Source organism: Hymenobacter bucti (assembly GCF_042681145.1).
Taxonomy (GTDB): Bacteria; Bacteroidota; Bacteroidia; order Cytophagales; family Hymenobacteraceae; genus Hymenobacter; species Hymenobacter bucti.
Map to the genome: position 1 here is coordinate 1 of NZ_JBHUFD010000012.1, position 57671 is coordinate 57671.

Consider the following 57671-nt stretch of genomic DNA (forward strand, 5'->3'; position numbering starts at 1 on the left):
GGCGCCTCACGAGATCCCTCTGGAGCCAGCCCCAGAGGGGTCTCGTGAGGCGCCCACACCACGGTGGCTACTCCACTCGAAACCAATCCACATCGGCATTGCCCGCGTCATTAAACTTGGCCGTGCGCGAGCAGAACAAGCCCACCTTGGCCCCAATCCATTTGCCCTCGCGGGCCTGAAACTCCGCGCCCAGCGGCTGAAACTGCTGCCCATCGTAGCTGTAGCTGAACTGGCATTTGGCCCCTGCCCGTACCGCCACGCGCAGGTAAATGGGCTGCCCGGCCTGAGCGGCGGGCACTTCCACCGGGGCCGAGGCAGTTTCGGGCGTCAGCTTATCAGCGCTTTTGCACACACTCTGGCTTAGTTGCAGCTTGCTGCCTAGGTTGCTGAGCGAGAGGTAGGCGTAGTCGAGGCCCATCATCAGTAAGCCTACTTTCTCGCCTTCCACGCGGGGGCTGAACGTGAGCTTGGTAGTAACCGTGAACACCTCGGCCGGCAGCTTTTGCAGCAGTAGATTAGGCACCTGCCAGTAGTTTTTAAAGCCCTCTGGCAGGGGCACTGAGTAGAGGCGCAGGTAGCCCTGCGGGCCGTTTAAATAAGCCCAGTAGTCCTGTGGGTTGGCGTGCCACTGCCACTGCCGGCCCAACTGGCTGGTGCTGAATTCGTCGGAGGTAAGCGGGGTAGCCCGCGGCTGCGCCAAGCCCTTGATGCGCGGCTTGCGGTGCGTGAGCACGGGCTGGCCCTTGCCGTCGCCGTCGGGGTCTTCGCCGATAACGGGCCAGTCGTTTTTCCAGACCATCGGCTGCAAATGCACCACCCGGCCATACGGCCCCTGGTCCTGGAAGTGCAGAAACCAGTCTTCGCCCGCGTCGGTGTCAACCCACGCGCCCTGGTGCGGGCCGTTGATGGGTGTTTTGCCCTGGTCCATTACAATGCGCTCGTCATAAGGCCCGTACACATTGCGCGAGCGCAGCACTAATTGCCAGCCCGTGGGAACGCCGCCGGCCGGCGCAAAAATGTAATAGTACCCATTACGCTTGTAGAACTTGGGCCCTTCGAGCGTGGGGTGGTTTTTGTGGCCATCAAAGACCAGCGCGTCGGGGCCAGTCAGGCGCTGCCCATCGGAGCTCAGCGGGCTCACGGCCAGGATGGTTTTGATGCCCGCCCGTGAGCCCGCGAAGCCGTGTACGAGGTAGGCCTTACCATCAGTGTCCCAGAGCGGGCAGGGGTCAATCCAGCCGCTGGCTTGCTTCACGCACACCGGCGTCGACCACGGTCCGGCCGGGTTTTTAGCCTTCGTCACGAAAATGCCCAGGTCAGGGTCGGGGTAGTAGATGTAAAATTCCTGGTTGTGGTAGCGAATGGCCGGGGCCCACACGCCGTTGCCGTGCTGGGGCAGGGCGTAGCGGGCCAGCGGCGGCTGCGCCTGAAATACGGCCCCGATTATCGACCAGTTTACCAGGTCTTTGGAATGTAGGATTTGCAGGCCCGGCACGGCGTTGAAGCTGGAGGACGTCAGGTAAAAGTCGCTGCCCACGCGCACCACGTCGGGGTCGGAATAGTCAGCGTAGAGTACCGGGTTTTTGTAGGTGCCGTTGCCCAGGTCGGGCACCCAGACTTTGGAAAGCGTGCCCTGCGCCTGGGCCTGGGCCACTCGCAGGCCGAAGGCCAACAGGGCAAGCAGTACCCAGCGCCCGCCGCAAGGATAGCCTAACTGGATGTTCAATAAAACAGCAACGGAACGGAATACACGCATGGGCATGGGGCAAGCAGATAGCGAAGTAATAAAAGCGCTTGCAATCAGCTAGTAACAGAGACTAAAGCTGCGGCTGGAGGGCAATAAAGTGGAGGACGGCCTCGGTAAAAGCGGTGGGATTGTCGAGGTTGGCGACGTGGCCCGCGTGGGGCAGCACGGCCGTTTGCGCGCCTGGCACGAGCTGTTGCAACACCTCATTGTCGTGCTGGCGAGCGGCCGACTCCCGCTCCCCTGCCAGCAGCAGCAGCGGCACGCGCACGGGATGCGCCGTGAGCCGAGGCACCAGCGACTGGCCCAGCAGCACCCGGGGCTCGACGTGCAGCGGCTGCCACATCGACCAGTCCTGCACCATTAGGCGCAGCAAGGGCTCCGAGCTGGCCTGCTCCGGCCCGCTGGATTTGAGCAGCGAAGCCAGCCACTGCTCCTTGAAAGTAGCGAGGCCGCGCGCCTGGAGCTGCGCAATCTCGGTGCGGCGGCGCGCAATCTCGGCCGCCGTAATGGGCTGCTCGGGGCCGGGCCGGGGGTAAATGCTGCCGCTGCACGACACCACCGACAGTACGCTCTCGGGGTGCAGGGCCATGAAATCGATAGCCACGAAGCCGCCGAGCGACAGGCCTACGAGGTGGGCTTTGGGAATGTGCAGGGCTTGGAGCAGCCGGTGCAGGTCGTCGGCGTGCAAAAACTCCTGGCCCTCCACCGGCAGCGACGAGCGGCCGTAGCCGCGCATATCATAGCGAATGACGCGGTAGTGCTGCGCAAGCTCCGCCAGCTGCGGGTCCCACATGCGGTGGTCGAAGGAGTGGCCGTGCAACAGCACCAGCGGCGCGCCGTGGCCGGCTTCCTCGTAGTAAAGCTGCGCGTCGCCGAGGTTGATTTTGCCTTTCTTAGTGGCGGGGCCGGTTGCTTTGGGGCTGGCTTTCTGGCGCTTTGCCTGGCCTGGATTCGGCTGCTGGGATAGCAACTCTATTTCATTGCCAGCCAGCATAAACGCGCCCATGCCCTTGATATCGTTCGTGCGCACCGGCTCCTGCACGTAGTAGCCGTAGCTGCCGTCGCGGTAGGGCTTGCCGCCCAGACCCGCCACGGCCACAGTTCCTTTCAGGTTTACCTGGCCCTTCGCATCGGTTTCGATGAACTGCTGCAAAATGCCCTGATAGGCTTTGGTGGCAGTTTTTAGGTACGAGGCGGGCAGGTAGCCCTGGCGCACGCCCTTGGCCAGCGCGTAAGTAAGCAGGCAGGACGCGGACGCTTCCAGGTAGTTGCCCTGGGCGTTGCCCTTGTCCAGCACTTGGTACCAGAGGCCACTTTTGGGGTCTTGGTAGCGCTGGGCGGCGGCGGCCAGGCGGCCCAGAATGGCCACCACCGAGTCGCGCTTGGGATGCTGGGCTGGGAAGTAGTCGAGCGCATCGACCAGCCCGGCGGCATACCAGCCCATGGCCCGGCCCCAGAAGTTGGGCGACTGCCCGGTTTTGGGGTCGGCCCAGCCCTGCTGGCGGGCATCGTCGTAGCCGTGGTAGAGCAGGCCGGTTTTGGGGTCGCGGGCGTGCTTCTCCATGAGGATAAACTGGCGGGCCACGTCGTCGAAGGCGCTGGTTTCGTGGGTAATGGCGGCGTACTGCGCGTAGAAGGGCTCGCCCATGTAGAGGCCATCGAGCCACATTTGGCGCGGGTACACCTGCTTGTGCCAGAAGCCGCCATCGGGGTTGCGCGGGTGGCCCTTCAGTTGTTCGCGCAGCAAGGTGGCGGCTTTCAGGTATTTCGGCTCGTGGGTTTGCTGGTAGAGAAACAGAATCAGCGTGCCGTTCTTGACCTCGTCGATGTTATAGTTGCCCAGCCGATACTTTTTGATGCTGCCGTCGGGCTGCACAAAAAAATCGATGCTTTTCTTGATGTAGTTGAAATACTGCTGGTCGCCGGTGCGCTCCCACAGGCCCTTGATTCCTTCCAGGGCCACGCCCTGGCCGTAGTTCCACTTCACGGGCTGGCCGGGCACCTCCTCCAGCGAGTCGGGCCAGATGGTCATGATGGTGCGCGCCAGCTGGGCGGGCCCCGCCGCCAGCGCTTGGGCGCGCACCAGGCCCGGCAGCCCGAGCAGCCCGAGCCCTAGTAGGGCACTATTGAGAATTCGGTTTGGCAGAAAACGAGGGTTCCTCATGGGTTTTTGGTTTGCTTGCCGGCCGGCGGCGCCGCTCAGCGTTTGGTAGTGAAAACCACCCGCAGGAAGTCGGCCGTGTAGTTGAGGGTGGGCTCAAACCACGGGTTGAACAGCGGAAACGGGTGGGGCGCCTCCGGAAAGGTGTGCGTTTCGTGGTAGATGTGACTGGCGTCCAGCTGCTTCACCATGTCGTCGCGCCCGGCGTGCATCCGGTCCACCGAGCTGTTGATAAAGGCGATGGGCGGGGTTTGTGCCGAGACGTGGTTGAGCCCGCCGGCCTCCGCCCACAGGTCGGGCTTTTCCGTGCTCAGGCCCCCAAACCAGTAGGAGGCGGGCGAGGGCTTGTCGTTGGCGCGCTCACCCGATTCGGGGTGCGTGAAGGAGAGTGTACCGTCCACATCCACAATGGCTTGCACGCTACTGGAGTGACTGGTATTGCCGGCAGTGCCTTCGAGCGGTGCGTAGCCGTTGGTGGTGCCCACGAGCGCGGCCAGCTGCCCGCCGGCCGAGAAGCCCCACACCGCGATTGTGGTGGTGTCGATGGGGTAGCGCCCGGCGCTGGCGCGCAGCCAGCGGACGGCCGCTTTCAGGTCATGCACGGCGGCCGGGTAGTGGGCTTCGGTCGAGAGCCGGTACTCGACGGTGGCGGTGACGTAGCCCCGGGCCGCCAGCTGCTGGGCCATCGGCACGTGCTGCGAGCGGTCGCCCGAGCGCCAGCCGCCACCGTGGATGAGCAGCACCGCTGGGTAGCCCTGGCGGTGCTTGGCCTTGGGGTAAAAAATATCCAGCCGCAAGTTGCGCGCCCCTAGGGTGCAATACGTTACGTCGTAGGCGGCCCGCACCGTGGCGGGCAGCGTGGGCCGGGCGATGCTGATGTCCGGGTGGTGTTTCTTTTCCTTCACAAAAGCACTGTGCACCGTGAAAGAGGTATCGCGCGGGGCCGGAAACTGCTGCGCCCGCGCCGAAAGCGTGAGTAGCGCCGCGCTGCCAGCCGCCAGCCAGCCCAACCGGGAAATCGACGTTGAAAAGGGCATGGTTAATTTTTAGAGGATTTATGCAGAAGACGTCTGTCCTTGCGAGCGCAGTGAAGCAATCGCATCAGGACGAGCCACCTAGGTGCGATTACTTCGCTGCGCTCGCAAGGACAGACGCCTTTGCAAGAAGCCTATCTTTTAACTTTGAGGGCCTTGGCGCTGGCTCCGGCTTTGAATTCCGCCGCCGGGCGGCCCGGTCCGGCCTCGGCTTTGGCTACGCTGATGTCGGCGGCCCGCGGCCCGCTCACGCTGAACAACGGCTGGCCGGTGGGGGCCGCCACGGTAAGGCCCTCGAAGCGCAGGCCATGGCTGTTTTCGACCGACACGATGGGCGCGGCGGCCAGGGTTTGCAGGTGCAGGTTGGTGAGTTGAATATCCTGCGCCTCCGTCATTTCTACGCCTTTGTTGGCGCGCAGCGTGAGGTCGTCGAGCCTGATTTGCCGCACGTTCATTTCGGGCAGGCCACGCATGAAAATGCCGCGCTCGGCCCCGTCGCACACGATGTGGCTGAGGGTGAAATTGCGAAACTGCGGCGTGGCCTCCGTCACGGCGGGGGTGGGCTCGGGCGCGGCCGGCTGCCCGTCGGCCAGCTTGGCGGGCGGCTTGGTAAAGTAGTACATATCGAAGAGGATGGCATCGTGCACAATGTCCTTCATGGCGATGTTGCGCACGAAAATATTTTCCACCAGGCCGCCCCGGCCCCGCGCCGTTTTGAAGCGCAGGCCGTTGTCGCTGCCCATAAAGGAGCAGTCCTCCACGAAAATGTTGCGCGCCCCGCCCGACATTTCGGAGCCGATGACAAAGCCGCCGTGCGAGTGGTACACCACGTTGCGCCGCACGATGACGTTTTCAGTGGGTACGCCGCGCTTGCGGCCTTCCGCGTCCTTGCCCGACTTGATGCAGATGCCATCGTCGCCCACGTCGAAGGTGGAGCCTTCCACCAGCACGTTGCGGCACGATTCCACGTCGATGCCGTCGCCGTTTTGGGCGTAGTCGGGGTTGCGCACCAGCACGTTGCGCACGGTCAGGTCCTGGCACAGCAGCGGGTGCAGGCACCAGGCCGGCGAGTTCTGAAACGTGACGCCTTCGAGCAGTACCTTGCGGCAATTATTGAATACCAATAGGTTGGGGCGTAGATAGTCTTTGATGGCGGCGTAGTCCGGGGCGGTTTTGCCCGGGGCTAGGTTGCCGGCGTTGGGGGTTTGGGAGCCCAGCTTGGTTTTGACCGATGGGTACCACATGCGGCCGTCGTCGCTCACCAGTCCACCCGAGGCCACCTTCTTTTTCCACTCGTTTTCGGTGAGGCGGTCGCGGCCGACCATGCGCCAGGCATCGCCGTTGCCGTCCACGATGCCCCGGCCGGTGATGGCCACGTTGTCGAGGTTGGTGCCCGAAAGGGGCGACTGGTTGCGGTAGGCGGGCAGGCCTTCGTAGCTGCCCAGCACCAGCGGGTACTGGTCAAAATCGGCCGTGAACTGGAGCACCGCTGCCCGCATCAGGTGCAGGTTCACGTTGCTTTTCAACTCGATAGGCCCCGTGAGCCACAGCCCGCCGGGCACCAGCACCACGCCGCCGCCCTTACTGCTGCACGCGGCAATGGCCCGGTTGATGCTGGCCGTGTTCAGCGTGTGCCCATCGGGCAGCGCTCCAAACGTGCTGATGTTGAAGGTATCGGCCCGGAAGCTAGGCTGCTGCACCTGGGGCAGGTTGGCCCACGAGTAGGGCGCCGACGCTTGAGCGGCGGCTATGCCCGGCAGTAGCACCAGGGCCGCCCCGGCCAGGGCTTTGCGCAGGGCAAGTAGTTGTTTCATAGTCAGAAAGAGCAATAAGTCGGGAAAGCGGGTCGCTGGCCAGGCGGCCGGTTACTTGCGCACAGGCTCCCAGCCCGCTGGCCCGCCAAAAATGGCTTTGAGCGTGTACTGCCGGGCTTCTTTGGCCGTGAGCTGGCGCGCCCATTTCACCCGGCCGACCGGGTTGGCACCGGGGCCCGTGCTGCCCGACTCGGCGTAGTAGGTCGTGGCCTCGTTGCTGGTTTTGCCCCAGTTTTCCCAGCCTTCGGGCCGGATGTGCGCACCCATTTCGGTGTTGACAAAAACGACGCGGGCATTGGGCCGCCAGGGCCGGCCGAGGTACACCTTAGTGGCGGCCGGCGCGGCCGTAAGCTTACAGTTCAGGAACACCAGCCCAAACGGCTGCCGGAGCCAGGTGGAAGCCGCCGTGATGTAAGAGTTGGTTTTGCTGAAGATGGTGCAGCCCTCAAACACGGCCGTGCTGGAGCCGAAAATGAAGTCCGTGGTGCCCTCGATGTAGCAGTCCTGGTAATACTGCCGGCTGTTTTCGATGGCCAGAAACAGCGTATCCTGGTGGCCCAGCATCCGACAGTGGCGGAAGGTGGTACGGTCGCCCTCTACGTGCAGGGCGACGGCTTGGCCCACGGGCCCGGCCGAGTTCTCGAAGGTGACGTTTTCGGCCGTGAAATCGTTGCCCTGCACGCGCACCGTGGCCGAGGTGTAGGTGCTGTGCTTCTCGGCATCGCCCGAGTAGTCGCCGTAGGTAATGACTACGCCCTCCCGGCTCTCGCCCAGCAGCGTGATGTTGGTTTTTTGGGAGGGAATGAGTAGCTTCTCCTTATAAATACCGTTTTTGAGGAAAATGGTGGCCGGCACCTGCATGAAGTCGCGCACGGCCATTACCGCTTCCTGAATGGTGCGGTAATCGCCGGAGCCATCCGGGGCCACTGTCAGGCGAATGGGCACCAGGAAGGTTTCTACCTTGGCGGCGGATTGGGCAGGAGCTACCTGGGCGTGAAGGGCGATGGGCAGCAGCAGGCTGCTGGCGAGCAGGAGGTGGCGGAAAGTCATTCGGAATGGTAAGGAAGCAGTTGCGGCAGCGGGGGTAGTTCTGGCGGGCTCGCCTGGCAAGCAGCACAAAACCACCCTACGGCGTAGTAGGCTGGGCATCCTTGCCGTTAGTGGCAGGCGGCACGGCGTTTTTAGCCGTGGGCTTGGCCAGGTGCTCCGACAGGATGGGCAGCTTCTGCGCCGTGATTTGGCCTACGGCCAGCTGCGCCATTTTGCGGGCGCCTAACTCGGTGAAGTGGGTGTTGTCGTGGTGGCCGTAGGGATAGTTGGGGTGGTCGCCGGGGGCTAGCTCCAGGTACAGCAGCAGCGACTTATCCACGCCGTATTGCTGCACCAACTCGCGGCTCATTTTGTCGAGGTCGATGAGCGGTACTTTGTACTGCGCAGCCACCTCGGCCGTCACCTTGGAGTAGGCCACGTGGGTTTCCTGGATGCGGCCTGCCTGGTCGAAGCGGCGGCGCGTGATGGGCGTAAGCAGCACCGGGTAGGCTTTTTTGCCCCGCGTTTCGCTCACAAACTTGCTGAGGTTTTTGCGGTAGTCTTCGGGCGGGGTGTAGCGGTCGGGGTAGTTGTCGGCCTCGTCGTTGTGGCCAAACTGAATGAACACGTAGTCGCCCTCCTGCAAGGCCTGCACGATGGGCTGCCAGCGGTTTTCGGCCAAAAAGGTGCGCGTGCTGCGGCCGTTCTGGGCGCGGTTATCGACCACCACGGCGGCCGTGTCAAAATAGGTCGCCAGCGGCATCCCCCAGCCGGTTTCGGGAAACACCTGTTGCGGCTTGTTGGCCATCGTCGAATCGCCAATCATATACAGTTTGGTCTTCTTACGGGGGCCGGGCGCGGCAAAAGCCGTGAGCAGCAGCAAGCTCAGTCCGGCAGTGGTTTTCAAGAGGGAAGTACGCATGAGAAAAGGGGGTGGGAAAGAAAAGGCAGGGGCTTGAAACAGCCCTACTTGCTGCCCGTGAGAAAGCCCATTTCCAGCAGCCACGCCTCGCAGAGCGTCGTCCACTGGCCGGCCGAGCCGGGCGTGTTGCGCAGGGCAATGGCGTGGCCGCCCTGCGGAAACGTGTGCAGGCTGCTCGGCACGTCATGCTCTACCAGGGCTTGATAAAACAGGAGGCTATTACGCTGATTTACTGACTTGTCATTATAAGCGTGGGCCAGAAAGGTGGGCGGCGTGGCCGACGTGACGTGCAGCTCGTTGGAAAACTTAGCCACCAGCTCGGGCGAGGGGTTTTCGCCCAGCAGATTTTTGCGGCTGCCGGCGTGGGCGTACTGGCCCATCGTAATGACGGGCGACACCAGCACTATAAAATTGGGCGCGAAGGCCAGTCGGTCGAGCGAGTCGCCGATGGCCGACACATCCTCTGGGTGCGTGCCCAGGGTGGCGGCCAGGTGCCCGCCCGCCGAGCCGCCCATGATGCCGATGCGCTGGGGGTCAAGCTTCCAGCGGGCGGCGTGGGCCCGAATCAGGCGCATGGCGCGCTGGGCATCCTGCTCGGGGCCAAGGCTGCGGTCTTGCAGGTCGGGCGAATTGGGCAGGCGGTAGTTCAGCACAAAGGCCGTGACCCCCATCGTGTTAAACCACTTGGCCAGCTGCGTGCCGCCCAGCAGGTAGGTCAGGCGCTCGTAGCCGCCGCCGGGGCAAATGAGTACGGCGCAGCCTTTGTTCTCCTCCTTCGAAGTGAAAAAAGTATACATACCCGGCGTGCCCACCTGCAAAATTCGCTCGTTTTCAATCTTATCCGCCAGCTTCAGGCCCTTGGAATTGGGCATCTTTTTCTTGGGCCACAGCGGCATAAAATCCTGCGCCCGTCCCGGCAAAGCACTCAAAATCAACAAGCAGCAGACAACAACACGAGGAACTAGCGGCATAGTGGAAAGACGGCAATTGATAAAAATATCAAGTCGGAAAAGCAAAAGCGAAGAACCAGTCAAGCTTTTCCACTCACTGCTCTTCGACCTTCGCGGCGGCCCTTAGTAATTAGGGTTTTGCTTCAGATTGGGGTTAGCGGTAATCTGCTCGGCCGGAATCGGGTAGATACCCCTCCAGGTTGGCGTCTGGGTGGTTTTGAAGGTCCAGGTTTCGGTGAAGTAGCTCCCAAACCGAATCATGTCCCGGCGGCGCTGGCCTTCCCAGATAAACTCGCGGGCCCGCTCTTCCTCGACGTTTTTCAGGGTGAGACTGGTCAGCGCCGAGGCGTTGCTGCGGGCTCTTACTTGGTTGACCAAGGGCAGGGCTGCGGCCGCATTCCCGTTTCTGAGCAGCACCTCGGCTTTCATGAGCAAGATGTCGGCGTAGCGCGTCAGCACCAGGTCGTTGTCGGCGTTGAAGCCCGACCAGCTTACGCCCTCGGGTACGTATTTTAAGACCCGGTAGCCCTCGTTGTCTTGCGCGCTGATGTAGTCGCGCACCGGTACCAGATTCAGCTGCACGCCCCGGTTATCCACCAGCGGCTGGCCGTTGGCATAGGTTTGCGGGCCGTATTGCAGCAGGCTTTTGCGGCGGTCGGCGTTCTCGTAGCGGTCCAGGGCCTCCCGGTAGGTGCTGTAGCCGTTAGCCGGTGTGAAGGGCAGGTTGTAGCGCTGCTTATCCAGAGCGGGCTGCGCGTAGAGCATAAACTGGTTGGCCCCCGCGTTTCTGGTGGGGTTTATCGAAAAGGAGAAGATAATCTCCTTGGAATTCACTTCGTTAGTGGCTTTAAAGTTGTCTACTACGTTGGTCTCCAACGAGTAAACTCCCGCGTTGATTACGTTGTCGCACATGGCCAGGGCCTCCGTCCGCTTGGGCGAGCCAGTATAAACCTCGGCATTCAGGTATAGGGTGGCCAGGGCCGCGTAAACGGCTTCTTTAGTAAGTCTGGGGTAGTAAGTGGCCTTTGCGTTTTTAGCCGACGGCAAAACGCTCACCGCCTGGAGCATTTCCCGCTCCACAAAGGCAAATACCTCGGCCCGGGTGTTGTTGGTTGGCAGGTTCTGAGGGTCTACCCGGGCCTGCGTGAAAATGGGCACGTTGCCCCAGAAGTCCATGGCGTAGAGATAGCCGTAGGCCCGCAGCGCCCGGGCCTCGGCGATTACGCCTGGGAAGTTGGCCTTGTTGGGCGAGCTTTCCAGGCTTTCCAGCACGGCGTTGGCCGTGCCTATTTCCTGGAAAATACCTTTCCAGGCGCGGCTGGTAGTCGCGTTATCGGGTTTTACCTGGTGGAGCATGATATCGATGTTGTTCTGGTCGAACCAACCGCCGCTGGCCCGGCCGGGCACCAGAAATTCGTCGGTGCCAAACTCCGCGATGCGGAAGGGGTCCCCGATGTCTGCCACCCCCGATAATTGCTGGTACACGCCCACCACGGAGGACAGCGCTTCTTCTTCGGTCCGGTAGTACGTGGCCGGGGACAAGCTACCAAATTGCTCTTCGTCCAGGCCGGTGCAGCCGGCCAGCACCACCACGGCACTGACCAGGATTTTTGTGATGATATGTTTCATCTGCTTAACTCAATAGGGAATATTTGCTGCAATTAGAAAGAAGCGCTGGCGCCGATGCTCACGGTCTTGGCGCGGGGGTAGCTTAGGTAGTCTATCCCCAGCGGCGCCACTCCGGTACCCGAAATCTCGGCGTTTACTTCGGGGTCCAGCCCTGAGTATTTGGTAATCAAAAACAGATTCTGGCCGGTCACGAAGACCCGGGCGTTGGAGAGCAGCGTGCTTTTCACGTTGAAAGCGTAGCCGAACGTGATGTTGTCGAGGCGGGCGAAGGAGCCGTCTTCAATCCAGCGCGAAGAGTACTGCTTGGGCTGCTGCCGGCCTACCCCGTCGGTGAGCGCCGAGACCAGCACGTTCCGGCCGGGCAGGTTGCTTTTGTAGGCCATATTGTTGGCGGTCAGGTTATAGACATCGTTGCCTATCGAGCCCCGGACGTTGAAAGACAAGCTCCAGGTCTTGTACTGGAAGGCGTTGCTCAGGCCGTAGGTGTAGTTTGGCTGGGCGCTGCCAATAACCTGGTTGCCGGGCTCATACTTCTCCACGCCATCGACTATTCCCGTGAATTTCCTGCCGTAGAAAGTACCCAGTGGCTGGCCGGGCATAATCAGCTGGGCGTAGCCGCCGGCCACCGTTCCTTGCAGGGGGGCTATCTGGATGTTGTCGCCCTTGTAGAGGTCGTTGGAGAGGCTCAGCACTTTGTTGCGGTTGCGGCTGAAGTTCACATCGGCGTTCCAGCTGAAGGCGCCCTTGCTGATGATGCTGGCCCCCAGTTCCAGCTCAATGCCCTTATTTTCCACGCTCCCGACGTTGGCCAGCTGGGTGCTCACCACCGAGGGCGACGGCACGGCAATGCGCAGCAGCAGGTCGGTAGTTTCCTTGCGGTAGTAGTCGAGGGTGCCGTGGAGGCGGTTGCCAAACAAGCCGAAATCAAGCCCCACGTCTACCTGGGCAGTTTGCTCCCATTTCAGGTTCGGGTTGGCGTATTGCTGGGGCAGCACGATGGTCACGCGCTGACCACCCACCAGGTAGCCCCTGGTGCTGGCGCCGAGCGTAGTGAGCGAGTTCAGGTTGCCGATTTCCTGGTTGCCGGTTACCCCGTAGCTTACCCGCGCCTTCAGGTCCGACACGGGGCTGGTGGGGAAGAATTTCTCCTGCGAAATCCGCCAGGCCACCGAGCCGGAAGGAAACATGCCCCACTTATTGCCCGAGCCAAAGCGGCTCGACCCATCGCGCCGGATGGTGGCCGTGGCCAGAAACCGGCCGTCAAAATCGTAGTTTACCCGGCTGTACCCGGAAATAAGGGTGTTGCTTTCCTGGAAGCTGCTGACCCCACCTACCGTGCTGGCGGCCTGCATACTGTACCACTTAAAGGAATCGGACAAGAACCCGGAGGCCGTGGTGCGGCTACCCTGGCCCAGGAAGTACTGATACGAGTAGCCCGCAATGGCATCAAAGGCGTGGCGGCCGAAGGTCTTGTTGAACCGCAGCACCGTTTCCAGCAGCTTGCTGTAGTCGGCTAGCTTTTGAGTGCTGGCATACCCGCCAAAACCTTCCCCTAGGGGGTTAGATTTTTGGATGAAGGAATTGCGGTCAATCTCCTGCCGAGTGTAGCCCAGGCTCACGTTGATGCTCAGCGGCTCCGTGATTTTGTAGGTGGTAGAGAGGTTGCCCAGCAGCCGCTGCGCGGTTCGCTCGTCGAATACTTCCTGGGAGAAGGAAACCGGATTTATTCGGAAAGGCCCCACGTGGTAAAACCCGCCGCTCGGATTATAAACCGGGTAAGTAGGGTTGAAAACCAGGGCTTCATAGTTCATGCTGGTTCCCGATTCGCTGCCCACCGTGTTGGACACGGGCGCCGCCAGCGACTTGGTTTGCCCGTAGTTGATGATGAAATCAAACCGCAGCCGGTCCTTCAGCGCCGAGTGGTTGACGTTGACCGCGGCATTGGCCCGGGTCAGCTCGGAGCCGAGCATCACGCCCTGCTGCTTGCCGTAGCCCAGCGACGCGCGGTACAGCGTCTTATCCGTGCCGCCCGTCAGCGACAGGCTGTGGTCCTGAGTTTTCGCAGTCCGGTAGATTTCGTCTTGCCAGTTAGTATCCGCCCCTTTGTCGTCCAGCGGTAGGCCCAACTCCTTCACTTCCGCCCGGTACTGGTCAGCCGATAACACCTTCAGCGTGTTGGCCACCTTAGACACCCCGGCCGTTACGTTGTAGGTAACCTGGGCTCTGCCAGCCTTGCCTTTCTTGGTGGTAATCACAATCACGCCATTGGCCCCCCGGGAGCCGTAGATGGCGGTGGCCGAAGCATCCTTGAGCACCGTCACCGACTCGATGTCGTTGGGGTTCAGCGTCATCAGGGGGTTGGTGGGCTCCTGGTCGAAAACGTCGGTGCCATTGCCCCGGATGTTGGCTTGGCTCACGCCGCTGGTGGTGGAAATGGGCACGCCATCAATCACGTACAGCGGGTCGTTGGAGCCCGTGAGGGAAGTACCGCCCCTGATTCTGACTGTGTTAGAGCCCCCGGGCTTGCCGCTGTTTTGGGAGATATTCACGCCCGCCATTTTGCCCTGAATCAGCTGCTGCGGGCTAAGCTGGGGCCCCACGTTGAAATCCTTAGAAGAAACCGAGCTTACCGAGCCCGTAAGGTCGCTTTTCTTCTGGGTGCCGTAGCCCACCACCACCACCTCATCCAGCGACTTGGTATCCTCCACCAAATTGACGGTTAGGTTATTGATGGCACTGGTTACCGCCACTTCCTTGCGCACGAAGCCTACGGCACTGAACACCAGGGTGCTGTTGGCGGGCACGCTGAGCGTAAAGCTGCCATCGGGCGCGCTACTGGTGCCGATGGTGGTGCCTTTTACCACCACCGTAATGCCCGGCAGGCCCTCGCCTTTGGTATCTACCACGCGCCCGGCCACGGCAATATCCTGCGCACTAGTAGTCGCACTGCTGCTGCTTGGCTCAGCCGCGACTATGACGTAGTTGTTCGGATGTAAGCGCTTGAAGCTCAGGCCTACCTGCGCTAGGGTGCGCGCCAGCTTGCCCTCCAGCGTGCTGGCCTCCGCGGCGGGCGTCACGCGCTTGTCGCCCACCACGTCGCTGTCGTAGGCAATCGTGCTGTTGTACTGTCCTTCCCACTGGGTCAGCAGCTGGCGTAATCCCACGGTGGCGGTGGCGCTGGTTGGCTGCCCCTGCACCGGCCGAGTTGAAGCCAGCAACTGCGCCGCGGCCGGCGAGCTGGGCGCTTGCAACAGCACCGTCCCGGCCACGAGGAAGAGGAAGCGGGCAGGCTGCCCGCCAGGTAAAGTAGGGGTTTTACGCATGAGAAGTAGGGTGGGAAAAAGCGTTATTTAGATAAAACGAGGCGGTTTTGCTGGCGCTTGATGTGCAGGTGAAAGGCCTCGGCCAGGTCTTCGCAGAGCACATCGAGGTTGCCTATTGGGAGGGTGCCTGTGAACTTGCGCTGCGCTAGGGCCGAGTCGGGCACCACCACTGCCACGCCGTAGGTGTCTTGTAGGCGGGTCGCTACGTCGGCCAGCGGCGTGGCATCGAAGCTCATTCGGGCGGCGGTCCAGGTGGCATAGCTAGCAGCTTTTACTGCCTTGTGCAGAACTACCTTAGGCTTATTATCAGCTGTTTGCAATAGCTCGCCAGGCTTTAAAATAATATCGGGCCGGGTGTGGTCGACAAAATCCACGCGCACCTTGCCTGATAGCAGCACCACCCGGGCCTGCTCGTGCCGCCGGTACACGGTAAACTTCGTACCCAGCACTTCCACGTTGAAATTGCCCGTAGTGTGCACCACGAAGCGCTGATTATCAGCCGTGTGCTTCACCGAGAAAAAGGCTTCCCCATCGAGCCACACTTCGCGGGGCTGCCGCGCATCGGCGGAGGCGGCGTAGCGCAAGGTCGAGTGCGCGTTTAGCGTCACCTCCGAGCCGTCGGGTAGGCGCACCACCCGCGTCTGGCCATAGGCGGTGGCGTAGCTGGCTGTAGCCAACTGGTGCTGCTCCTGCCAAAACCAGCCCGCGCCAATGGTCAGGCTGGCTACCGCCGCCGCGGCGGCCCAGCGCCGCCAGGCACGCGGGGCGGGGCGCAGCAGCACCACCTGCGGCGCGGGAGCCACGCCCAGGCGGGCGTGCAGGTTCTCGCGCATAGCCGCGTAGTTGAAGGGGTCGCTGTCAGCAACTGGCACAGCGGCTTCGGCGGCGGAGCGACTCATCCAGTCCTGCACCTGCCGTTCATTGGCAGGGTTGGCGAGCCAGGCCCGCACGGCGCGTGCTTCGATAAGGGAGGCTTCGCCGCGCAGATAGCGCACATAGGCTGCGTAGGTAATTTCCATGTAGTGGGGCGGGTCAGATGCCCCGCTGCTACTAAGAACCATGGACCCCCTTCTACCCCAAAGCTGGCCCGCAAAATAATTTGCTTTTTTTTCGGGCTGCCGCTAACTACTTATAAATAGCTGGTAATCAAGATAGCATTTAAGCTGAGCCGTTGCGTAAGCCCGGGTTATAATTGTTGGCGGGCGGCTAGTGCGTACTTATTGGCGACTTGTATATTTGGCGCTTCTTACCCTACCCTTCCATTTCCCACCCGTGAGAATCAACCAAGAATTCTCGGACCACGCGTGCCTAGCGCGCCTTCAGCAGGACGATATCCGGGCATTCGACCAGCTATTCGACCTGTACGCTCCCGCGCTGTGTCGCTTCGTGCACTGGCACCTCAAGAGCCACGCCGATGCGGAGGATGCCGTGCAGGAGTGCTTCCTCAAGCTGTGGGAGCGCCGCATGTTCTTAGACGAAAACATCGTTTTCAAAGCCTACCTCTACAAGTCGGCCTACCATGCCGTGCTCAATCAGCTGCGGCAGCAGCGCTACTGGGTGTTTGAGGAGTGCGGCGAAGAAACCCTAATCGAGGAAGCTAGCCCCGGCCAGATTCTGGAGTACCAGGAGCTGGAGCATTTTTACCAGACGGCGATTGCGCAATTGCCGCCCCGCCGCCGTGAGATATTTGCCTTGAACCGACAGCAGGGCCTTTCCCATGCGCGCATTGCGCAGGAATTAAACATTTCCGTTAAGTGCGTTGAAAACCAGATGACCCACGCCCTGAAGTTTCTCAAGCTCTATTTCCAAGCGCACGGCATGTCACTAGGTTTAGCTTTAATCGCGCTTTTCAACTATGGCTAGGGTCAGATAGCTATCAATTCATACCCTTTAATTGGTAGAATGAGTAAGTTGACGAACGTTTTGCCCTGGTCCAGCACAATGCGCTCGTCGTAAGGTCCGTACACGTTGAGCGCACGCAGCACTAGCTGTCAGCCCGTGGGCACGCCCCCAGCCGGCGCGAAAATGTAGTAATAGCCCTAGCACGTGTAAAACTTGGGCCCATCCAGCGTGAGGTGGTTTTGGTGGACGTCAAATGCCAGCGTGTCGGGGCCGATGAGGCTCTACCCTGCTTCACGTACACGGGCACTGACCACGGCCCGGCCAGGTTTTTGGCCTAGGTCACGAAGATGCCCAGGTCGGGGTACTAAATGTAAAACTCCTGTTAGTAGCGGATGGCCGGAGCCCGCACGCCGTTGCCGTGCTGGGGCAGGGCGTAGCGCACTAGCGAGGGCTGCGTCTGAAATACGAATCGGTGAGAGACCAGCTAGCCAAACCTGACGCTAGCAGGCACATAACCCACCCGAATGGCCGAGCCAACGGCGCTTCAAACTCAAAGAATACCTCCATAAAGAAGTAAACCAGGCCGCCAAGCAGAATCAGCAGACTGACAAAGCCACCGGAATAATCATATCCGAGAGAGCTTATTGAAAAACGCTTATGATGGTCCGCCGGCCATAGCGTTGGCTCAACTGCCGGATGGCCGTAAAGGCCAGGAAAATACGGCGTCCTATTATCGCAGCGGCCTAGGCAACGCAGCCTCGACCTGGAAGAGCGTGGCTATTTGTTGATTTTGTACTCATTTGAGATACAAGCAGTCTTGATAAAGCTCGACCTTAGCACCTAGCCCCGCCGATGGGGCGGTGAGCGGTGTTAATACCACCTACTTTGTGTGGTGCCCGTCTGGGTAGCTTCTACCCCACTTTGGCTCTGACAACGTTGCCGGTATCGTTTGCATAAATAATAGTGGGGCGGGTTGTAATAATTTAATAAATCCTACTTCATCTTTAGCCCACTGTCCGGATGAACTAATTGCGGGTTGGCGGCGGCTCCCCTCCCCACCCAATTGCAATTATACCAGACGCTGCTGCGCTGCAGCCCGTTGCTGGCGGCTACGGCCCCAGCGCCCCTCTCGCTCCCCTTCCTTTTCCCACCCCTTGCCCCAACGCAATGAAAAAACTTGTATGCCTGTTTCTACTACTAACCGGGTTCTCGCTGCTGGCGGCGGCGCAAGGCCCCGGCCGCCGCACGCTCACGGGCGTTATCAAAACTGAGAAAGGGGACGGCCTACCCGGCGCCACCATCGTGGTGCAGGGCACTACCAACGGGGCTTCTTCTAACTCCGACGGCAGCTTTTCGCTCGCCATCCCGGCCACGGGCGGCACTACGCTGCTCATCAGCTCCATCGGCTTCGTGGGCCAGACGGTGGCCGTGGGCGACCGCACTACCATCACGGTGACGCTGCAAGACGATAGCAAAGCCCTGGAAGACGTAGTGGTTATCGGCTACGGCGAGTCGGCGCGCAAGGACGTGACCGGGGCCGTGTCGTCGGTGAGCGCCAAGCAAATAAAGGACATTCCCATCAACTCGGCGGCCGATGCGCTGACCGGCCGGCTGGCCGGCGTGCAGGTGACCTCCTCGGAGGGCACGCCGGGAGCCGACGTGCGGATTCGGGTGCGGGGCGGCGGCTCGATTACCCAGGACAACTCGCCGCTCTACGTGGTGGACGGCATTCAGCTCGAAAACGCGCTGTCCGTGATTTCGCCCCAGGACATCCTGACGGTGGACGTGCTCAAGGACGCGGCTTCGACGGCCATCTACGGCGCACGCGGGGCCAATGGCGTGGTGATTATCACGACCAAAAAGGGCATCGAGGGGCGCACCATCGTGGCGTACAGCGGCTTTGCCGGGGTGCGCCGGATTGTAAAGACGCTGGACGTGCTGCAGCCGGGCGAGTTCATTGATTTTCAGTATGAGCGGGCGGCGCGCCTAGCCGGCGACCTGGCCACGTTCAGGGCGGCCTACGGCTCGCGCAACTACACCGGCGACACGCTGGCGCTGGCCCGGCAGTCGCCCTTTACCGACTGGCAGCAGGAGGTTTTTGGCCGCGATGCTTTTCAGCAAACCCACAACCTGTCCTTAACGGGCGGCGGCAAGGGCACCACGTTCTCGTTGAGCCTGACCAGCAACCGCGAGCAGGGTATTCAGGTGAACTCGGACTACGACCGCAAGCTGCTCAACTTTCGCTTCGACCACCGGGCCAATGACAAGCTGCGCATCGGCTTCAACGTGCGCGGCAACGACCAGGTAACCAACGGCGCGGGCACGGCCAGCGGCGGCCTGTCGAGCGGCTCGCGCCTCAAAAACACGGTGCAGTACCGCCCCTTCACCAACAACCTGGGCACGGGCGTATCCGTGGACCTCACCCAGCCCGATGAGGACTACTACCTGCTGAGCGGCGGCGTGAGCGGGCTCATCAACCCAATTGCGGTGGCCGAGGCCGAGTATCGGGCCAACAAAACGCGCTTGGCCAACGCCAGCACCTACGTCAGCTACAGCTTTATCAAAAACCTGACCCTGCGCTCGACCTTCGGCCTCGACTACTTGAACACCCGCACCGAAGCCTTTAACAGTAAAGTCACCGGCGTGGCCCGCCAAAACGGCGGCTTCCCGACCGCTACCCTGAACACGGGCTCGCAACTGACGCTCAACAACTCGAACGTGCTGACCTACCAGTTCGTCAAGGGCAAGCACACGTTTGACGCGCTGCTGGGCCAGGAAGTGTACCAGACCCAGAATTCGTCGCTGAACGCTTCGACGTTTTATCTGCCGCTCGACATCACCTCGGAGAGCGTGTTTGCCAACCTCAACCAGGCGCAGGCCCCGGCCGGCTTCATTCAGCCCGCCCCAACCACCAGCGACGACCCCAACCGCATTTTGTCGGGCTTCACGCGCTTCAACTACGCCTACGCCGACAAGTACCTCGTGACGCTGACGGCGCGCATGGACGGCTCCAACAAGTTTGGGCCGGGCAATAAGGTGGGCGTGTTTCCGGCCGCTTCGGTGGCCTGGCGCTTGTCGAGCGAGGAGTTTATGAAGCCGCTCACGGCCGTGTCGGACCTGAAACTGCGATTGAGCTACGGCCTGGCCGGCAACAACCGCATCCCCGGCAACCTCTACCAGCGCAGCTTCACCACGAGCGGCGTGGAGTACGCCATCGACGGTGGGCGCACGCCGGGCCTGGCCAGCAATGCGCTAGCATTTAGAGACCTGCGCTGGGAAAGCACGATTTCGCGCAACGTGGGCGTGGACCTGGCCCTATTCAACAACCGGGTGCAGCTGACGGCCGACGCCTACATCAACCACACGTTTGACCTGCTGGTGGCCCAGCCCATCACGCCTACCTCGGGCTACACCACGCAGCTGCGCAACATCGGTAAAACCTCGAACCGGGGCATCGAATTGCAGCTGAGCGGCGCCATCGTGCAGGGCAAGGATTTTACCTGGACGGCCAACGGCAACGTGTCCTTCAACCGCAACCGGGTCGAAGACCTGGGCGGCCAGCCCTACCTGCCGGGCGTGAACTCGGGCTGGACCAGCGACACCGGCCAGGATTACTGGGTGACGCCCGGCCAGGCGGTGGGCCTGATGTACGGCTACGTGACGGATTTCGACAACGGCCGCAAGGGCTTCTACACCGTCGATGACTTCAACGCTACGCAGGCCGCCAACGGCACTTGGAACTACGTCCTCAAAGACGGTGTGCCGAACAACAACGGCGTGGTGGCCGACAACATCGGCACCTCGGTGAACGGCGCTATTCAGCCCACGCCGGGCGCGGTCAAGTTCAAGGATATCAATGGCGACGGCGTGGTGAACACCCAGGACCGCACCGTTATCGGCAACGCCAACCCCAAGTTCACGGGTGGCCTCAACCAGCAGTTTACCTATAAAGGTTTTGATGCCAGCGTATTCGTCAATTTCGTGTACGGCAACGATGTGTATAATGCCAACAAGATTGACTTCACCAGCGCCTACCTGCCCAACCAGAACCTGCTGGGCATCATGCGCGACCGCTGGCGCACCGTGGACGCGCAGGGCGTGCAGGTAACCGAGCCCACGGCCCTGGCCGCCCTCAACGCCAATGCCCAAATCTGGCGGCCCACCCGCGGGCGCTACCTGCTGCACTCGTGGGCCATTGAGGATGGCTCGTTTCTGCGCATCAATAACATCACGGTGGGCTACTCGCTGCCCAAGGCCCTCTTGCAGCGCGTGAAGGTGCAGCAGCTGCGCTTCTACGTGACGGTGAACAACTTGTACACCTTCACCAACTACTCGGGCTTCGACCCAGAGGTGAATACGCGCCGCTCGTCGCCGCTCACGCCGGGCGTCGACTACGCAGCCTACCCGCGCAGCCGTTTGTTTTTGTTCGGCCTCAATCTTTCGCTCTAGCCTTTCCCCACCCGGTTTTTTTATGAAACGTTCTTTTCTGCGGCCCGCGCTGGCGGCCGTGCTACTCAGCACCGCCGCGGCGGCGGTTTCCTGCAAGGGCTACCTCGATGCCCTTTCGCCCTCCGTTTACACCAATGCGGTCACCTTCAGCAGCGTATCGGGGGCCAATAGCGCCGTTATCGGGACCTACGACCCGCTTTCGGGCGACAACGGCTACGGCGTGCGCCTCTCCACGGGCTACGCCTACGACACCGACGAGGGCCAGAACCGCGCCGGCGCCCCCGACGGCGGCAGCCGCGACGTGAACCGCTACCGCGTGACGGCCGGCACCAGCGAGCTGATAGCGCCCTTCACCACGCTCTACCAGGGCGTGGAGCGCGCCAATATCTGCATCGAGCAGATTCCGCTGATGGCGCTCTACACCAGCGGCACGGTCACCGAGAAGCAGCAGCTGCGCCGTCTCTACGCCGAAGCGCTGGCGCTGCGCGCCCTCTACTACCTCGAAATAACCCGCAACTGGGGCGACGTGCCCGCGCCCTTCGCCCCGGCCGGCGACGACGTAAACCTGCCCACCACCGACCGCAACGCCATCTACGACCGGCTGCTGACCGACCTGGCCATGGCCTCGCGCCTGCTGCCCTGGCGCACGCAGGCCGACTACGGCCCCTACGAGCGCTTTACCAAGGGCGCGGCCAAGGCGCTGCGGGCGCGCATTGCGCTGTACCGGGGCGGCTACCAATCGCGCCAGGGCCAGATGGTGCGGGCCGCCGACTACCAGGCTGCCTACCAGGTGGCCCGCGCCGAATGCGATACGCTGCTGCGCAACCGCGCCCAGCATACACTCAACCCTAGCTTCGAGGCCGTGTGGCGCAACGTGTCGGGTCTGGCCTTCGACACGCAGTACGGCGAGGTCATGTTTGAGGTGGCGATGGGCTCGGGCTCGGCCGCCTCGGACAGCAAGCTGGGCTACAACAACGGCCCGCGCCTCTCGCAACTCTCGCGCTGGGGCCAGACGGGCGGTGGCATCAGCATCCTGGCTACCTATTTCTACGCCTTCGACTCGACCGACACTCGCCGCGACGTGACTGTGACGCTCTACCGCTCGGTCGATGCCACGCCCAACGTGCTCAACAGCGTGAATGGCAATAGCCTGACCGATGGCAAGTTCCGGCGCGACTGGCGGCAGCCGCTGCTGCCCGGCACCTCCCAGAACCTGGGCATGAACTGGCCCGTGGTGCGCTTCTCCGACGTACTGCTCATGTTTGCCGAAGCCCAGAACGAGCTGGCCGGCCCCGGCGCCGCCTACAACGGCACCACCCCGGTGCAGGCCCTGGAGGAAGTGCGCCGCCGCGCCTTTTCGGCCGCCAACTACCGGGCGCTGCCCGCCACGCAAACCAGCTCAGCCACCGCGTTTTTCACTACGTTGACCAATGAGCGCCTGCTGGAGTTTGGTGGCGAAGCCATCCGCAAGTACGACCTGATTCGGTGGAACCTACTGGCCAGTAAGATTGCCGAAACCAAGACCAACCTCACGGCCTTCATGGCGGGCACCGGCGCGTATGCGCGCTGCCCGCAGTACCTCTACGAGTATAACCCCGTCCCCGAGCAGCTGCGCTATGCCCGCTCGCTCTACCGGCCCTCGCCCAGCACGGCCACGACCTTCCCCGTCACGACGGGCGGCGTTACCTACGCGGCCCGGCGCGTGAGCTGGCGCGCCGGCCTCAGCGCCGCTAACGTCGCCGACGTGGCCTCGGCCTACGTGCCCAACACCGGCGACGAGCTGCTGGCCTTCCCGCAAACGGTGCTCGACACCAACCCTAACCTGAAGCAGAACTTCGGCTACTAAGCTAGGTTGGGGCGGTGAGCGCCGGGTGGGACCTCCGTTTGCCGCCTTTGGCCGCCCCGCTCGATGCCGTAGCAGACATCGGGCGGGGCGGCCCTGCTTAGGGCTCGCCAGACTTTATGCATACGGGATTTTATGTCTCATTGACTGCCAAGCATTTCATGAAGAAAGCCATCCTCCTCACCCTGCTGGCAGCCACCAACCTACTAGCCCACGCCGCCAAACCTACCCCCACGCCCCTCAAGCTCTGGTACGACCACCCGGCCGCCAACTGGAATGAAGCGCTGCCCATCGGCAATGGGCGGTTTGGCGCAATGGTCTTCGGCACGCCCGGGCGCGAGCGGCTGCAACTAAATGAATCGACTATCTGGGCCGGCGGGCCGAATAATAACGTGAACCCTGATGCGCTGCCCGTCATCCGGCAGCTGCGCGAGCAGCTCAAGGCGGGCCAGCAGGTGGAAGCCCAGGCGCTGGCGCAGGAAAAAATGAAGCCCTACGGCAATAGCGGGATGCCCTACCAAATGGCCGCCAACCTTTACCTGACCTTCCCCGGCCACGAGAAAGCGACCAGCTACTACCGCGACCTCGACATCGGCCGGGCGGTGGCCTCGGTGAGCTACCAGCTTGATGGGGTGGGCTACAAGCGCGAAGTGTTCAGCTCCCTGCCCGACCAGGTACTGGTGGTGCGCCTCACGGCCAGCAAGCCGGGCAAAATCGACTGCCAGCTCAGCGAGGAAACGCTGGTGAAATACGCCCTGCGCACCGAAAACAACCAACTTATTCTTGATGGCAGCGGCAACGAGCACGAGGGCCAGCCGGGCAAAATCAAGTTTCAAACCCGCGTGCAGGTAGTGGCCGAAGGCGGCAAGGTAGTAGCCGAAGCACAGGGCCTGCGCATTGAGCACGCCAGCAGCGCCACGCTCTACATCTCCATCGCCACCAATTTCAACAACTACCACGACGTGAGCGGCGACGCTGCCCAGCGGGCCAGCGCCTACCTAACCCAGGCGGTTGGCAAAAAGTATGACCAAGCATTTAAAGACCAGGTAGCGGCCTATCAGCGCTACTTCAACCGCGTGAGTTTGAACCTGGGCGTGACGACCGCCGCCCAGCAGCCCACCGACGTGCGCCTGGCCAACTTCGCCAACGGCCAGGACCCCGCCCTGGCGGCGCTCTATTTTCAGTACGGGCGCTACCTGCTCATCAGCTGCTCGCAGCCGGGCGGGCAGCCCGCCAACCTGCAAGGCATCTGGAACGACAAGCTTAAAGGTCCCTGGGACAGCAAGTACACGGTGAACATCAACACCGAAATGAACTATTGGCCCGCCGAGCCCACCAACCTGACCGAGCTGCACCAGCCGCTGTTTGCCCTGCTCAAAGACCTGAGCGTGACCGGCCAGCAGAGCGCCCGCCAGATGTACGGCGCCCGCGGCTGGGTCATGCACCACAACACCGACCTCTGGCGCATCACGGGCCAGGTCGACGCCCCCAACTTTGGCCTCTGGCCCATGGGCGGGGCCTGGCTGAGTCAGCACCTCTGGGACCATTATCAATTCACTGGCGACCAGGCTTTCTTGCGCGAATACTACCCCGTGCTCAAGGGCGCAGCCACGTATTACGTCGATGCTTTGCAGGAGGAACCTACCCATGAGTGGCTGGTGGTGGCCCCATCGATGTCACCCGAAAACTCCTACCAGCTCGATGGCCAGAAAATTGCCATCGTGGCCGGTACTACCATGGACAATCAGCTGGTCACGGATTTATTCTCCAAAACCATCCGGGCGGCGGAAGTACTGGGCGCAGACCAAGCCTTTGCCGATACCCTGCGCACGCTGCGGGCGCGGCTGGCCCCCATGCAGATTGGCCAGTACGGGCAGGTGCAGGAGTGGCTGCAAGACCACGACAACCCCAAGGGCACGCACCGCCATATCTCGCACCTTTACGGGCTGTTTCCAAGCGGGCAGATTTCGCCCTACCGCACGCCCGAGCTGTTCGAGGCGGCCCGCACCACGCTCACTCAGCGCGGCGACATTTCCACGGGCTGGTCGATGGGCTGGAAGGTAAATTTCTGGGCGCGGATGCAGGACGGCAACCACGCCTACCAGCTGCTCACCAACCAGCTGCGCCTACTGCCCGGTACCGTCGAAAAGGTCAACGAAGCCACCGGCGGCGGCACCTACCCCAACCTGCTCGATGCCCACCCGCCGTTTCAGATTGACGGCAATTTTGGCTGCACCGCCGGCCTGGCCGAGCTGTTCGTGCAGAGCTACGACGGAGCCATCGACATCCTGCCGGCCCTGCCCGCTGCCTGGCCCACCGGCGAAGTAACCGGCCTGGTGGCCCGCGGCGGCTACGTGGTGGACCTGGCCTGGAACAAAGGGAAGGTCACGCACCTGCGCATCACCTCGCGCCTGGGCGGCAACTGCCGCCTGCGCCTGCGCACACCGCTGCAAGCCACCGGTAAAACCCGGCTCTCGACAGCGCAAGGCGAAAACCCCAACCCTTTCTACCAGGTACTGCCCGTGAAAGCGCCGCTTATCTCGGCCCAAGCAACTCCGAAAAAGCCCAGCCTACCCGCTTCCACACTCTACGACTTTGCCACTGAGGCCGGGCAGTCCTACGACCTGACCGCTCGCTAATTCTATGCCGCTGATTTCTTAGGTTATCGTTTTTTGCTTGTTGTATCTGCATTGTGCACGATGCCACCCTCTTCGATAGGTACTACTTCACTAAGATGGCCGCTCAGCTGAGCTACGAGCGGTTAGCTGCGCTCGCGCTCACTCCCGCCGTGACGGAGGCCACGCCGCAGCTCCAGAATTTCACCCTCAGCCATATCGTGTGCGACGGGGCCGCGCGCGGCATTTTCCTGCGCGGCCTGCCCAAGCTGAACGAACTCCTCAAATCCCACGTGACCAAGCAAAATGAGCCCGCTTTTCCTCTCAAACCGCTTTACCTACCTCATCTATTTTGTAGTGGGGGGGCTACTGTTGCTAACCGCTCAGGCCCAGGCGCAGCGCCGTCTAGTGGTGGCGCCAGACGGCAGCGGCGACTACCGCACCGTACAGCAGGCCCTTGACGCCTTGCCTGCTGGGCAGACGCAGCGCACCACTATTTTCATTAAAAAAGGGGTGTATAAGGAAAAACTCACCTTGGCAGCTGGCAAAGACTTTGTGTCGTTGCTAGGCGAAGACGCGGCCACCACCATTCTCACCTACGACGACTATGCCCAAAAGCAAACCTCACAGGGTCAGAATATTGGCACGTCGGGCTCGGCCAGTTTCTTTGTGCGGGCTACTAATTTTTCGGCCGAGAATATCACTTTCGCCAATTCCGCTGGCCCCGTGGGGCAGGCGCTGGCCATCTGGGTGGGCGGCGACCGGGTGCGCTTCAAAAACTGCCGCTTCCTAGGCAACCAGGACACGATTTACACTGGCGGGCGGCGGCAGTATTACCAGGATTGCTACATCGAAGGCACCACCGATTTCATTTTCGGTAGTTCGACCGCTTGGTTCGAAAACTGCGAGTTGTTCTGCAAAAAGGGCGGCAGCTACCTCACGGCCGCCTCTACGCCCGACACCGTGCGCTACGGCTACGTCTTCAATCGGTGCCGCCTCACCGGCGATGCCCCTGCCCAGAGCTACTACCTAGGCCGGCCCTGGCGGCCCTACGCCAAGGTGGTCTTCTTTCGATGCCAGCTCGGCTTGCACATCAAGTCCGAGGGCTGGCACAACTGGGGCAAGGCCAGCAACGAAGCCACGGCCTACTACGCCGAATTTGCCAGCGCTGGCCCCGGCGCGGCCGGCGCGCAGCGCGCGGCCTGGTCGCACCAGCTTACCAAGCAGGAAGCCAGCGACTACACGCTGAAGCAGGTGCTGGGCGATTGGCAGCCGTAGGGCGGCGTATGCGGTCGCTACACTGACGTGATTTCCTGCGATGACGTGAGCGCTTGACGAGTTATAGCGCGAAGCTCTGCTTACTGGGCAGTTCGCCGGCTGCGTCGGAGCTATCGGATGGCAAGTTGTAGCGCTAAGCTCTGCTTGGCGTAACGTTAGCGGGACGCAACCAAATGCCTCACTAAGCTGGAGCTTGGTGGTATAATGGTACGGCGGCACGATTAGTTATCAAACTGTACGCTTCCCTTACAAGAAAGCCGGTACCATTTAGAGTCTAGCCGTCTTGTAAACCTGTAAAAGGGCGTCTTTTAACGTCCATTTCATAACATTAAATAATCCACCGACTACAGCTTGTAAAATAAGCTGAGCTTAGTTGGGCTAGAAAGGCACACCATACGGATACCCCCTCCCCCATCACCTGCGCACCACAAAAGGGCTTGTTTCAGTGGGTCAAGAAGTTGATTCCGAAAATTTTGGCGCAGTAGCTGTGTGACCCCTACTTATTGAGCCAATGCTGCACTGGTCAGCTCGCGCCCGCGTTTTAGCCCGCTACGTTTGCTGCAGAGCGCTAAGCTAGTTCCCGTAGCGCTTGGTAGCTGCGTTTACTGGCACTCTTGAAAGACAATGGGCGCTGTCTGCGCAATGACCACGCTTCGGCCTGCTCCGGTGTTGCGATGCAAGTAGAAGTAGCACGTGATAGGCCGTTTGAGCTGGGTGTTGCGTCGAATAGCGGCGATGGGGTAGGTGATGGTAACCGTATCGTGGCGGGCGGAAATAGCTACGATGCCCTGCCGCCCATCGGAGAACGTCATGCGCGGGTTCGTGCTCTGAAACTTGATGGAAACGGCAAAGCCCTCCGTTGACTGTTCCGTCTCAGAGAGGCTGTAGACTAATTTGGCCCGAATTACGGAGGTGGGCTGTAACGTCGCGCACGGGGGCTGATTGAGCGCGAGTAGGGTGAGGCGATTGGGGGCCAGGGTTTGCGCCAGGGTAGCGCTTACGGTCAGCAGGGCCAGGCTACCCGGTACTACTCGCAGAAGCGTAAGATTTATCACAGGGTACGGGAAAGGGACGACTCGCTGACGAAGCGGTTCGTAAAGGTAATAATGTTGCTCAGCTAGCTGCCCTCCAACAAAGGATGTTTTTTGGAGGGTTTCCGGGCCAGCCCAAACGCCCCTAAAAACGCAGGTTTTTGGGGGCGTTTTTTTATACCCTTTTTTGGAGAGTATCTTGAGACACAGAAACCACGAGCATGAGCCCATTCGAAGAGAGTTTTTACATCTGCGAGCTTGAGCTACAATCTGAGTTAGCTAAAGGTGAATACCGAGCGATAGGGAGGATGCTATCGATGCTACGAACTTTACGTCCTGACGATGGACCGCAGTACAAATGGACATTTAATGATGTCTTTGGGCGTGTTCACTCCTTTCTAACTCATGCCAGCAATATCTCAAAAATGTTCTGGCCTATGGTAAGTTCTGATGCGCCTAAAAAACCTCAAAAGCTGGCTATTTGGCAACGCACTACCAACCGCGGGCAGCATTTAAGGAGCTTGTATAATATAGAAGCTACAAGTCCACTAGCGAGTAGGGATTTGCGCAATCATTTAGAACACTTTGATGAGAGACTAGATGCTTTCTTCGCTGAGATATCGACTCCAGGTGTATCACCAGTAATAATTGGTGATATGAATCTTGGTCCCATGAGCGCATACTCTGGTCCCACTGAATTTAAGCTGCGCAACTTTGACCCTGATATTCAGGATTTTCATTTTCGGGGAGAACTATTCAATCTCAGGGTTATAGCTGACGAGGTCCGTAAGGTTCACCAACAATCTTGGACACTTAATAGAAAGTAATGCGAGTCGCCATCTACGCCCGAGTGTCGACGAAGGACAAAGACCAGGACACGGAGAACCAACTCCACCAGCTCCGCGCCTTTGCCGAGCAGTATGGCTCTATCTACCAGGTTTACACCGACCAGGAGTCGGGCGGCAAAGCTGACCGCACCGAATTCAAGCAGTTGCTGCTCGAGGCCTACCAGCAGAAGTTTGACCTGGTGGTGTTCTAGCGGCTCGACCGCTTCAGCCGCGAGGGTGCCCTGGCCACGCTGCGCTATCTGAAGGAGCTAAAAGATCATTGGGTGAATTACAAGTCGTTCACCGAGCCCTACCTCGACTCGCTCGGGCCGTTCGGCGACGTGATTGTCTCGATGCTGGCCACCATTGCGGCCCAGGACCTGATTAAGATTTCGGAGAATACCAAGGCGGCCCTGGCCAAGAAGAAGGCCGCGGGGGTGCAGCTGGATGCGCCTCGTAAAAGCGCGGACGTCATTGCGCAGGTGCACCGCCTGAAGGCCAGTGGGGCCTCCAATCAAACGATTGCTCGGGCGTTGAAGGTGTCGCCTAGTACGGTGGCCAAGTATCTGCGTCCAGAGAAGTAATAGCTGTCTAGCCCTAAAGCTGGGTATTCTTTTAAGCAGGAGGAACGCGAGAATAATTACGATAAGAACTTGGCCGGTAGTGAGCTAGCCAAGTAGTCAGGCAAGCACCTCGGTCGTCCTGCTGGGCATGCTGCCGAGAAGCTAGTGAAGGGCTCATCGGAAGCCGATAGTATGCTGCTCACTGACAGCAGCAGCGCTAGGGGATACATAAACATTTACCTAGCTAAAGACTTCTTAACTAGTACCTTTTCCTCCTCCTATGAAGCCGAAGCGGTTAGCCCTATTCCTTGGTTTACTTGCCCTGCTGCTCGGGGGCAAGCAGGCCCAGGGCCAAGTGGTGCGTTATCAAAACGCGGGTAACCCCAAACTTTGGACGGCGACGGAAGTCGATACGTCTCGGCAAGTGATGAACCGGCGATTCCGGGCGGCTGGGCTAGCGTTTGAGGTCGTGGTTGGGCAGACCCTTACGCGGTCGGACACGGTTATCCACGAGTACACCTTGGTCGGCAGTCGTACGCCCGCGGCCTGGCAGGCGCGCCAGCAGGGCCTGGACGGCTTTATTGGCCAGCTACTGCCCGCCTTTACCTTACCCGATTTGCAGGGCAAGCTGGTGGACTCGCACCGCCTGCTGGGGAAGCCCGTCGTGTTGAATATGTGGTTCACGACGTGTGGTCCTTGTATCGCGGAAATGCCGACGTTGAACCGCATTCAGCGCGAAAAAGCTTCGACGCAGATCGTCTTCCTGGCCCTGACGTTTGAGCGCGCGCAGCGAGTGCGGGCTTTTCTGCAAAAGCACTCCTTCACCTATCGGCAGGTAGTCGGCGCCCAACAGTATTGCGCTCAGTTTGTGACGGGGTATCCCGTAACCTTCTTCGTGGGGCGCGATGGCCGGATTAAAAAAGTACTGGGTGGCCTTGCGGGAGACGTTGACTCGGCCACTCCGACGCTGCCTAGCATTGACGAAAAAGCGTTCTACGCGGCGCTTAAGCAAATCGAGTAACTTCTCACGGAAGAGCTATCACCTTTTAAGAGGTTGGTTTAAGAAATGTGACAAACTCAACTGCTAGAGACAATGGCAGCTTTTTCCTGGTAATAAGCGGGTCCCAGTGCCTCGTCTTGGGTGTCACATGAAATAAATACCCACCAAAAAGCCGCTACGACCCGGTAGGTGCAGCGGCTTTTCGAGGGAGGCAATCCTCGCGACTTACCCGGCGTCGCCGGACCTGGAAACGGTGGGGGCTTTGCGAGCCCGGGCCGAAGCCAGCAGCCGGCAGGCGTCGCGGTGCAACGCCGTAGCAGCACGGGCCACCGTCTTGTCCAGCTCCACGCCCGGCAGAGCCCCACCCAGCACTGCGATGACTGCGAGGCAGACCAGGGCAAGCCCCGCCATGAGCAGCGCGGCCGCCCGGAACAACAGATGGGCGTAGAACTGTAGCAGGGGCATAGGGCAGGGCGGCAAAAGCAGAAAGGTAAGTCCTTGCGGCGGGCTAAGATAGGGAAGAAAAATAGGCCAGCACCCAGGCGCGGGTGGCCGTATCCACCTGGTTGGTCAGCCTAGCAGAACTTGCGTTCAGGAAAACGGTGACTTAAACAGTCACTGTCTTGTTACATACTGTGAATCAATGTACAAAATATGTAAAAGAGGAGCCTATAACATTAATTAAACGCAAGTTCGGCAAACGTTATAAGCTATTCTCAGTAGAGTATTGATTTGGTAAGTCAGAACAAAAGGGGGGGACTTTGCCTCGTTGCAACGGTCTTTTCTCCCTTTTGTTCAATAATTACGCTATCTGTGACTCGCAGCCTCAGCCGAACTTGTAGTTCAACCCAAGAGAGGTGTTTAGAAAGAAACGGTCACTAAAATTATAAACTTCGTCTACTCGCATGCTCACTAACCCGTTGACCGTCAAATCTAGGTGAGATGAAATAGCCGCTCGCACCGCTGGCCCTAGCGTCAGGTTAAATCTGGTGTCGGAAAGAGTAGACTCATTATTAGAAGGAGGGGAGAAAGTGGTCCGACCCTTTGCATGGACCAGTGTAGCACCTCCTAGGAGGTCGAACTGAACAGGATTAGCGGGCTCCGTGACCGTGTAGCGGAGTAGCGCGGGTACGAGGAAGTATTTCGTCCTGACAGTAGCTTCTACGGCTGAGTTTGGATTAGCAATCATTTCGCGCTTGCCGTGATAGGAAAAACCAACTTGTAGCGCCCAGCGTGGCGTAAAGGGCAGGCCTACCATCAGCGACGGACCGAAGCTGCTGGGCACTATTCCTCGGTCTAGGAAGGGTAGGTTGGATAACAGATTAGCCCCAACCCCCACGTAAAAACGTGACGAGGCCGGTGCTACTTGAGCAGAACTAGCCAACGGTAGCAAGGTGCCTAGCACACCAGTGGTGAGCAGTAAGTGAGGAAGCATTGGCTAACAGGAAAAGGAAATCTACCAACGTAAGATGCGTTTAGGAAGTGTGCTGTGCTAATTGAATATAATGGCTGAGTTTGTCGCATTTCCTAAACGAAGGTTTGTTACTGGTTAGCAATAATATACTTACCAAATAATGTGGTCTTTATAGGGTTGCTGCTGATAAGTCAAGAAATCGGCGGCCTTCCAGTAAGTGCCCGTTAGGGGTGCTAATCGCCAAATAGCTGGGTGTTCCCCCCAAGGGTCGGTCAATAATTCGAGTAAGTCAGTGTCTACCAATCGCATTGCATGAACCCACTGTAAGGCAATAGTGGGTAGCAGGATGTTTTCATACGACGCTCGCCATACCGCCACATGCTCCCCAGCGACTACTGCCCAAGTATGTTGCCGACTGATATAGCCGCAACTAGGGTCACCGTAAAAATTATCCTCGAAAAGACAGCGACTATCACGTTTGCGAAGCAGATAGGCATCTTCCGACCGATGGCCAAGTACTAACTCATCAGTTTCATCGAGTAGCTGCAACCCCTCATACATTTTGGCTAAAGACATTTTGCAACGAGAATCTTAAAAATTATAGCACAAAATGAAGGCGCTAGCGATGAAAAAGGCGTTGGCCCTTCTTGGAATAGTTGACTAACATTGCATTCAGGCACACCTTGAAAAAGTGGTAGGTTGGAGCCTGTGCGAATAGCAGGCTCAGGGGTGGTCTTTGCTGCTTTGCCATCCTTAAGTGGATGGCTTCCCAACAGCCAAGCCGTATTGAGTTAACACCGCTTCGAACGCTTGATTGCCTACCCACCCCTCGCTTTCGCGCATCGCAATCAGCAAGTATCGCTTTGTTTCCTCCACTGATTGACTCTGGCCCTGTACGAATGCATCCTCCCACGGGCGCCTGTTGGCGGGCAGCAGGTATTCTATTTGATAGGCACTAGGTATAATGGCACTACTTAAGAGTACAAACCACGCATTTGTAAACTCAGGGTCAGGCGATAGTCCCAGCCGCGCCATGGACGTCAGCCCCCAGAGGGTCATCTACGGGAATAGCTTCTTAAGCACCTCCAGTAATTGGAGCATCTGCTGTCCTACTAGTTGGTCAATGGGGCCTTTGCTCTCCATCTCTTGGTAATACTCCTCTAGGGTCTGGCGGCCTTGGGCTGGGCTCCGTTGGATGGGCATGAGCTGCTACGGTTTGTCAATGCCCGACAAGCTACCAAGAATCAACGCTATAAAAAGCAATCCCGCGGTTCCTACTACAGCTGCAAGCACCTTAGTGAGCACCATCTTTTTCAGTTCACCATAACGGTCAGTTGAATAAAGTAAACCTTCTTCACAAGGTGTCGTCCGTCGTTGCTAATACGCAACGGAGATAGTATACTGCCTGCCTTCGACCTAAAGTGCGAACTCGCTAGCCAGTGGGGAGTAATTGATTTCATGTGAGGCAGCTTTTGAATTATTAGCTGCTGCTGATTTTAAGTTATGATACTTATCATGAACTGTGTTAAAAGTTAAGAAGAGGGGGCAAGTTTGGAGCGGGCCTTTTTCCTTTCCTGTCCACTTAGTGTGCCAGCGCTAGTTGCATGCCATCTGTTACTATTGGCCTTGGTTAAAAGTTTGGTACAGATGTTACATCAGTCCAGCTATCGGACTGGTAAACAAGCATAATGTACGAAAACAGGGGTTTTCCGGTACCGGCTCCCTACTGCCTTCCGGTGGCTGCTAGCACGACAAAACGTGGTGTCCGAAACTCATAGCGGCAATTAAAGTACCCGATAGACGCTTTTGGCAGCTTTTTGGTACTCTAATCCGGGTGAGTGTAACATCTGTACCAAACTTTTAACCAAGGCCAAGGATGGCTCGTATTCCGGCTTGGGGCCTCCCTTGGGGTTTAGCTGCTGACACCGCGGCTAAAGGGCTGACGATGGTACCACCCCGCAAGGAGTTAGGAAAGAGTAGTTTTAATCAGCCAGTCTTCCCCATTACGCTCTATAAGGGCGAATCCCTGACTTAAATAAATAGCCTCCAGATGCAGCTCAAAAGTGGGTTCCTGACGCTGTCGTTTCAAAAACGGCCCGGGGTTCTCGTACATGTCCCGCACTTCCCGCAACGGAAAAGCAACTTCTTCCAGTATTGGTAGCTTGGTCTTCGTGGTAACGCCGGTCTTTTTGCCTGGAATCATCTTGGGGGTTTGTTCCCCGGCCAAGTATTCTTCCAGTAAGTACTTCTCCACCAGAGCTTTGTAAACAGCGCCCGCCGGTTTCTTCACTTTCCCCAGTTGATGCTGCTTGCCAATGCGCGACAATACGAAATCTACGTATTCAAGGGGATACTCCTTATCTTCTAACTGCTTAGTAATCTGCTTAATGCTGCGCAGGCTTACCCCTATCAGCCGCAATGCTTGAACCCAAGCAAGCTCCTGTAAAGCAGCTTTCTCAACATTTTCAGAATGTTGAGAAAGCTCTGTTTTTTCAGTATTCTTGCTTTCCTGTATTTCTACCAGCTCATCTGAGCCGGTGCTGGACGTGTCGTAGCCAAACAGGAACTTGATGCGCTGCACCAGCTGGTTCTGGCGCTCCAACTCGTAGGTAAACGGCATGTCGGTGCGCGCCAGTTCCAGCTGCGCCCGGTCCAGTATCCGGGCTTTGAAGTTGCTAAAGCGCGGGTATTCGTTCTCAGCGATGTTGAGCATGAAGCGCAGTTGCTCCGGCGTGACGGTTCGTTGCCCAAAGTCCGAATACTCTTTCAGTAGCCAATAGATGCGCACCGAACTGGGGCTTTTCAGCTTGCGCAACTCGTCCAGGTCGGCCAGGGTGAAGTTGCCGCTTTCGCGCAGCTGCAGCAGGTACGGCATGATGAGGGGATTAAAGGCCGCCACTATCCCGCCCATGTCCCCATCGTAGCCCGCCTTGGCCATCAGCGGAATGTAATCGTACTTGGGCCGCCGTCGTCGTTTGCGGGTGCTGTCCTCCAGTATTTCAATGTACAGCTTAAAAGAGGTGATGTCGTCGCACATCTCGTCAAGCTGCTGGTAAGCCGAACCGCCGTGCCGTTCGAACAGCAGTTCGCTGACCGGGATAACGTGCTCTTTGAATTCGGTATCGTCCAGGCTGATGCGGGCAAGCAGCGCCAGAAACAGGCGCATCTGCAGGGGCACGAAGCTGAAACGCGCGTTGACGAGCGCATTGTGCTGGGCTACTATTTTGTCGGCGTTCTGTTTGGGCGGCTTTTTCATGGCGGATAAGTCGGGGCACTGGAGAGCGAAGGCCGTCTATTTTGCACTAGTCTAGCGTCCTTTTTGTAGTAACCTGGCCTTGGTAGCGTCTTTTGAGTAGCACCCTGATTTTGCGTAGCGTCTATTCTGTAGCAACCTAGCGTCTCTTTTGTAGCAACTTGACGGGATAGCGTCCTTTTTGTAGCAACCTAAAATCTGGTAGCGTCCTTTTTGTAGCAACCTAGCGTCCTTTTTGTAGCAACCTAGCGTCCTTTTTGTAGCAACTTTAACTCATAAATTATTGTTTGTCAATGCGTTATGCAGCCTATAATACTAATACTATAATTTGAGTTTTAAAGACAACTAGCTAGTGAGTTTTTTTAAGCGTCTATTTTGTAGCAACCTTGTTCGCTTAAAAGTAGAAAAAAGTACAAGCATAGAGTTATTTTGAAGCGGTTGTACTTTTTTATGCTAATTATTGGTGGTCAATGAGTTGCGGTTTTGTACTGTGAGAAAATCTATTTCTATTGAATTGCTTTTTCATGGTGTAATAGTGAAAATGTACAATATCGGTAGTAGCTTCAGAAACTCTTGCTGCTGTAATCTCCTCAATTGATCCCACGCAATCGCCCTAAAGTAGTCGGTTTGCTGGCCCTACTCGCTATTGGGGCTGCAGCTTGCGGTTTGTTTTAAGCAGCTTTTCTAGCACGGGTGCTGGCAAAGTCCGCTGCGCGGCGGGCATCTGCGCTAAGGCGGCTTGCAGAGTGTCTTCCAGAAACTGCCGGATTTCGAAGCCGGGCTCCCAGTACTCCGCCTGCTTGAGCTGCAGGTACGTTTCGTCGCGTACGTATGACCCAAAGGGCACCCAGCGCCCGGTGGGACCAGCCGGTGCAGGGACGTCCGATGAGGGGCTCGAGATTGAGCCTGCGGTAGGAACTGCCGGCAGCGGGCTGACGGCTCCGAACATCAACTCGTCGGGGGTGGGGGCAACGGGCTGGGTCAGCGTGCTGCCGAAGCGTTTTTTGGGGCCGGTACTCATAGACGGGCGAGAATTTCAGTAGTGAGGTTGCGGTAGTCTTCGGCGCCGTTGCTGGAGGGCGCGTAATCAAACAGGTTTTGCTTTTCAATCTGCGCTTCCGAAAGCTTGCCGTTTTGCCGGATGCTGGTGTTCATAAGTAGTGGCCCCGTCACGGCGTTGTCCCGCATGATGGCCACCACGTCATGGTGCAGCGAAAGGCGGTAGCTGGCCGAGTACTTCGTCAGGAAGAGCCCGCCGACCTTCAGGCGGGGGTTGAAGTTTTTGCCCATGATGGCGCAAGCGTCCAGCAGCGTGGTCAGGCCCTCGTAGCCGTAGAACTCGGGCTGCACGGGGATAAACACGGCGTCGCTGGCCACCAGCGCCGCGTAAGTGAGACTGGTGAGGGCGGGGGGCGTATCGATGAGCACGTAGTCGTAGTCGGCCGCTATGTCCTCCAACTGGTCGCGCAGGAAGAACTGGTAGGTGGGCTGCTGCCCCAGTATCTTCTCGAGCTGCGTCAGCTCCCGGGCCGACCCGGCCAAGCCCATCCCCTCTCCCACCCCGACGATGATTTGCTTGAGCATGCGCTCGCCCTTGATGACGGTGCCTAAATGAGTTGCCACGTTGGCGGCAAAGCTCATGGTCAGGTTGTGTTGCGGGTCACAGTCCAGGAAGAGCACCCGCTGCCCGCGACGGGCCAGTTCCTGACCGACTGTCAGCGTGGAAGTGGTCTTACCTACTCCGCCTTTATGGTTTGCAAAAGTGATAACTTTCATGAAGCAGCAATGACAGTGATGCGGCAATATTACAACGCATCAGGTAAGCGAGCACACTCCACATATTGCAAATACTAAAAATACTTAACATTCTGAGTATTTTAAGAATATCAAATAGATGGATTCTGATGGCTGTCTCAAACAACTATGATAGTGCAGCTTGCACGCATGAGTCAACTTTTGAAAATACTTAGAACACTAGGAGTTTTAAGAATATTAAGTATGCTAAACGGCTAGATGACCACAGAGTATTTTGTGCTTGCTGTGTATGCCTAGAATGTTGAATATGCTGATGATACTAGGGAACGTGTTTTAGCATTTGAGTATGACTCAAATGCCGTGGTGCTATGGTAACCGAAATTCCCCTGAGTGGCTACGATAGGGTAGGGGAATGGTCTACACCAAGCCATTGGGCGTTGGCAAAGCCGGCAATGAGAAATGGGCTGGTCCAATGCGCTGAAGCAGTAAGCATATTCCAACCGGTGATGGCTTAGCTAGGCGAGTTTATCCGGCGCACCTGGGCATATGGTCGGATTTCAGAAATAGTGTGCTTCGATAAGTTGAATTCAATATTTTTTTGTGCGTGATGGTGCACGCAGTGACTTTAGGTCCCAAGCCCTGAGGCGGTCGAAGTAAAAATGAAAAAAGAAGGCCGTCTACTTCTACTGAAATGACACCCAAAACCAGCTAGGCGTCGTCCGCCCAACCACCAGCATACTTACGACAAGGAGCTGAAGGCCGGACCCCTGCGCTTCGCCAGCGAAGCCCGTAGCACCCGGTTAACTCGCCCGATACGGGACCGCACCGAGCAGGAGCTTTCGCGCCAACTACCTTGGCCACAGCTGAATCCTTTTGAAAGCGATTCAAAGCCACACTACTCGACAGCAGCTGTTTCTCGGCCTGACTAAAGCTAAGCTTGAAATCAACCACAACGTCGCTTGCTTCAGTACCTGACGGCGGTGCTCGGTCCTCGATTACTAAAATCTTACCATGATGCGAACAACAGGAATCGCATATCATCGCTCGGCATATTCCACATAACCCCTAGACTTCTGGGACTTGCTGGATGAGTGGTCGGCCATGGGTATCCAGGACTACTAGCTGCCCGGCTGCAAAAGACACTTCTTGAACGTGCGTTTAATTAATGTTATAAACTCGGCAATACTACCTAATATACCGGTCACTATAAACTCACTCTTAAAACAGGTGCGGGTCTGCTTGTCACATGCTTCTGCACGTAAGTACTATAAAAGCAAGCAGCATGTAGCTACTGCTACATGCTGCTTATTGAACGAACCGCTAATTGACTATTGCTTTACAGACAGCTCTTAAAAGCGCGTAAGATTCGGTATCCCGCGCCTCAACTAGTGAACCCCGAGGCCATAGAGTACTCCTAATGAGCCCGTAAGAGCGGTACGCGTACTTGCTTTATTAGGGCTAAATACACTGCTGCCGATTGGGTCCTCCGTTAGGCGATAATTTGCTACTACCTCCGCCACTACCTGCCAGCGCGGCGCTACCCGATAACGGAAGCTTGGGCCGAGCGACAAGTGGACGTCCGTAGTAGACTTCTTATACGCAACGGCGGTTGTCTCGGGCGTTGTTCCTGCCGGGGGCGGCGTGCCGTCAGGCGACGGAAAATAGACCTGAGACTGGTACTGGGTGGAGCGGCGTACCAGCGTGGCACCCCCTAACAGGTCCGCTTGAAACCGGCTAGTCAAGTTGTTCGTGAGGGTGTAACGTGCCAGAATAGGGACGGCTACGCTGTGCAGGCGAAAACTATGAAAGCCCGGAACAAGAACTACTTGACCGGCTGCGTCCTGCAGCCCGAGCACATAGCTGTAGGTATCGTTTTGCTGGGCATACTGCCCGCTAAGTTGTAAGGCTAGGCGCGGCAGTACCTGCCAACCGACGGTCAGCTTCGGCAGCAGGGGCACCTGATTGTAGGTACTGGGGCCAGTAGGCGTCCCGGAAAACCCATCGGGGGACCTTAACAAGCCAGTCGCTGCGGCCACTCCCAGGTGGAAGGTAGGGCTGCGCCGAGTCGCTGGCCCGTCAGGCCCAGCGGTCGGCACCGCTTGGGCGGCACTGAGCAGCGGCAAGGCGAGGACGGCTACCGGAAAAAGTAAAGAAGATTTGGTAAGCATAGCACAGGAAAAGAAGTAGGTTTCAGAATAGAGTCAGTTGCCACTACATAAGTTGCACTTGTGTACGCGTAGAATGGGACGTTGTAAAAGGCGGCGTCATTATGGCCAGTCCGGTCTTTGTCACATTTCCTAAACGGCGCTTGTCAAAAGTGACAAGCGCCCCTTGCCGCTAATTTTACGTGCTAGGAGCAGTTACTACCTTCGCCGCCTCTCCCTAGCTCTCCCCGCGCGCATGCTGGCTGTTTATAGTTTGTGGGGCCTGCTCTGGGGCCTACTGTGCTTGGGCTTGTGCGCGAGCCGCCTTTTCTTAGCCCCCCGCTCACTGGGCTGGGCCGCCCTGGCCTGCGGGGTCCACGCGAGCCTACTGCTGCTGCCCCCCTGGCCCGTGTTTGCCTTTTTGCTCGGGCTACACCCGCCAGGTAGCTGGTTCGGGCCGCCCCAGGACCCGGTGAACTGGCTCAGCAAAAGCGCCGCCCTGGCGGCCTCCCTGGCGTTGGTCTACGTCGGGCAGCGCCCAACGCCCGACGCAGCGGGCCTGCGCGCGCCCGCGCCGGGCGCGTGGCTAGTGGGGCCCGTGGTGCTGGCAGTGGCCGCCTGGGTCGCCGTGAGCGCCCACTACGAACGCCACTTGCCCCTGGCGGGGGCGTGGAGCCAGCACCTGTTTTATGGGCTCCTGCCCGGCCTGGAAGAGGAAGTGTTTTACCGGGGCGTCCTGCTGGGCCTGCTCGCCCCCGTCTTTACGCGCACGCTGCCCTTGTTTGGGGCGCGCACCAGTTGGGGCGGGGTAGTGGGCGTGGTGCTCTTTGTACTGGCGCACCATTTAGTCGTGCCCGAGCGCTTGTTTGGGTTGGGCCTGGGGGCGGATTTGGGGCGCTACGTCCGGGCGTGGCTGTCGCCGGCTCACTTTCCCCCCGGCGCGGTGCTCTACGAGTTCGGGATGGGCACGCTCTTTCTGTGGGTGCGCGAACGCACGGGCTCCTGTTGGGCGGCCGTGGCGGCCCATTGCCTCATGAACGGCTGCTTAGACCTGGGACGAGCCCTGTCGTAGCCCCCACGCAGCACGGTCACGGTTCTACTCCAATACCGCTACCCTCAAAAAACGCCCTTCCTAAGCCTCTAAAAGGTATTTAGCTACGATACTAGGCGACATTTTGAACGCCCGCGCGATAGCCTGATTAGAGGCGCCACCGGTCTTTAAACGCCGCACCTGCTCCACCGTCTCCGCGCTTTTAGTGGGCGCTCCTAACTGCACGCCAGCAGCCTTCTTCTTGGCCAGCGCGGCTTTCGTGTTTTCCGAAATCTTAATCAAGTCCTGCGCGGCGATGGTGGCCAGCAGCGAGACAATCACGTCGCCGAACGGCCCTAGGCTGTCGAGGTAGGGTTCAGTGAAGGACTTGTAATTCACCCCATGATCTTTGAGCTCCTTCAGGTAGCGCAGCGTGGATAGGGCGCCTTCCCAACTGAAGCGGTCTAGGCGCCAGAACACCACCAGGTCAAACTTCTGCTGGTAGGCCGCGAGCAGCAGCTGCTTAAAGTCGGTGCGGTCAGCCTTACCCCCCGACTCTTGATCGGTGAACACCTGATAGATGGTGCCGTGCCGCTCGGCAAACGCGCGCAGCTGGTGCAGTTGGTTCTCGGTATCCTGCCCTTTGTCCTTCGTCGACACGCGGGCGTAGATGGCGACTCGCATGCCCAAAGGTACTGCTACTCTAGTAGGGGCCTCAACCCGCACACTCCCTGCTATAAAGCCGTGAAAGTGTAGTCCTCTACTCCCGCATAGTCATGGTTATCTTGCCGATACGTATACGTGTGACGGATTTGCAAGGTCTTATCAGTGAGATCCAGCACTTGAAACGGGCCGTGGAACTGCTGGGCCTCAAGGGTGAGCATGGTTTGGTCTTCATTGAAGAACCAGGAACCCATTTGGGGCTCCGTAACCGGGGAGCACGAAGTCGCCCCTTCCGAGTAAATAAGCGACTTATCGCTATTGAACTTCGTTACATCGTCGCGTTGGCAAGCAGGCGTTCCAGCGTAGGTTTCAATGACATCCGCTTTGCCATCGTGGTTAAAGGTGAGTGTCTGCGCGGTTATTTTCCAGTGGTGGGCTAGCAGCAGGCTGGTGCGCACGTCGGCTCGGGGCACAGGCTCGCTGTCTTTTTGGCAAGCGCCCAGCGCCAGCGAGCTAATACCCAGCAGAAAGAAGGTTTTTTTCACAAGAAAAAGAAGAGTAGCGGGTGAAGTGCAAAGCTAAGCAAGTTGCCAGCCAGCTTAAACTCGCCGCCCTGCTGAGTGCGGACAGCTTTTAGCGGACACTGCCCATCGCCGACTTTCTGCCCGCCACCTCGCGCCCAATTTCTGGAGTTTCTACTCGCTAGACGAGGCTGTCATTCACAACTTACTAATGGGTAGTAAACTAAGGTCGACAAACGTTAGAAGCTTGCTTGCTGCCTACCCCCAAAACGGGCAGGTTTTAGCCTCCAATAAAGGGGGGGGTAGAAAAACGGCTCTGAAAACCTGCGTTTTCAGTCTATAGGAGCACTCTCGTTAACTCTCCAAAATACGGTCGCTAAATAACTTGTAGACTGTTAATTACGGTTCAATTAGAGCCCCTTCTCACGAGGTGTTTTGAACGTCCAATACCCACCTGACATTGGCTTTAGCCATTTCCGTTGCCTGGCCCGCTCCTTTTTGCGCAACATGTAGTGAATGTCGCCAACGACCGTGCCTTCCGAAGCGAAGTATGAATGAGCCAGAAAATCGCTGGCTACGCCAGAGGCGTCAATTGTTTCGACCCCGGGTAGAACTAATAGCCTTTGGCCCGCTTGGCCAGCGCGAGGCGCGAGGTTAAGTGCCATAGATGTCTTTAAAGGAATGTCATCGTTACTGGCATACAGCGTGATATTCGTTGCTCCTTTTTTCACAATAGGCACAATATCTTGTTTAAAGTCTTCAGCACTAATATCGGGAGCGGTAAGCACTATCTCCTGAATTGTATGACCGAGAAATACCTGTGGTTCCTGCACCATCATTTCTTTGAGAGCAGCAACCATGATGCGGTTCCCCATGCTGTGGGCAATTAAGTACACTTGGCGGGCCTTGGAGGTTTGCAGGAAATGGCGCAAAAATCCTTTAAAGGGCGCTACGGAGAGGGCATTCATTTTCTCATCGAGTCGGTACTGGTCTACTAAATTTATAGCAGGCCCTTGCGAAGGCCAGCTAAACATGACCGGAACCCCCGTAAAGCCTAGATCGTATGCAAATTGCGCTGTGCGCAGCGTGGCATCTTCAAACGTATTGTTAAAGCCATGGACGAAAATGAACGCCTCCTTCCGGGCGGACTCCGCGATTTTGTTATTCATCAGCCCTACCAACTCCCCTCGCGAGGCAAGCCGGGACGTGACGACCACGACGTGTTTCTCGGGATTTGGCTTTTCAAGGGTGAAACCCAGTAGAGAAATGGGTAATTCCAGTTTTCCCATCTTATGGTCCCGAGGAATGCTGACTCTACAGGTACCATACCGAAGCGCGGTGGGGTTTTTACCAAAAGCCAGCTGGGGCTTATCGCTCAGCAGGTTACGGTTCGTGCAAAAAAATACTGTTACGCGGCGGCGGTCCTTTTCCGCCACTTCTTGTGCCACTAGTGCCGCCCGTTTCTGCGCGTCCGACAAATTTGCGGGCAAGGGAACTGGGCAGCCGTTGTTGTAGAGGGGACCTGCAGTGTCCGGGCAATAGTCTTGGTTGTCCGCTATCCCATCGCCGTCAGCGTCGGCGCAAGGCGTTCCTTTTTGGGTGGGGCAAGGGTCCTCATAGTCAGCGAGACCATCGTCATCGCCATCAAGCGGACACCCATTTTTATCAACCGACACCTTAGCGGGGGTTTCGGGGCATTCATCCCGTAAATCCTCCACCCCGTCTTGGTCGGAGTCGGCTGGCCCGTCGACACCCACTGGGTCAGTGGGTGTCGAGGATATCATTACCTGTGAAGTGGTTATTGGAGCTGATGGCCTAGAGCAGGCACCCAGGTATAAAACCAAGAATATCAACGATAGGAGCTTAGCGAAGCGCTGTTTATCTTGGTAGTTGCGGTAGGTTAGCTTCATCATAGTTAAACCGTTGTGTTGAGTGGATGCAAGCACTTGTCTGTGCGAAGTCAATGGCATTATAAATATAGATATATAATTAATTTTTAGCAAGGCGTAGCAGCTTTGGGTAGAGGTAGGGTAATGAGACATTTTAAGAAGGACCGTTTGTAAAATGTCTTTTGACTAAATTTGCCTGAAACCACTCTCTTTTCACCCCGTGCCCGCCTACTTCGCCTACTACCGTGTCTCCACCCAAAAGCAAGGCAACTCCGGCCTGGGCCTTGAAGCGCAGCAAGCCGCCGTGCGGAGTTTCTTACAAGGGGCCGCGCCGGTGGGGGAGTACGTGGAAGTGGAAAGTGGTAAGAAGAACCAGCGGCCCCAGCTGCTGGCGGCCATTGCCGCGGCCCGGGCGGCGGGCGGGGTGCTGCTCATTGCTAAGCTCGACCGACTATCTCGGAACGCGGGCTTTATCCTGGCCCTGCGCGACTCGGGGGTCAACTTCGCCTGCTGCGACATGCCCGACGCCAATACCCTTACGGTGGGCTTGTTTGCCGTCATTGCCCAGCACGAGCGCGAAACCATCTCCCAACGTACGAAGGATGCGCTCAAAGCTAAAAAGGCGCGGGGGGCGCAGCTCGGCACGCCCGCCAACCTCACGGAGGAGGTGCGGCTACTCGGGCTGGCCGCCCGGCAGCGCAATGCGCGCGAACATGGGGGGATTCGCCAGGCTACAGCCCTTATTCTGGCCCGGCGGGCGCAGGGCTTGAGCTGCGAGCGCATCGCAGGGGAGTTAAATGCCCTCGGCTTTACCGCTAGGAGAGGGGGGGGCTTCTCCCAGAAGCAGGTCCAGCGTCTGCTTGACCGCCACTCCTCTGCTGCGCTATCCTAATGTCACAGGCCCTCGCTTATTCGTTTGACGATGAAGTCGCTTCCAAGTTCTGCTATGACATAGACCAGAAGCGCCTGGAAATACATTTTACTGGCTGTTGGGACCTCGCCACCCAGCACTACCACGAAGGGCCCTGTTATCTGCTCATTCACCAGTGGCGTGCGGCGCATTGTCAGGAAGAAGCCGTAAGCAAGCGCTTTGTTCGCCTAGAACAGGGGATGGGCATCGTCAGCTTATTGCTCGCTGTCACATGGGTCGAAGAGCAGTTAGAACTGGTTGTCAATACGATTGACAACCGCTACTTTCTGCTTCGATTTGCTAATCCGATTGTGGAGGTAGTACTCTAGCCAAACGAACCCCCTCCAATATTCGGTCTATTTTTGGAGGGAACAGATAAAAGATTCATTTAAAATAATTTTATATATTAATTTTTACATATTAACTTTAGGTCTCCTCTTTAAGCGTCCTTCGACCCTTCTGTCAAAAACGCGATCCCTAAGGTTATGGCCTGGATTATTCTCGACTCTAATGGCGGTCCCGTTACGCTGCATGTAAGGGTGACGAGCCTTTGCAACTGGTTCTTTTACTACGGCGTAGGCGGTCATGCTGATACCGATTCTTCACGATGCCCGGACGGGGAGTTCTCGCTACCGTTAGGTATAGCCTCGTCCAATACCGGTAGCGAACCTATCTCGTTATTCTTCATCAATCCTGGCAATCAGGCAGAAGGCTACCGCGTCGATTTAGAGTGGTTTCAAACTGATAAGCAAGGTAACAACCCGGTTTTACGGGGGGTGGAAACGTTGCGAAGTACTGGCCCAGTGCCCGTAAATGCTACACCCGTGCCACCCGGCGCTTCTAGCACAGTGCCCTCAGGGGTCAATTATCAATTAATGCCCCTCGGCCGTTTAGGAGCGACGGCTGCAGCAGTAAATGTAGACCACCTATGAGTCGGCACTGTTGGTTAGCTGGGGCGTTGCTGCTATATAACATCTTAGTTTGGCACTCGAACGTGCAGGCTCAAACTGGTCCGGTCCTAGCTGGCCGGGTACTCAAGACTCTAGGCGCTCAAGAAGATACAGTGGCTCTCAATGGCCTGTACGAAAATATGGAGCCCGCTACGCAAATAGCGCCCGGCCTGCTGGGCATTGGGACTCAAAGTGTGCATGCGCCAGGGGGCTTGCAGGATATTTCGCTCAGCTTGCTGCAATCCTTCGTCAACCTGCCTACCCAGGGTTCCGGCGTGGGTATTGAGTTTAGCCCGGTGCAACTGCTGGAAAAGACGACGTATCGGCCTATGAAGCGTGACAGTGTTATTGCCCGCTTCTTAGGTATCGCCCCGTTGCGCCGCGACTCTGTGGCATACCGTTCGCTCCACGAGTACCGCCGCACATATTGGCGGCGCGGTTTTACCCTGTCGGGGGCCAGCGTGGGTGACTCCGTTGCCAGTCGATTGGCGGGTGGGATAAGTTACACGTTTGGAGCCGGCCAGTTAGATCCTTTCAAGGCCAAAGGCTACAGTGAAAGCATAACCCGGCAAGTAAACGCACTATTGGTGAAGGGCTTAATAGATCCTTATCTTACGTTGAATAAGGAATTTGTCCGACAGCAGAGCAAAGCTGTGCTCCAGGCGGTGCAAGAGGCAGACATTACCCCAATAACTTTCCTCACGGTCGAGGCTTATCGGCAGTTTCTACAGCACATTACCAGCCAGACACTAGCCCTTCCCCAACTCAACTCGACAGACACTAGTGCGACGAAAAAAGCCGAGCAGCTGAAACTGTATTCTACCGAGACGCTCCGCCTCCGCTTGGCTAGCTATTTAACTACTCGCCCCGAGCTGAGTGCCGCTCAAAAGCAACAGTTTGCAGCCAGTCTAGAGAAAAACTTATTTAAAATTCTTCAGGATGCTTTGGTAACTTATCAAGCTGCCGTCAAGCCTTTATTCCGCGACGCTGGTACCTTGCTCAAGTCGGCTTCACAAGACTTTGAGCGCCGCAATTGGAATGCACCGCTGCTCCAAGTGGGCTTCGGTCAGGTCTGGCGCTCTGCCGATCATAGCTGGCGGGGGCTCTCGCGGCAGTCCGTCCATGGGTTCGCCCGCGGCTCCATTCGCCCGCCTGAAAGCTGGGGAGAGCTTCACCAGCATACACAACTCATTGGCAACTTTCAATATGTGTACCAAACCAGTGACTCCTTGCGGCAGCAATTAGGGTATGGGCTGCGCCTGTTGGCCGGCAATGAGCGGCTACGCTTTTCGGCCGAAGGCTCGTGGAAATACCAACGATACCGCGCTAGCGATAAGCCAGTTCAGGAGCCGAATACTATCAACCGCTTCACTGTTGGATTAGAGGTGCGTGTGGCTGACAACCTTTGGCTAGAGGTCGCTGTAGGGCGAACTAATGCCGCCGCTGTACCTGGCCAAGTAGCCAATAAAGCCAGCATCTTAACCCTAGCCGACCTTAAATACGGCTTTCGTAACCACCGCCGATTTATTTTCCGGTAGATTGAAACAAAAGCCATCTTGTTATCTGCTTTATCAACGCCTCTCACAGTACTGTTGACCATTAGTAGCCTGGTTGAGCGGTTTATTTACAAGTGGGTCTGAGCATATTAAAAACCGTATCTAGAGGTTAATAAAGCCATTTGTTCAATGTAATCTGTATTATTCTAAACTGCGAGCGGGTGAGTCTAGAAAGCGTACCTTAAGAAGGTTCAGAAAGCCCGCATCGAGTGCGTGTCTGGCTTGTAGAGGGGGTTCAGGAAGTCGAAAGATGACGGGTCCGACAGGTTCAGTGGCTGTTGCAGAACTCGGCGTGCCACTTTCCAGCAAGGATTCAGTCAGCTTAACTATGCTAGAAAGGCTACTAAACGAGTCTTTTACCTGTGCTCGCCAGCTTGTGTATACGGCTGCCACGCCGGCTAGCGAGTAACAGCCACTGTACCTGTCGGAACGAGCACTCTAGCTAATTCTGTTTGCTTAAATAGGGACGCAGACGGGATAATTATAGTCATAGGCATGAAAAATATAGGCGGGGGAATTCACTTCACAATATATTTTTATATGTATATTTGATTTATGTACTTCGATAGCATATCGGCATCCATGGAACCTGCTCCTATACTCACTACGCCCACCCCTTCTCCCCTAGCATCTGAAGTCGGATTCGACATTGGGCTGGTGATGGCTGGGGCCGTGTCGGCCGGCGCGTACACAGCTGGGGTTATCAACTTCCTGTTCGAAGCCCTTGACGAGTGGAATGAAAGCCCCTGGGCAACTCTCAAAGAAGGCGGTACGGGGTGTCCCTGGTCCGTTCGGCTAAAGACCATGGCGGGCGCTTCGGCGGGCGGGATGTGCGCCGCGCTCACGGCCCTAGCGGCTCTCAAAGGGGATGCTAAGACCTTCTATGATGCCTGGGTTAAAAAAATAGATATAGAGCAGCTACTGGATGCCAGCGACCTAATGCCAACGCAGCGGTTGCTGAATTTATCTAGCATCCTGAACTGTGACACCTTAGACCGCATTGCTCGAGACGCCATCAAGCTACCAGAAACTCCCCGCTGGCCTAGGTGGCTGGGCGTTGGGCAGGAGTTCAATTTTTACTTGACGCTCACCAATCTGAATGGGCTTACTTATTCCGTACCGCAGATTGGTGCCTCTTCTCAGCGCTTTACTGACCACGCCGACCGGATTCATTTTCGGCTACGTCCGCGGGCAATAACAGGGGCCCCGCCTTCCCCCGAGCTATGCGAGTTGCCCGCTAACGATGCGACCTACCCAGGCTGGGCTATTCTACGCGAAGCAGCTTTGGCTACCGGTGCCTTCCCAATTGCCCTGGCCAGTCGCACGCTGACTTTCGACAATGCTTACTTCGATAAACGACTTTGGTATACCGGCGCGCAACGGCCCCTTTTCGTCGAGCGAGCGGCCCTGCCTACCCTGAAAGCAGGTGAAATGGCGAAGTATCGGTTTGTCGACGGGGGCGTGACCGATAACAAACCGCTGGAGCTAACCCGCCGGGCGCTCTTCGAAGCCGGCCAAACGAGCCTACCCCGGGGGGATACGCATGCCCGGCAAGCCGTGCTCATGGTCGACCCCTTTCCTAGTGAGGATAAAGACGGGGCGTATCAGGAAATCGAAGCTAAACTGGGCTCCTTAGTAGCGCACCTTTACCAAGCACTGCGCAACCAGTCGCGCTTCAAGGTAGACGAACTGCTAAATGCACTCGACCTAAATGTTTCCAGCCGCTTTGCCATCGCCCCTAATCGTCGAGATGCCCAAGACCGGCCTATTACTCCCGCTTTGGCCTGTGGCACGCTAGGCGCCTTTGGTGGCTTTCTATTCGAGGGGTTCCGGCAACACGACTATGATCTGGGGCGTCGAAACTGTCAGTATTTTCTTCAGCAATGGTTTGTGCTCTCGGAAAAGAATCCCTTATTCAGGCACTGGAACGATACGCAATGCCAAGAGTTCCGAATTAAGAAAAGTCTAGCACAGCTACACCACGAGCAGGAGACACTTGATAAGCGTATCCATGAAGGGGCAGCAGCCGAAGAAATAAGAGCACTGCAAGCGGTAGTTGCTGACCCGTACCGACGTAACGAGAACCAGGAATATTTGCTTCCGATTTTGCCGCTGCGTCCCCATAGCAAGCTCACACGGCCCATTAGCAATCCGGACTGGCAGGCAGCGCGTCTGCTCCCTAAGCGAGAATAGCAACTTAGCACGTGGCTGTATCAGCGGCTTGATGCGGTGGCTGGCCTCGTAGCAAATGAGCTACCCGGTACTGGCTTGCAGGGCTGGGCTGTTCGCAAAATATACGGCTGGAAACGTCGCTCCTGGGTAGCCAAGGGCTGCGCCAAATTAATGACCGTTCTCACATCTCAGCTCGATAATGCGGCCTTGCGCTGATTGATTTTCACCCTTCATACTTTAAGCGATGCCTACTTGGAAAGGTATTGTCGGGGCGGCTTTCTCCCCCGATACATTCGATAAGTATTGCCACTCGTTACAGTGGCTGGCATGGCGCCCTTCTTTCATGGTGCTGCACAATACAGCTATTCCTACGCTGGCTAACCGTCCGACGGGCCTTTCACACCAGCACATCCTTAACCTACAGCAGTACTACCGCGATACGTGCGGCTGGAGCGCTGGCCCTCATCTGTTCATAGACGACCGCCAGATTTGGGTCTTCACCCCCTTGACGGTATCTGGGGTGCATTACCCCTGCTTCAATAAAGTGGCCTTAGGAATTGAGATGCTCGGTGACTATTCGCAAGAGTCCTTTACTTCTGGCCGTGGTCTACAGGTGCGACACCATGCCGTAGCAGCGCTGGGTCTGGATCCCACTACACTCAAGCTTCACAAGGAAAATAAATGCACCGACCATGTGCATCCTGGTAAGAATGTGGTCAAAAAAGAGGTGATTGCTGAGGTGCAGGCTTTGTTGCAGCAGCGCCATGGAGGCGACCATCTATTTCCAGCAGACTTGACTTACTTAGGTGCTAAATATGAATAAATTATCGTACACTTTTCTATTTAATACCCTAATAATTAGTCAAGTTTGATAAAGTATAGGTGCTATTGCAGAGCCAAGCGTTAGCCTTTAAAAAGAAAACAGAAGGATGTAGAAACTATCTTTTAGTATCATTACCAATGTGCGGTTTCATCGAACTTGTATGGTTTGCTATTCTTTTAAAAGAAAAAGCATTATTGGCTTGCAATTACTGTTTAATAGATCCATTTCTAGTCACTTGTGATAGTTTTAGTTATTATAATTATACTATGTAATTTGCTAAATAAAATTTAAATTCATCAAAACCATGTCTCCACAAAACGATTTAGACCTCAAAATAGATGCAATTGGAAAGCTTTTGAATTTATTTAAATTAGAAAGGCTTATCTATGCAATTGTTACAATAATCTCTCTAATTGTTCTATTGTCTTGTGCTATTTTTTTATTAAAGGATCATGACTCGGCAAAAGCTATTGGATTATTTGGTTCTTCTGGTGCTATTACATTTACTTTAGGGCGTTTGCTGAAAATGTGGAATGATGCATTAAATATTTTATCTCTTCCTGTTACTTCTTCGAAATAGATTATGGAACCCGAAATTGATTACAAGAATAATTCAAGAACAGCCTCAATCGTTACAGCAATTGGCGCTTTACTTACAGTTGTATCAATAGCAGTGATCCTTATTATCAATGAATATAAATCAAGAAGGTTAGATGAAGCAAAAGTTACTGAATCTTTACTGAAAAAATCAGCTAAAATTTTACAGGATAGCATAAAGATTTTGAAGCCAAGTATTGAGCCGTTTTCATATGCGGTTCCAACAGGAAAAGTTAGTTATCCAGGAGTTTCATACATGTCTGGAGAAACCCCTGAATTTGCATATTACATAGGATTAAATGTTGCTGATAGCTTAAAAAGTAGTATTTTGACTGTTGATTATTTTTTCGATCACCCAACTTTCAAAAAAAAACATCAAACTTCAAACAATGCAGCTGATAGTTTTAGAGTAAGTTACCGAGGGTGGGGTTGCCTTGATAATGTACTCATTTCTATTTCGAAAAGCAATGGTGTAAAAGATACCTTAAACTTCAAAATGTGTAGTAATCTTAAACTAAAAGGACAATCAATTGCTGTTCATTAGATATTATCTCGATATCAAAAACATTAATAATAATTTTCTCAGTATTTCCGTAATCGTATCATTGAGATGATCCGCCTTGGTAACCTTTCCTTTATTTTATATAACCAGACTTATAACGATAGTAAATATTGAATTATAAACTATCATAAGCGCAAGCACTTTTTAATTAGATATTAATAAGTGGCTGCCAAACATAAAATTCGTTCTCGGACAAGGCTGAGAAAGTAGCTCGTTTTCTCATAGTCGCGCTAGCCTGCGCTCTATTTCAATCGAACGAGGAAGTCCATAAACGTGAGTGGGCCAACTGGCACTTGGTAAGTCGGGCGAAAAAATACTTCCCGTTGCACGTACTGGACCACGAGCGGGAAATAAGGCAAGGAGCGAATCAGGTAAGGAATAGTAGGTTCTTGGTACTCCTCAAAGTCAATAGAGAGCGTCGCTTGTCCCGGCTCGGTGACGCGCACTTTCTGGACCCGGACTAAGTGATGCGCGCCGGTTGGCGTAATGGCCACGCGCACGGCGACGAATCCGGTGAGGCCTTTGCGCCGTAAGCTATCGGGCAACAAGACATAGTCCGTCCGGCGGCTCAGCGTAAATGAAGCAGGCAAGACCGGGTCGATGATAAGGCCTGCCTGCGGGAGTGACTTGGTTTGCGCGTGGCTGAGTAGGGCCGTGCTGCAAAAGCCGAGCAGCACGACCCACCGGCTAGACCGCGCGCCAAACGAATGCGTTTTCATACTTGCATATTACATCGGGTTGCAGGTGAGCCAGCGAGTTCTCAGACCCATTTCACAGTCGTTAAAGGAACATTCAAGGACTGTGAAAGACGGGTAATACAAGGGTAAAAGTAGCGAATTTAATTAAGCTACTTTCAGCAACGAAATACACTAAATAGGCCGATCTATGAGCTCTGTATATACCACTAAACTAGATATCGACCTGGTAAATCAACCTAACCATAAGCAATTGAAAGTCAGTATTTTATAGTTTAGTAACCATAATTAATGACTATGGTTCCTAAACGCCTGATATACAAATAATTAACTGACACACAATCCCTTGCAAGCCTTTCGTTTTGAGATAGACTAGATGAATAGAGAAGCCTAACCAAGCAACTGGCATGGTCTCTGTGACCTTTCCAGTTTGCGGAAAAATCGACTGGTTTTCTTCTTAGTCCAGAGCGATTTGCCAGCTATCTGCTTGCATGTGGTGCCCGCTTCAACTGCCCAGAAAAAACCACGGCTAATCGCTGCTCTTTTTAATAAGAGCTAGTGTCGCTTCTAAAGCGGAGTCGACATAAGTGTGGTAGACACGCTAGCGCTGTGTGACTAGCTCAGCGCACTGTAAGCACGTTGTATGCCTTGATATCCCTTCAGGTGGGCTGTCACACGTCAGGTATTCGAAAGGTCTACCACACTCTGGTACCGACTTACCAGCCACGTAATAGTGATGAGGAGGAATGTTGAGCGCTCGCGTTCGCCACCCACTAACAGTGGGCACAACGGGTGGGAGGTAGTGCTGATACTGCTGGAGGTCTGCTGCGCTACGATGCTCACGGGCAGGACGGGGCAAGAGTTGTACAAGTAGCGTTGTGATACGCGCTTGGATAAATGAATCTTGAGCATCGCGTCGCAGCGCAACGAGCCCTTCAAACGTTTGACGTCTTTCCTCATCAGCCCACCGCTCTTCGAAGCTGTAGGGAGAACTTGGTCTCGCATCCGCCGTGAAGAGCCAGTTAAGATTGACTCCTTGACTGTGGTAGAAGCGGGCCAAGGCCGCCAAACTAGCAGCGGTGCCACTACCAGTCTGTTCTAAGCGGACGATAGCGGAAGTAGGCAGCTGTGCTTCCTGCGCCACGCGAGTGCGGGACCAACTGGTCCAGGCACCTGACGCCGCACGCAGTGCCGTAAGGCGCTCACCAAGAGTAACTGGGGAGGGAGAAGCCAATTCAGACATAGGGTAAGGGTGAGTAGTTAGAAGTCACGGCTCGCATCATAACTAAACATAAAAAGGCTCAGCTAAGAATAGAGGCAGTAAACATACTATAATATGTTTAATAAATAGAGTTTAGTACAATAGGTTACATTTAATAACCTTATTGCTCACCTTTCGTCTATCATGACGGAAGAAGTCACCCGGCCAGATCCCCGGCTAAAACAGATTGCCCAGAAACTGAAGCAGCTACGAGTAGCGAAAGGCTATTCTTCTTACGAAGCTTTTGCTTTTGACCACGAGTTACCCCGCGTCGGATATGGCCGTCACGAGCAGGGGAGTAATTTGACCTTGAATAGCTTATTGCGTTTGCTCGACATCCACCAAATAAGCTTAGCAGAGTTTTTTGCTGACCTTTAGCCATAGCGTCCAGTTAGTCTGATACTTCGCGGAAAGCGCCGCGTTGGGTGTATAAATCATCCATAGGCCGAACAGCTGGTGTGTATCCAGTTCTCCTCCCAGATTACTTCTAATCAGTTGGTATATAGTTCATGAGCCAGTATCAGGCGCCTCAATTTAGCGAAACAGAGCAAACGCCTGCGCAGCGATGGGAATCGGTGGCGTGGGCCTTAGGCGCCAGCAGTGCCGATGAGGGCGGACCCAGTCCTGAGGTAGTGCGGCTCTATAAGTTTTATGTCGCGGGCGATATCGACCTAGCGATGGTGAGCGGCGAGCTAGACCGCCTGTATCCGCATTACCCCAGCGGCGACCCACACTATCCGAACCCACCTACCCCACGCCCAGTCTTTGCACCACTGGTGCTGGTCGAAGAACCAGATCGGGTGTTTCCTTTCGCAGCCGAAATAGCGGCCTTGGTACAAGCAATAACTGCTTTGCCAACGCGCCAGCCTTATCTCCAGCTAGACGTCTAACTGCCCCTTTTCGCAAGTATTACAGCAGTGAGGCCTTTACTGGATTAATTACTATTAATAGTTAGTATATTAAAAGCAGAATATCAAACCCTGCTTTCTTATAGTCACCGGCTTTCAAAAGTGCCGGTACTGTCACCACAATGCTAGGCGTTTAAGTCACTTCGTACTAATTCTCTTATTCTTATTTCATTGGCCAGAAACCCAAAGATGCTGCGTTCCCCAAGTCTTACTAGGTACGTCAGAAGATACGAACACTAAAGTCCCGCCAGCCACTAACTCCTGATGCGTGAGCCAGTTGCGGGTTAGGGCCCGTCCGTTCAAACGGACTGCTTGAATATAGGCGTGGGTGGGCGCGTAGTTGTCTACCTGAATGACCAACGGTTTGCGACCAGTCGTTTGCACCCTGATCTGCCTAAATAAGGGCAGATGGAGGTAATATACTGGCTCGCCCACGCAGGCTGGCAGCAAGCCGCAGGATGCGAGCACAAACCAAGCCGACATAGCGCCCGCGTCGTCGTCCATGGTGCGTAAGTAGGCTTGGGGCTGGTTTCGATAGATGCGGCCCACGTAGGGGTCGATGCCGCGGCTGTTGTCGTTGAAGTAGTGCTGCACCATCGTGTCGACGGCTAAGTGATGCACCAGAGCCTGCGCTTGCCAGGGCTGCTGCGTGGCATTGTAGAGGGTAGGAGCCTGCAAGTCGGTTTCGTTGGCGTGGTTGTAATAGTCACCCCCGAAGAACGTATCGAGCTGCTGGCGGAAGGTGACCTCGCCACCCATTAATTCCTGCAGGCCGTGCACGTCGAAGGGTACATTCCAGCGGTATTGCCAAATAGTGCCCTGGTAGAGACCGCGCGTAGGTAGCCGGTCCACATCGGACTTGGTCATATCCTGGAAATCCTTTTGCCAATAGCGCTTGTAATCCAGTGCTTTAGTATGCCAGAACGCCGCCTCCTTGGGCTCTTTCAGGATACCTAGGATTTTACCGAGCGCCCAGGCGTCGTACGACGATTCGAGAGCTTTATCGGGGTGCGAATAGTCGAGGCGCCGTGCCTGGCTTATGAGCGAGTCGCGGATGCCGCCGAAGTCTACGGCATAACCTTTGCGGACGGCATCGAGCAGCACCACGCTAGTGTGCTCAGTGCGCACCGTGGGCGAGGGCTCGTGCTGGGTAGCGTAGTCTTTTTTGCCGAAGCGATATAGGTTGGCAAGTGAGGTAGCGATGTCCTGAAACTCGGTAGGATAAGCTAGCGACAGTAGCGGCAACTGCGTGTGGTAGTTGTCCCATACCGCCCAGCCGTTGTAGACGGGCCGCGTGGAGTGTTGCAATGAGCCGTTGGTGGCTTGGTAGCGCCCGTCAGGCTCCGATATCACATAGGGCGACTGCAAAGTGCGATACAGCAGCGAGTAAAAGAGGCGCTCGCGGTCGGGCTCGCCCTGCACCTGCACGCGGTTGAGCAGCGCGCCCCATGTCTGCGCGCTCGCCTGCCGCACGGCCGCAAAGTCGGCGGCAGCTTGCTGCTTTAAGGTGGCCTGCGCATCGGCTAAGCTTACTGACGAAAAAGCCACGCGCACTTCCACATCCGACGCTCCTGAGGCAGGTAAGCGGGCTACCAGCTTATGTGTTCCTGCGGGCTCCCACTGCACCGGCTGGCTGGTTTCGAGGTAATAATAGAGCCGGTAAGTGCCTACGCTGCACGTGGTGCCTGCTTCGAGCCAGCCGCTGAGCGCACCGCCAACTGTGGTGTGCTCCTCGCGCTTAAACCCATTGGCGAAGGAATAGCTGATATCAATGGCCAGTCCCCGTGCTGCGCCGGTCGGAAAGTGGTAGCGGTGCAACCCAAAGCGTTGCGCCACCGTGAGCTCGGCCTCGATGCCGTTGCCAAACGTGACGCCGTAGTAGCCTGGCGTGGCGTGCTCGGTCTTTTTGAGCAGCGTGGTTTGGGCCGGGTCGACGCCCAGGAAGGGCTTTACCAGTAAATTGCCGCCCGCGCCCTGGCAGCCTACCCCCTCAAAGCGCGTGTGCGTGAACCCTAGGAAGGTGCGCGCCAAGTGCTCGTAGCCGGTGTGAAGATTAGGATAGGTCTGCGGCCCCAAGCTCAGCATACTGAAAGGGTAAGATGCTGCGGGTGACAGCTGGCCGTGGTCGCCCGAGGAACCTAGGAACACGTTGACTTGCTCTACTGGCGTTTGGGCCAGCGCGGGTAACGCGAACAGGGCTGACAGGAAGTAACCTAGGTATCTTTTTATGCTGAAAATCACGCGTATTGTATAAGAAGTACTTGTGTAAAAAGTGATTTTGACGCTAAAAATTGCGTCCGCCCTGATGAGCGCAGCGAAGCAGGACAGTTGCTGATTTTACGATTCTTATACATGGCTACAACGTCGCATATTCCCTACGGGTCGAGCGGGTCAAATGGGTCGGGCTGCCCGGCTTCGGCCACCAGGTAGCAGCTGTTTTCCGTGTCCGAAATGCGCGTGAGATCGCGGTACGGCACGTAGCCCAGCTCGCGGCGGCAGCGCTCTGCCATGCCCAGGATGTAGCGGCTCTGCGCCGCGTCGGTGACGATGAGCAGCGGCCGGCCCGCTGGAAACTTAGTGGCGTCGAGCAGCCGGGCGGTGTTGCGTAGGTTGGTGGTGGTGTGACGGGCGTGGGGCTCGATGAACACCGCCGCCGCCGGTACCCCTAGGTGCTCCACGAGGTACTTTCTCATCTCGACCGCTTCGCAAACCGGCGTGCGAAACGGATGCACGTGCCCGCCCGACACCACAATGAACGGCGCCTGCCCCGCCCGGTAGCGCGCCGCCGCCAGCTGGCAGCGCCGGGCCCCCGCCGAGTCGAGGGCCACGCCAGGCTGCTCGGGGCCGCTGCCCGGCACCAGTAGCACGGTGTAGGGGTAGCGCGCCCAGTCGGTGCGGGCCACGGCGGCCGTGGGAGCGGCGTTGAGGCCGCCCGTCAAGGGCTCGTAGCGAGCGGCCTCGTCGCGGCCGTTGAGGCGCAGGGCACCTAGGGCCACTTGCAGGGGTAAGGCGTAGAATACCGTGGGCTGACTGGATTTAGCGGCCGCGGGTAGCTGCTGGCGCAGCTGCCGAGCCAGCTCGGCATCGCCCCGCCGGAAGCCCGTGGAATCAATGGCGGGGTAGCGCGGCTTGGCATTGGCCAGGTACACTTGCAGGATGCGGTTGATGCCTAGGGCCGCATCTTGCCAGACCAGGCGCAGCGCGGTGGTGTCGGGCTGGTTGGCGTAGCGGGGGTAGCGGCCGGTGCGCGTGAGCAAGGGCCCTACCCCCGCCCGGAAGGCGGCATTGCGGGCGTAGGCTTGCTGCAAAAGCTGGCCTATCTGGCGGATTTCCCGCGGCTGCCACGCCAGCGAATCGACGTAGCGCGGCAGCGCAGCCACGGGCTGGGCCAGCAGCGGCGCGCTGCGCCGGGTCTGCCGCTGCGCCACGCGTTGCAGTTCGGCCGACGCTCGCAGCACTTGTCGCAGCGCGGGCTGGGCTTCGAAAAGCGCGAGCAGCGGGAAGGTTTTGGCCACGATAATCGAATCGGCGCGGGCCGCCGTTGGGCGGAGGGCAGGCGCCTGCCCTAGGCTGGGGCGGGCCAGCAGCAGGTAGCAGCAGAGGAGGAGTAAGCGCGAGGGCATGCAGAATAAAGGGAGGTTGAAATGCGGCGAGCTAGGGGCCGGCTCGCATAGGAGCAACCACTTCCTACGGCGCGGCCCCGCTGCCGTCCGGGCTTTTGGCCCTGCCAGCGTAAACATAACGGCCCGGCAACACTGATGTAAAGTGCTAGTAATTCTCGAAAACGTCCTTTGCACCCAGAAAAAGCCGCCTAAACGGGCGGCTGAAGTAGCAACTGGCCGCTTCTCGCCACGCGGCAGCGTGGGCGAACGGCTAGTCAAGGGGAGGGGCTGAGTATGAATAAATTACTACTCCTAGGTGCCGGGTTGGTCAGCGCATTTACGTTTCCTAGTTCGGTCGAGCTGGCCATTACGGCTACTACCACGGCCAGCGCCCTAGGGGCCTGCCAGGGCGCCAGCTACCAGCAAGGGCGGCTCTACCTCTATGGCGACCGCGAGGTGGGCGTCATCCGGGCGTACCAGGCCGGGGCCGACTCGCTGACCTACCTAGGGCAGGAGGTGAAGCTCACCGAAAAGGGCCAGGATATCATCAACCACCCCACCGGCGTGGCCTGGAACGGCAGCAGCCCCACCTTCATCGGCAACAGCATTCGCCTAAACGTAGAGGGCACCAAGTGGCGGGCCATCATCTACGCCGTCGATTGGGCGGGCTTGCTGCGCACGGGCACGCTTGATGGAAACCTGCTCAACACCATCGAGGACGATGCCTGCGTGCAGGGCACCCGCCCCGAGTACGTGCAGTACCAGGGCAAGGAGTATGTGGCCACCGCCGACTACGGCCCCCAGGGCAACGAGGTGCGGCTCTACGACCCGGCGCGCCTGGCGAAGGCCCACAAGACCAGCGAGCCGGGCGTGCTAGTCAAAAAATTCACGTGCTCGCCCTGGGTGCAA

The 57671-nt window shown here is 57.3% G+C and carries 41 protein-coding genes and 1 pseudogene (1 of these 42 running past the window's edge); 18 read left to right on the top strand and 24 right to left on the bottom strand.

What is annotated here, in order from left to right; all coding sequences use genetic code 11:
* Positions 1-67: 67 nt before the first annotated feature.
* The 10 genes from ACFSDX_RS18615 to ACFSDX_RS18660 form a co-directional block, all read right to left on the bottom strand.
* The gene (locus ACFSDX_RS18615) at positions 68-1726 is read right to left on the bottom strand and encodes a glycoside hydrolase family 43 protein (RefSeq protein WP_465262258.1); all 1659 of its coding nucleotides are present in this window, start codon (positions 1724-1726) and stop codon (positions 68-70) included.
* A gap of 91 nt (positions 1727-1817) precedes the next feature.
* A complete protein-coding gene (locus tag ACFSDX_RS18620; protein WP_382316288.1) occupies positions 1818-3911 on the bottom strand; it encodes an alpha/beta fold hydrolase in 2094 nt (697 codons plus the stop codon).
* A gap of 35 nt (positions 3912-3946) precedes the next feature.
* A complete protein-coding gene (locus ACFSDX_RS18625; RefSeq protein ID WP_382316289.1) occupies positions 3947-4945 on the bottom strand; it encodes an alpha/beta fold hydrolase in 999 nt (332 codons plus the stop codon).
* Positions 4946-5076: 131 nt separating this feature from the next.
* Complete coding sequence (locus tag ACFSDX_RS18630; protein ID WP_382316290.1) at positions 5077-6756, bottom strand: glycoside hydrolase family 28 protein; 1680 nt, start codon at positions 6754-6756, stop codon at positions 5077-5079.
* Between the two features lie 51 nt (positions 6757-6807).
* Positions 6808-7806 carry a pectinesterase family protein gene (locus ACFSDX_RS18635; protein WP_382316292.1) on the bottom strand — a complete coding sequence of 333 codons (999 nt, stop codon included), beginning with the start codon at positions 7804-7806 and terminating at the stop codon, positions 6808-6810.
* A gap of 76 nt (positions 7807-7882) precedes the next feature.
* Positions 7883-8707: a rhamnogalacturonan acetylesterase gene (locus tag ACFSDX_RS18640; protein WP_382316294.1), complete on the bottom strand. Its 825-nt coding sequence runs from the start codon at positions 8705-8707 to the stop codon at positions 7883-7885.
* A gap of 44 nt (positions 8708-8751) precedes the next feature.
* Positions 8752-9636, bottom strand: a complete 885-nt coding sequence (locus ACFSDX_RS18645; protein WP_382316296.1) for an alpha/beta hydrolase — start codon at positions 9634-9636, stop codon at positions 8752-8754.
* A gap of 144 nt (positions 9637-9780) precedes the next feature.
* Positions 9781-11286: a RagB/SusD family nutrient uptake outer membrane protein gene (locus ACFSDX_RS18650; protein WP_382316298.1), complete on the bottom strand. Its 1506-nt coding sequence runs from the start codon at positions 11284-11286 to the stop codon at positions 9781-9783.
* 32 nt (positions 11287-11318) lie between these two features.
* Positions 11319-14609, bottom strand: a complete 3291-nt coding sequence (locus tag ACFSDX_RS18655; RefSeq protein ID WP_382316300.1) for a SusC/RagA family TonB-linked outer membrane protein — start codon at positions 14607-14609, stop codon at positions 11319-11321.
* Between the two features lie 23 nt (positions 14610-14632).
* Complete coding sequence (locus ACFSDX_RS18660) at positions 14633-15628, bottom strand: FecR family protein (RefSeq protein ID WP_382316302.1); 996 nt, start codon at positions 15626-15628, stop codon at positions 14633-14635.
* Positions 15629-15881: 253 nt separating this feature from the next.
* Between ACFSDX_RS18660 and ACFSDX_RS18665 the strand changes: the two genes are divergently transcribed.
* The 5 genes from ACFSDX_RS18665 to ACFSDX_RS18685 all read left to right on the top strand — a co-directional run bounded on the left by ACFSDX_RS18665 (position 15882) and on the right by ACFSDX_RS18685 (position 26636).
* Positions 15882-16472, top strand: coding sequence for an RNA polymerase sigma-70 factor (locus ACFSDX_RS18665; RefSeq protein ID WP_382316304.1), 591 nt, complete (start codon positions 15882-15884; stop codon positions 16470-16472).
* A gap of 1146 nt (positions 16473-17618) precedes the next feature.
* A complete protein-coding gene (locus tag ACFSDX_RS18670) occupies positions 17619-20900 on the top strand; it encodes a SusC/RagA family TonB-linked outer membrane protein (protein WP_382316306.1) in 3282 nt (1093 codons plus the stop codon).
* 22 nt (positions 20901-20922) lie between these two features.
* Positions 20923-22746, top strand: a complete 1824-nt coding sequence (locus ACFSDX_RS18675) for a RagB/SusD family nutrient uptake outer membrane protein (protein ID WP_382316308.1) — start codon at positions 20923-20925, stop codon at positions 22744-22746.
* A gap of 158 nt (positions 22747-22904) precedes the next feature.
* The gene (locus tag ACFSDX_RS18680; RefSeq protein WP_382316309.1) at positions 22905-25382 is read left to right on the top strand and encodes a glycoside hydrolase family 95 protein; all 2478 of its coding nucleotides are present in this window, start codon (positions 22905-22907) and stop codon (positions 25380-25382) included.
* A gap of 282 nt (positions 25383-25664) precedes the next feature.
* Positions 25665-26636, top strand: a complete 972-nt coding sequence (locus ACFSDX_RS18685; RefSeq protein ID WP_382316311.1) for a pectinesterase family protein — start codon at positions 25665-25667, stop codon at positions 26634-26636.
* A gap of 602 nt (positions 26637-27238) precedes the next feature.
* On the opposite strand, the gene ACFSDX_RS18690 is transcribed toward ACFSDX_RS18685, so the two are convergent.
* Positions 27239-27691 carry a hypothetical protein gene (locus tag ACFSDX_RS18690; RefSeq protein ID WP_382316313.1) on the bottom strand — a complete coding sequence of 151 codons (453 nt, stop codon included), beginning with the start codon at positions 27689-27691 and terminating at the stop codon, positions 27239-27241.
* A 197-nt stretch (positions 27692-27888) separates the two neighbouring features.
* Between ACFSDX_RS18690 and ACFSDX_RS18695 the strand changes: the two genes are divergently transcribed.
* From ACFSDX_RS18695 to ACFSDX_RS18705, 3 genes and pseudogenes are all read left to right on the top strand, one after another.
* Positions 27889-28494, top strand: a complete 606-nt coding sequence (locus tag ACFSDX_RS18695) for a hypothetical protein (RefSeq protein WP_382316315.1) — start codon at positions 27889-27891, stop codon at positions 28492-28494.
* A pseudogene (locus ACFSDX_RS18700) lies at positions 28494-29078 on the top strand (recombinase family protein). Before ACFSDX_RS18695 ends, ACFSDX_RS18700 begins: the two are co-directional and overlap by 1 nt.
* Before the next feature lie 259 nt (positions 29079-29337).
* Positions 29338-30078 carry a TlpA family protein disulfide reductase gene (locus ACFSDX_RS18705; RefSeq protein ID WP_382316317.1) on the top strand — a complete coding sequence of 247 codons (741 nt, stop codon included), beginning with the start codon at positions 29338-29340 and terminating at the stop codon, positions 30076-30078.
* A 204-nt stretch (positions 30079-30282) separates the two neighbouring features.
* On the opposite strand, the gene ACFSDX_RS18710 is transcribed toward ACFSDX_RS18705, so the two are convergent.
* The 7 genes from ACFSDX_RS18710 to ACFSDX_RS18740 all read right to left on the bottom strand — a co-directional run bounded on the left by ACFSDX_RS18710 (position 30283) and on the right by ACFSDX_RS18740 (position 36500).
* On the bottom strand, positions 30283-30537 hold the full coding sequence (locus ACFSDX_RS18710; RefSeq protein WP_382316319.1) for a hypothetical protein: 255 nt from the start codon (positions 30535-30537) through the stop codon (positions 30283-30285).
* 346 nt (positions 30538-30883) lie between these two features.
* Positions 30884-31492: an outer membrane beta-barrel protein gene (locus ACFSDX_RS18715; protein WP_382316321.1), complete on the bottom strand. Its 609-nt coding sequence runs from the start codon at positions 31490-31492 to the stop codon at positions 30884-30886.
* Between the two features lie 129 nt (positions 31493-31621).
* A complete protein-coding gene (locus ACFSDX_RS18720; RefSeq protein WP_382316323.1) occupies positions 31622-32047 on the bottom strand; it encodes a hypothetical protein in 426 nt (141 codons plus the stop codon).
* Between the two features lie 483 nt (positions 32048-32530).
* Positions 32531-32674 carry a hypothetical protein gene (locus ACFSDX_RS18725; RefSeq protein WP_382316325.1) on the bottom strand — a complete coding sequence of 48 codons (144 nt, stop codon included), beginning with the start codon at positions 32672-32674 and terminating at the stop codon, positions 32531-32533.
* Between the two features lie 763 nt (positions 32675-33437).
* The gene (locus tag ACFSDX_RS18730; protein ID WP_382316326.1) at positions 33438-34727 is read right to left on the bottom strand and encodes a replication initiation protein; all 1290 of its coding nucleotides are present in this window, start codon (positions 34725-34727) and stop codon (positions 33438-33440) included.
* A gap of 640 nt (positions 34728-35367) precedes the next feature.
* Complete coding sequence (locus ACFSDX_RS18735) at positions 35368-35745, bottom strand: hypothetical protein (protein WP_382316328.1); 378 nt, start codon at positions 35743-35745, stop codon at positions 35368-35370.
* Positions 35742-36500 carry a ParA family protein gene (locus tag ACFSDX_RS18740; protein ID WP_382316330.1) on the bottom strand — a complete coding sequence of 253 codons (759 nt, stop codon included), beginning with the start codon at positions 36498-36500 and terminating at the stop codon, positions 35742-35744. Before ACFSDX_RS18740 ends, ACFSDX_RS18735 begins: the two co-directional genes overlap by 4 nt.
* A 2379-nt stretch (positions 36501-38879) precedes the next feature.
* Between ACFSDX_RS18740 and ACFSDX_RS18745 the strand changes: the two genes are divergently transcribed.
* Positions 38880-39695: a CPBP family intramembrane glutamic endopeptidase gene (locus ACFSDX_RS18745; RefSeq protein WP_382316332.1), complete on the top strand. Its 816-nt coding sequence runs from the start codon at positions 38880-38882 to the stop codon at positions 39693-39695.
* A gap of 60 nt (positions 39696-39755) precedes the next feature.
* On the opposite strand, the gene ACFSDX_RS18750 is transcribed toward ACFSDX_RS18745, so the two are convergent.
* The 3 genes from ACFSDX_RS18750 to ACFSDX_RS18760 all read right to left on the bottom strand — a co-directional run bounded on the left by ACFSDX_RS18750 (position 39756) and on the right by ACFSDX_RS18760 (position 42750).
* A complete protein-coding gene (locus ACFSDX_RS18750) occupies positions 39756-40337 on the bottom strand; it encodes a recombinase family protein (RefSeq protein WP_382316333.1) in 582 nt (193 codons plus the stop codon).
* A 50-nt stretch (positions 40338-40387) separates the two neighbouring features.
* The gene (locus tag ACFSDX_RS18755) at positions 40388-40861 is read right to left on the bottom strand and encodes a hypothetical protein (RefSeq protein WP_382316335.1); all 474 of its coding nucleotides are present in this window, start codon (positions 40859-40861) and stop codon (positions 40388-40390) included.
* A gap of 386 nt (positions 40862-41247) precedes the next feature.
* On the bottom strand, positions 41248-42750 hold the full coding sequence (locus ACFSDX_RS18760) for an alpha/beta hydrolase (RefSeq protein WP_382316337.1): 1503 nt from the start codon (positions 42748-42750) through the stop codon (positions 41248-41250).
* A 196-nt stretch (positions 42751-42946) separates the two neighbouring features.
* Between ACFSDX_RS18760 and ACFSDX_RS18765 the strand changes: the two genes are divergently transcribed.
* From ACFSDX_RS18765 to ACFSDX_RS18795, 7 genes are all read left to right on the top strand, one after another.
* On the top strand, positions 42947-43618 hold the full coding sequence (locus tag ACFSDX_RS18765) for a recombinase family protein (RefSeq protein WP_382316339.1): 672 nt from the start codon (positions 42947-42949) through the stop codon (positions 43616-43618).
* Positions 43618-43965: a hypothetical protein gene (locus tag ACFSDX_RS18770; protein WP_382316341.1), complete on the top strand. Its 348-nt coding sequence runs from the start codon at positions 43618-43620 to the stop codon at positions 43963-43965. The genes ACFSDX_RS18765 and ACFSDX_RS18770 overlap by 1 nt, the downstream gene beginning before the upstream one ends.
* A 665-nt stretch (positions 43966-44630) precedes the next feature.
* Positions 44631-46124, top strand: a complete 1494-nt coding sequence (locus ACFSDX_RS18775; protein ID WP_382316343.1) for a hypothetical protein — start codon at positions 44631-44633, stop codon at positions 46122-46124.
* A 600-nt stretch (positions 46125-46724) separates the two neighbouring features.
* Positions 46725-48335, top strand: a complete 1611-nt coding sequence (locus ACFSDX_RS18780; RefSeq protein WP_382316345.1) for a patatin-like phospholipase family protein — start codon at positions 46725-46727, stop codon at positions 48333-48335.
* A 223-nt stretch (positions 48336-48558) separates the two neighbouring features.
* Positions 48559-49137, top strand: coding sequence for a hypothetical protein (locus tag ACFSDX_RS18785; protein WP_382316347.1), 579 nt, complete (start codon positions 48559-48561; stop codon positions 49135-49137).
* Between the two features lie 304 nt (positions 49138-49441).
* Complete coding sequence (locus ACFSDX_RS18790; protein ID WP_382316348.1) at positions 49442-49717, top strand: hypothetical protein; 276 nt, start codon at positions 49442-49444, stop codon at positions 49715-49717.
* A 3-nt stretch (positions 49718-49720) separates the two neighbouring features.
* Positions 49721-50278 carry a pYEATS domain-containing protein gene (locus tag ACFSDX_RS18795; protein WP_382316350.1) on the top strand — a complete coding sequence of 186 codons (558 nt, stop codon included), beginning with the start codon at positions 49721-49723 and terminating at the stop codon, positions 50276-50278.
* Between the two features lie 260 nt (positions 50279-50538).
* On the opposite strand, the gene ACFSDX_RS18800 is transcribed toward ACFSDX_RS18795, so the two are convergent.
* Positions 50539-51015, bottom strand: coding sequence for an energy transducer TonB (locus ACFSDX_RS18800; RefSeq protein ID WP_382316352.1), 477 nt, complete (start codon positions 51013-51015; stop codon positions 50539-50541).
* Positions 51016-52396: 1381 nt separating this feature from the next.
* On the opposite strand from ACFSDX_RS18800, the gene ACFSDX_RS18805 reads away from it, so the two are divergent.
* A complete protein-coding gene (locus ACFSDX_RS18805) occupies positions 52397-52630 on the top strand; it encodes an XRE family transcriptional regulator (RefSeq protein WP_382316354.1) in 234 nt (77 codons plus the stop codon).
* A 698-nt stretch (positions 52631-53328) separates the two neighbouring features.
* Here ACFSDX_RS18805 and ACFSDX_RS18810 read toward each other — a convergent pair.
* Both ACFSDX_RS18810 and ACFSDX_RS18815 read right to left on the bottom strand, forming a co-directional pair.
* A complete protein-coding gene (locus ACFSDX_RS18810) occupies positions 53329-55401 on the bottom strand; it encodes a glycoside hydrolase domain-containing protein (protein ID WP_382316355.1) in 2073 nt (690 codons plus the stop codon).
* Between the two features lie 134 nt (positions 55402-55535).
* Positions 55536-56783: a YdcF family protein gene (locus tag ACFSDX_RS18815; RefSeq protein ID WP_382316357.1), complete on the bottom strand. Its 1248-nt coding sequence runs from the start codon at positions 56781-56783 to the stop codon at positions 55536-55538.
* Positions 56784-57056: 273 nt separating this feature from the next.
* On the opposite strand from ACFSDX_RS18815, the gene ACFSDX_RS18820 reads away from it, so the two are divergent.
* A protein-coding gene (locus ACFSDX_RS18820) for a hypothetical protein (RefSeq protein ID WP_382316359.1) crosses the window boundary here: on the top strand, positions 57057-57671 show its 5' portion. Its footprint extends 252 nt past the window's final position; 615 of the gene's 867 nt are visible here — the first part of the coding sequence; its start codon is at positions 57057-57059; its stop codon lies off the right edge, out of view.

Excerpts from the sequence above, each read along its gene's own strand:
- ACFSDX_RS18740 (WP_382316330.1), bottom strand. The coding sequence starts at position 36,500 with ATGAAAGTTATCACTTTTGCAAACCATAAAGGCGGAGTAGGTAAGACC.
- ACFSDX_RS18790 (WP_382316348.1), top strand. The coding sequence starts at position 49,442 with ATGTCTCCACAAAACGATTTAGACCTCAAAATAGATGCAATTGGAAAG.
- ACFSDX_RS18800 (WP_382316352.1), bottom strand. The coding sequence starts at position 51,015 with ATGAAAACGCATTCGTTTGGCGCGCGGTCTAGCCGGTGGGTCGTGCTG.
- ACFSDX_RS18635 (WP_382316292.1), bottom strand. The coding sequence starts at position 7,806 with ATGACTTTCCGCCACCTCCTGCTCGCCAGCAGCCTGCTGCTGCCCATC.
- ACFSDX_RS18685 (WP_382316311.1), top strand. The coding sequence starts at position 25,665 with ATGAGCCCGCTTTTCCTCTCAAACCGCTTTACCTACCTCATCTATTTT.
- ACFSDX_RS18705 (WP_382316317.1), top strand. The coding sequence starts at position 29,338 with ATGAAGCCGAAGCGGTTAGCCCTATTCCTTGGTTTACTTGCCCTGCTG.
- ACFSDX_RS18760 (WP_382316337.1), bottom strand. The coding sequence starts at position 42,750 with ATGATGAAGCTAACCTACCGCAACTACCAAGATAAACAGCGCTTCGCT.
- ACFSDX_RS18680 (WP_382316309.1), top strand. The coding sequence starts at position 22,905 with ATGAAGAAAGCCATCCTCCTCACCCTGCTGGCAGCCACCAACCTACTA.
- ACFSDX_RS18655 (WP_382316300.1), bottom strand. The coding sequence starts at position 14,609 with ATGCGTAAAACCCCTACTTTACCTGGCGGGCAGCCTGCCCGCTTCCTC.
- ACFSDX_RS18785 (WP_382316347.1), top strand. The coding sequence starts at position 48,559 with ATGCCTACTTGGAAAGGTATTGTCGGGGCGGCTTTCTCCCCCGATACA.
- ACFSDX_RS18675 (WP_382316308.1), top strand. The coding sequence starts at position 20,923 with ATGAAACGTTCTTTTCTGCGGCCCGCGCTGGCGGCCGTGCTACTCAGC.
- ACFSDX_RS18720 (WP_382316323.1), bottom strand. The coding sequence starts at position 32,047 with ATGTCTTTAGCCAAAATGTATGAGGGGTTGCAGCTACTCGATGAAACT.
- ACFSDX_RS18735 (WP_382316328.1), bottom strand. The coding sequence starts at position 35,745 with ATGAGTACCGGCCCCAAAAAACGCTTCGGCAGCACGCTGACCCAGCCC.
- ACFSDX_RS18770 (WP_382316341.1), top strand. The coding sequence starts at position 43,618 with ATGTCACAGGCCCTCGCTTATTCGTTTGACGATGAAGTCGCTTCCAAG.
- ACFSDX_RS18620 (WP_382316288.1), bottom strand. The coding sequence starts at position 3,911 with ATGAGGAACCCTCGTTTTCTGCCAAACCGAATTCTCAATAGTGCCCTA.
- ACFSDX_RS18730 (WP_382316326.1), bottom strand. The coding sequence starts at position 34,727 with ATGAAAAAGCCGCCCAAACAGAACGCCGACAAAATAGTAGCCCAGCAC.
- ACFSDX_RS18725 (WP_382316325.1), bottom strand. The coding sequence starts at position 32,674 with ATGCCCATCCAACGGAGCCCAGCCCAAGGCCGCCAGACCCTAGAGGAG.
- ACFSDX_RS18745 (WP_382316332.1), top strand. The coding sequence starts at position 38,880 with ATGCTGGCTGTTTATAGTTTGTGGGGCCTGCTCTGGGGCCTACTGTGC.
- ACFSDX_RS18625 (WP_382316289.1), bottom strand. The coding sequence starts at position 4,945 with ATGCCCTTTTCAACGTCGATTTCCCGGTTGGGCTGGCTGGCGGCTGGC.
- ACFSDX_RS18715 (WP_382316321.1), bottom strand. The coding sequence starts at position 31,492 with ATGCTTCCTCACTTACTGCTCACCACTGGTGTGCTAGGCACCTTGCTA.
- ACFSDX_RS18815 (WP_382316357.1), bottom strand. The coding sequence starts at position 56,783 with ATGCCCTCGCGCTTACTCCTCCTCTGCTGCTACCTGCTGCTGGCCCGC.
- ACFSDX_RS18660 (WP_382316302.1), bottom strand. The coding sequence starts at position 15,628 with ATGGAAATTACCTACGCAGCCTATGTGCGCTATCTGCGCGGCGAAGCC.
- ACFSDX_RS18670 (WP_382316306.1), top strand. The coding sequence starts at position 17,619 with ATGAAAAAACTTGTATGCCTGTTTCTACTACTAACCGGGTTCTCGCTG.
- ACFSDX_RS18805 (WP_382316354.1), top strand. The coding sequence starts at position 52,397 with ATGACGGAAGAAGTCACCCGGCCAGATCCCCGGCTAAAACAGATTGCC.
- ACFSDX_RS18695 (WP_382316315.1), top strand. The coding sequence starts at position 27,889 with ATGAGCCCATTCGAAGAGAGTTTTTACATCTGCGAGCTTGAGCTACAA.
- ACFSDX_RS18630 (WP_382316290.1), bottom strand. The coding sequence starts at position 6,756 with ATGAAACAACTACTTGCCCTGCGCAAAGCCCTGGCCGGGGCGGCCCTG.
- ACFSDX_RS18780 (WP_382316345.1), top strand. The coding sequence starts at position 46,725 with ATGGAACCTGCTCCTATACTCACTACGCCCACCCCTTCTCCCCTAGCA.
- ACFSDX_RS18640 (WP_382316294.1), bottom strand. The coding sequence starts at position 8,707 with ATGCGTACTTCCCTCTTGAAAACCACTGCCGGACTGAGCTTGCTGCTG.
- ACFSDX_RS18650 (WP_382316298.1), bottom strand. The coding sequence starts at position 11,286 with ATGAAACATATCATCACAAAAATCCTGGTCAGTGCCGTGGTGGTGCTG.
- ACFSDX_RS18795 (WP_382316350.1), top strand. The coding sequence starts at position 49,721 with ATGGAACCCGAAATTGATTACAAGAATAATTCAAGAACAGCCTCAATC.
- ACFSDX_RS18750 (WP_382316333.1), bottom strand. The coding sequence starts at position 40,337 with ATGCGAGTCGCCATCTACGCCCGCGTGTCGACGAAGGACAAAGGGCAG.